General features: G+C 66.4%; 55 protein-coding genes (1 of these 55 running past the window's edge). 18 read left to right on the top strand and 37 right to left on the bottom strand.

Annotated features, from left to right (window positions below):
- Positions 1–779, bottom strand: a 779-nt coding sequence (locus V6M37_RS13575) for a TRAP transporter substrate-binding protein (protein WP_332674118.1), incomplete at its 3' end; no start/stop codon positions are given.
- Positions 780–1,097: 318 nt separating this feature from the next.
- Here V6M37_RS13575 and V6M37_RS13580 point away from each other — a divergent pair.
- Both V6M37_RS13580 and V6M37_RS13585 read left to right on the top strand, forming a co-directional pair.
- Complete coding sequence (locus tag V6M37_RS13580; protein ID WP_332674119.1) at positions 1,098–3,422, top strand: aldehyde ferredoxin oxidoreductase C-terminal domain-containing protein; 2,325 nt, start codon at positions 1,098–1,100, stop codon at positions 3,420–3,422.
- Between the two features lie 186 nt (positions 3,423–3,608).
- The gene (locus V6M37_RS13585; protein WP_332674120.1) at positions 3,609–4,154 is read left to right on the top strand and encodes a DUF2242 domain-containing protein; all 546 of its coding nucleotides are present in this window, start codon (positions 3,609–3,611) and stop codon (positions 4,152–4,154) included.
- Here the strand turns inward: V6M37_RS13585 and V6M37_RS13590 are convergent.
- From V6M37_RS13590 to def, 3 genes are all read right to left on the bottom strand, one after another.
- On the bottom strand, positions 4,151–4,912 hold the full coding sequence (locus V6M37_RS13590) for an ABC transporter permease (RefSeq protein ID WP_332674121.1): 762 nt from the start codon (positions 4,910–4,912) through the stop codon (positions 4,151–4,153). The genes V6M37_RS13585 and V6M37_RS13590 overlap by 4 nt on opposite strands.
- Entirely contained in the window at positions 4,909–5,889 is a 981-nt protein-coding gene (locus V6M37_RS13595; RefSeq protein ID WP_332674123.1) for an ABC transporter ATP-binding protein, read from the bottom strand. Before V6M37_RS13595 ends, V6M37_RS13590 begins: the two co-directional genes overlap by 4 nt.
- Before the next feature lie 77 nt (positions 5,890–5,966).
- Positions 5,967–6,506, bottom strand: coding sequence for a peptide deformylase (gene def / locus V6M37_RS13600; RefSeq protein ID WP_332674124.1), 540 nt, complete (start codon positions 6,504–6,506; stop codon positions 5,967–5,969).
- A 286-nt stretch (positions 6,507–6,792) separates the two neighbouring features.
- On the opposite strand from def, the gene V6M37_RS13605 reads away from it, so the two are divergent.
- Both V6M37_RS13605 and V6M37_RS13610 read left to right on the top strand, forming a co-directional pair.
- Positions 6,793–8,286, top strand: a complete 1,494-nt coding sequence (locus tag V6M37_RS13605; protein WP_332674126.1) for an NAD-dependent succinate-semialdehyde dehydrogenase — start codon at positions 6,793–6,795, stop codon at positions 8,284–8,286.
- A gap of 252 nt (positions 8,287–8,538) precedes the next feature.
- Positions 8,539–9,198 (top strand): hypothetical protein, encoded by a 660-nt coding sequence (locus V6M37_RS13610; protein ID WP_332674128.1) that lies wholly within the window; start codon positions 8,539–8,541, stop codon positions 9,196–9,198.
- Between the two features lie 10 nt (positions 9,199–9,208).
- On the opposite strand, the gene V6M37_RS13615 is transcribed toward V6M37_RS13610, so the two are convergent.
- A complete protein-coding gene (locus V6M37_RS13615) occupies positions 9,209–10,219 on the bottom strand; it encodes a type I asparaginase (protein WP_332674130.1) in 1,011 nt (336 codons plus the stop codon).
- Positions 10,220–10,314: 95 nt separating this feature from the next.
- Between V6M37_RS13615 and V6M37_RS13620 the strand changes: the two genes are divergently transcribed.
- Positions 10,315–10,593, top strand: coding sequence for a PepSY domain-containing protein (locus V6M37_RS13620; protein WP_332674131.1), 279 nt, complete (start codon positions 10,315–10,317; stop codon positions 10,591–10,593).
- Positions 10,594–10,757: 164 nt separating this feature from the next.
- On the opposite strand, the gene V6M37_RS13625 is transcribed toward V6M37_RS13620, so the two are convergent.
- Positions 10,758–11,663 carry a LysR family transcriptional regulator gene (locus tag V6M37_RS13625; RefSeq protein ID WP_332674132.1) on the bottom strand — a complete coding sequence of 302 codons (906 nt, stop codon included), beginning with the start codon at positions 11,661–11,663 and terminating at the stop codon, positions 10,758–10,760.
- Between the two features lie 156 nt (positions 11,664–11,819).
- Between V6M37_RS13625 and mdcA the strand changes: the two genes are divergently transcribed.
- From mdcA to mdcH, 9 genes are all read left to right on the top strand, one after another.
- Positions 11,820–13,481 (top strand): malonate decarboxylase subunit alpha, encoded by a 1,662-nt coding sequence (gene mdcA, locus V6M37_RS13630; protein ID WP_332674134.1) that lies wholly within the window; start codon positions 11,820–11,822, stop codon positions 13,479–13,481.
- Positions 13,481–14,356, top strand: a complete 876-nt coding sequence (locus V6M37_RS13635) for a triphosphoribosyl-dephospho-CoA synthase (protein WP_332674135.1) — start codon at positions 13,481–13,483, stop codon at positions 14,354–14,356. Before mdcA ends, V6M37_RS13635 begins: the two co-directional genes overlap by 1 nt.
- Before the next feature lie 16 nt (positions 14,357–14,372).
- Positions 14,373–14,681, top strand: a complete 309-nt coding sequence (locus tag V6M37_RS13640) for a malonate decarboxylase subunit delta (protein WP_332674137.1) — start codon at positions 14,373–14,375, stop codon at positions 14,679–14,681.
- Positions 14,682–14,688: 7 nt separating this feature from the next.
- A complete protein-coding gene (locus tag V6M37_RS13645) occupies positions 14,689–15,534 on the top strand; it encodes a biotin-independent malonate decarboxylase subunit beta (RefSeq protein ID WP_332674139.1) in 846 nt (281 codons plus the stop codon).
- A 1-nt stretch (position 15,535) separates the two neighbouring features.
- Entirely contained in the window at positions 15,536–16,357 is an 822-nt protein-coding gene (gene mdcE / locus V6M37_RS13650; RefSeq protein ID WP_332674141.1) for a biotin-independent malonate decarboxylase subunit gamma, read from the top strand.
- Between the two features lie 118 nt (positions 16,358–16,475).
- A complete protein-coding gene (madL, locus tag V6M37_RS13655) occupies positions 16,476–16,871 on the top strand; it encodes a malonate transporter subunit MadL (protein WP_332674143.1) in 396 nt (131 codons plus the stop codon).
- A gap of 6 nt (positions 16,872–16,877) precedes the next feature.
- Positions 16,878–17,642, top strand: a complete 765-nt coding sequence (gene madM / locus V6M37_RS13660; protein WP_332674145.1) for a malonate transporter subunit MadM — start codon at positions 16,878–16,880, stop codon at positions 17,640–17,642.
- A 61-nt stretch (positions 17,643–17,703) separates the two neighbouring features.
- The gene (locus tag V6M37_RS13665) at positions 17,704–18,363 is read left to right on the top strand and encodes a malonate decarboxylase holo-ACP synthase (protein ID WP_332674147.1); all 660 of its coding nucleotides are present in this window, start codon (positions 17,704–17,706) and stop codon (positions 18,361–18,363) included.
- Positions 18,360–19,280 (top strand): malonate decarboxylase subunit epsilon, encoded by a 921-nt coding sequence (gene mdcH / locus V6M37_RS13670; RefSeq protein WP_332674149.1) that lies wholly within the window; start codon positions 18,360–18,362, stop codon positions 19,278–19,280. Before V6M37_RS13665 ends, mdcH begins: the two co-directional genes overlap by 4 nt.
- Positions 19,281–19,370: 90 nt before the next feature.
- Here the strand turns inward: mdcH and V6M37_RS13675 are convergent, their stop codons facing one another.
- The 22 genes from V6M37_RS13675 to V6M37_RS13780 all read right to left on the bottom strand — a co-directional run bounded on the left by V6M37_RS13675 (position 19,371) and on the right by V6M37_RS13780 (position 42,238).
- Positions 19,371–20,729: an MFS transporter gene (locus V6M37_RS13675; RefSeq protein ID WP_332674151.1), complete on the bottom strand. Its 1,359-nt coding sequence runs from the start codon at positions 20,727–20,729 to the stop codon at positions 19,371–19,373.
- Positions 20,730–20,883: 154 nt separating this feature from the next.
- On the bottom strand, positions 20,884–21,600 hold the full coding sequence (locus V6M37_RS13680) for an ABC transporter ATP-binding protein (protein ID WP_332674153.1): 717 nt from the start codon (positions 21,598–21,600) through the stop codon (positions 20,884–20,886).
- Positions 21,593–22,339 carry an ABC transporter ATP-binding protein gene (locus V6M37_RS13685; RefSeq protein ID WP_332674258.1) on the bottom strand — a complete coding sequence of 249 codons (747 nt, stop codon included), beginning with the start codon at positions 22,337–22,339 and terminating at the stop codon, positions 21,593–21,595. The genes V6M37_RS13680 and V6M37_RS13685 overlap by 8 nt, the downstream gene beginning before the upstream one ends.
- A 133-nt stretch (positions 22,340–22,472) precedes the next feature.
- Positions 22,473–23,450 carry a branched-chain amino acid ABC transporter permease gene (locus V6M37_RS13690; protein WP_332674155.1) on the bottom strand — a complete coding sequence of 326 codons (978 nt, stop codon included), beginning with the start codon at positions 23,448–23,450 and terminating at the stop codon, positions 22,473–22,475.
- A 1-nt stretch (position 23,451) separates the two neighbouring features.
- A complete protein-coding gene (locus V6M37_RS13695) occupies positions 23,452–24,318 on the bottom strand; it encodes a branched-chain amino acid ABC transporter permease (protein WP_332674157.1) in 867 nt (288 codons plus the stop codon).
- An 85-nt stretch (positions 24,319–24,403) separates the two neighbouring features.
- On the bottom strand, positions 24,404–25,591 hold the full coding sequence (locus V6M37_RS13700) for an ABC transporter substrate-binding protein (protein WP_332674159.1): 1,188 nt from the start codon (positions 25,589–25,591) through the stop codon (positions 24,404–24,406).
- 260 nt (positions 25,592–25,851) lie between these two features.
- Entirely contained in the window at positions 25,852–27,453 is a 1,602-nt protein-coding gene (locus V6M37_RS13705; RefSeq protein ID WP_332674161.1) for a benzoate-CoA ligase family protein, read from the bottom strand.
- A gap of 179 nt (positions 27,454–27,632) precedes the next feature.
- The gene (gene fabG, locus V6M37_RS13710) at positions 27,633–28,379 is read right to left on the bottom strand and encodes a 3-oxoacyl-ACP reductase FabG (protein WP_332674164.1); all 747 of its coding nucleotides are present in this window, start codon (positions 28,377–28,379) and stop codon (positions 27,633–27,635) included.
- Positions 28,380–28,520: 141 nt separating this feature from the next.
- A complete protein-coding gene (gene oah / locus V6M37_RS13715) occupies positions 28,521–29,651 on the bottom strand; it encodes a 6-oxocyclohex-1-ene-1-carbonyl-CoA hydratase (RefSeq protein ID WP_332674166.1) in 1,131 nt (376 codons plus the stop codon).
- A gap of 36 nt (positions 29,652–29,687) precedes the next feature.
- The gene (gene had / locus V6M37_RS13720) at positions 29,688–30,755 is read right to left on the bottom strand and encodes a 6-hydroxycyclohex-1-ene-1-carbonyl-CoA dehydrogenase (RefSeq protein ID WP_332674168.1); all 1,068 of its coding nucleotides are present in this window, start codon (positions 30,753–30,755) and stop codon (positions 29,688–29,690) included.
- Between the two features lie 40 nt (positions 30,756–30,795).
- Positions 30,796–31,575 carry an enoyl-CoA hydratase/isomerase family protein gene (locus V6M37_RS13725; protein WP_332674170.1) on the bottom strand — a complete coding sequence of 260 codons (780 nt, stop codon included), beginning with the start codon at positions 31,573–31,575 and terminating at the stop codon, positions 30,796–30,798.
- Between the two features lie 147 nt (positions 31,576–31,722).
- Positions 31,723–31,905: a hypothetical protein gene (locus tag V6M37_RS13730; RefSeq protein WP_332674171.1), complete on the bottom strand. Its 183-nt coding sequence runs from the start codon at positions 31,903–31,905 to the stop codon at positions 31,723–31,725.
- 12 nt (positions 31,906–31,917) lie between these two features.
- Positions 31,918–34,467, bottom strand: a complete 2,550-nt coding sequence (locus V6M37_RS13735; RefSeq protein WP_332674174.1) for an FAD-dependent oxidoreductase — start codon at positions 34,465–34,467, stop codon at positions 31,918–31,920.
- 176 nt (positions 34,468–34,643) lie between these two features.
- Positions 34,644–35,285 carry a PHP domain-containing protein gene (locus V6M37_RS13740; protein ID WP_332674177.1) on the bottom strand — a complete coding sequence of 214 codons (642 nt, stop codon included), beginning with the start codon at positions 35,283–35,285 and terminating at the stop codon, positions 34,644–34,646.
- Positions 35,286–35,311: 26 nt separating this feature from the next.
- Complete coding sequence (locus tag V6M37_RS13745; protein WP_332674179.1) at positions 35,312–35,764, bottom strand: GNAT family N-acetyltransferase; 453 nt, start codon at positions 35,762–35,764, stop codon at positions 35,312–35,314.
- 53 nt (positions 35,765–35,817) lie between these two features.
- Positions 35,818–36,117 carry a hypothetical protein gene (locus V6M37_RS13750; RefSeq protein WP_332674181.1) on the bottom strand — a complete coding sequence of 100 codons (300 nt, stop codon included), beginning with the start codon at positions 36,115–36,117 and terminating at the stop codon, positions 35,818–35,820.
- A gap of 37 nt (positions 36,118–36,154) precedes the next feature.
- Positions 36,155–36,433 carry a ferredoxin gene (locus V6M37_RS13755; RefSeq protein WP_332674184.1) on the bottom strand — a complete coding sequence of 93 codons (279 nt, stop codon included), beginning with the start codon at positions 36,431–36,433 and terminating at the stop codon, positions 36,155–36,157.
- A gap of 104 nt (positions 36,434–36,537) precedes the next feature.
- Complete coding sequence (bzdQ, locus tag V6M37_RS13760; protein WP_332674187.1) at positions 36,538–37,443, bottom strand: benzoyl-CoA reductase, bzd-type, subunit Q; 906 nt, start codon at positions 37,441–37,443, stop codon at positions 36,538–36,540.
- A 35-nt stretch (positions 37,444–37,478) separates the two neighbouring features.
- Positions 37,479–38,282: an acyl-CoA dehydratase activase gene (locus V6M37_RS13765; protein WP_332674189.1), complete on the bottom strand. Its 804-nt coding sequence runs from the start codon at positions 38,280–38,282 to the stop codon at positions 37,479–37,481.
- 31 nt (positions 38,283–38,313) lie between these two features.
- On the bottom strand, positions 38,314–39,627 hold the full coding sequence (gene bzdO, locus V6M37_RS13770; RefSeq protein ID WP_332674191.1) for a benzoyl-CoA reductase, bzd-type, subunit O: 1,314 nt from the start codon (positions 39,625–39,627) through the stop codon (positions 38,314–38,316).
- A 21-nt stretch (positions 39,628–39,648) separates the two neighbouring features.
- Complete coding sequence (bzdN, locus tag V6M37_RS13775; protein ID WP_332674193.1) at positions 39,649–40,788, bottom strand: benzoyl-CoA reductase, bzd-type, subunit N; 1,140 nt, start codon at positions 40,786–40,788, stop codon at positions 39,649–39,651.
- 553 nt (positions 40,789–41,341) lie between these two features.
- Positions 41,342–42,238: a helix-turn-helix transcriptional regulator gene (locus tag V6M37_RS13780; protein WP_332674195.1), complete on the bottom strand. Its 897-nt coding sequence runs from the start codon at positions 42,236–42,238 to the stop codon at positions 41,342–41,344.
- 224 nt (positions 42,239–42,462) lie between these two features.
- On the opposite strand from V6M37_RS13780, the gene V6M37_RS13785 reads away from it, so the two are divergent.
- A complete protein-coding gene (locus tag V6M37_RS13785) occupies positions 42,463–42,732 on the top strand; it encodes a hypothetical protein (RefSeq protein WP_332674197.1) in 270 nt (89 codons plus the stop codon).
- A 68-nt stretch (positions 42,733–42,800) separates the two neighbouring features.
- Positions 42,801–43,454, top strand: coding sequence for an esterase/lipase family protein (locus tag V6M37_RS13790; protein ID WP_332674199.1), 654 nt, complete (start codon positions 42,801–42,803; stop codon positions 43,452–43,454).
- A gap of 181 nt (positions 43,455–43,635) precedes the next feature.
- Here the strand turns inward: V6M37_RS13790 and guaA are convergent, their stop codons facing one another.
- Together guaA and guaB are read right to left on the bottom strand one after the other, a co-directional pair.
- The gene (gene guaA / locus V6M37_RS13795) at positions 43,636–45,201 is read right to left on the bottom strand and encodes a glutamine-hydrolyzing GMP synthase (protein WP_332674201.1); all 1,566 of its coding nucleotides are present in this window, start codon (positions 45,199–45,201) and stop codon (positions 43,636–43,638) included.
- 57 nt (positions 45,202–45,258) lie between these two features.
- Entirely contained in the window at positions 45,259–46,719 is a 1,461-nt protein-coding gene (gene guaB, locus V6M37_RS13800) for an IMP dehydrogenase (RefSeq protein WP_332674203.1), read from the bottom strand.
- An 81-nt stretch (positions 46,720–46,800) separates the two neighbouring features.
- Here guaB and V6M37_RS13805 point away from each other — a divergent pair, with 81 nt between their 5' ends.
- The gene (locus tag V6M37_RS13805) at positions 46,801–47,358 is read left to right on the top strand and encodes a DUF4124 domain-containing protein (RefSeq protein WP_332674205.1); all 558 of its coding nucleotides are present in this window, start codon (positions 46,801–46,803) and stop codon (positions 47,356–47,358) included.
- A 19-nt stretch (positions 47,359–47,377) separates the two neighbouring features.
- On the opposite strand, the gene V6M37_RS13810 is transcribed toward V6M37_RS13805, so the two are convergent.
- A complete protein-coding gene (locus V6M37_RS13810; RefSeq protein WP_332674207.1) occupies positions 47,378–47,701 on the bottom strand; it encodes an RnfH family protein in 324 nt (107 codons plus the stop codon).
- 2 nt (positions 47,702–47,703) lie between these two features.
- On the bottom strand, positions 47,704–48,141 hold the full coding sequence (locus V6M37_RS13815; protein ID WP_332674210.1) for a type II toxin-antitoxin system RatA family toxin: 438 nt from the start codon (positions 48,139–48,141) through the stop codon (positions 47,704–47,706).
- A gap of 37 nt (positions 48,142–48,178) precedes the next feature.
- On the opposite strand from V6M37_RS13815, the gene smpB reads away from it, so the two are divergent.
- The gene (gene smpB, locus V6M37_RS13820) at positions 48,179–48,685 is read left to right on the top strand and encodes an SsrA-binding protein SmpB (protein ID WP_332674260.1); all 507 of its coding nucleotides are present in this window, start codon (positions 48,179–48,181) and stop codon (positions 48,683–48,685) included.
- Between the two features lie 16 nt (positions 48,686–48,701).
- Here the strand turns inward: smpB and V6M37_RS13825 are convergent, their stop codons facing one another.
- The 5 genes from V6M37_RS13825 to V6M37_RS13845 form a co-directional block, all read right to left on the bottom strand.
- Complete coding sequence (locus V6M37_RS13825) at positions 48,702–50,261, bottom strand: protein adenylyltransferase SelO (RefSeq protein WP_332674212.1); 1,560 nt, start codon at positions 50,259–50,261, stop codon at positions 48,702–48,704.
- A 65-nt stretch (positions 50,262–50,326) separates the two neighbouring features.
- Entirely contained in the window at positions 50,327–53,086 is a 2,760-nt protein-coding gene (gene ligD / locus V6M37_RS13830; RefSeq protein ID WP_332674214.1) for a DNA ligase D, read from the bottom strand.
- Positions 53,083–54,117 carry a non-homologous end joining protein Ku gene (ku, locus tag V6M37_RS13835; RefSeq protein ID WP_332674216.1) on the bottom strand — a complete coding sequence of 345 codons (1,035 nt, stop codon included), beginning with the start codon at positions 54,115–54,117 and terminating at the stop codon, positions 53,083–53,085. Before ku ends, ligD begins: the two co-directional genes overlap by 4 nt.
- A gap of 112 nt (positions 54,118–54,229) precedes the next feature.
- Positions 54,230–55,660: an ABC transporter permease gene (locus V6M37_RS13840; RefSeq protein ID WP_332674218.1), complete on the bottom strand. Its 1,431-nt coding sequence runs from the start codon at positions 55,658–55,660 to the stop codon at positions 54,230–54,232.
- 4 nt (positions 55,661–55,664) lie between these two features.
- On the bottom strand, positions 55,665–56,213 hold the 3' portion of the coding sequence (locus V6M37_RS13845; RefSeq protein ID WP_332674220.1) for an ABC transporter permease. It continues 429 nt past the right edge of the window; the window shows 549 of its 978 coding nt (coding positions 430–978); its start codon lies off the right edge, out of view — the gene reads right to left on this strand; the stop codon is at positions 55,665–55,667.

The following is a 56,213-nucleotide window of genomic DNA, read 5'->3' on the forward strand; positions in this document are numbered from 1 at the left end:
AGATCGGCGGGCAGGCTGTCGTACTTCGCCTTGTTCATCGCAAAGACGAACGCGGTCGTGTACAGCGCGCGCGCCTTCGGATCGCCTTCGCTGTGAAACTTCACGAGTTCGTGGGCTTTGACGGCCGGGACGACTTCCCACGGAAGCATCGCACCGTCGATGACGCCCTTCGACAGCGCCTCGGACACCTGCGGCACAGGCATGCCGACCGGCGTCGCACCGAGCGCGGCGAGGAACTTGTTCGTCTGCCGGGTCGGTGCGCGCAGCTTCAGGCCGCGGAAGTTCGACAGCTCACTGACCGGCTTCTTGACGAGGTGCAACTGGCCGGCGTCGTGAACGTGGAAGAGGATCGGCCTGACGTCCTTGTATTCGGTATGGTCGAGCTTGTTGACGTGGATGTATTCCCACAACGCCCGGCTCGACGACTCCGCGGTGTTCGTCATGAACGGCAACTCGAACACTTCGGTCGCCGGGAAGCGGCCGGCGCTGTAGCCCGGCAGCGTCCACGCGATATCGGCGATGCCGTCCCGTACCTGGTCGATCAACTGCGGCGGCGTTCCGCCGAGCTGCATCGCAGGATAGATCTCGCACTTGAGCCTGCCCGCCGACTCCTTGTTGATCTTGTCGCACCACGGCGTGATGAATTTCGCGTGGGCAGTCGAGCCCGGCGGAAGGAAATGGGCCACTTTGAGCTTCACTTCCTCGGCCGCGGCCGTGCCAATTGAAAGCGCCAACGCGACGCCGACCGCTGCCTTGATTCCGAACATCTGCTTCTCCATCGTCTCCTCCTGTGAATTTCCCTGCGTCTTTGTTTTTTGCGAACGATAGGCGCGACGCCCCTTCCCCCACAACCGGGTGCATTGTCTATTTGGATCGCAATTGATGCACATCAACCAATATTGCTGCGCGTCACGCAGACGGGAATCATTCTCCTTTGCCAGATCCGCACCAAATCGCGACAAAACACTTTGCAATCAACCGCTTGTCGGCGTCACGCGCCCAATCGCCGGCGCCCACCATCGGCCCACCATATTTTGTTTGACTTCAAACTATTTGTTAATCACACTTTCAGAATACTGATCAAAGGAGACCGACAAATGGGCATCAGGGACAAGGTGGAAGCACTGTGTGAGCGCCTGCACGACGAGCCGCAACACGCGACGCAGGGAGCGGTGCTGTTCGTCGACCTGGAACGGCGCGAGACGCGCAGGAAATACCTGCCCGTCGACGTGCTGCGCACCTTCCTGGGCGGACGCGGCGCGAACATGTACCTGCTCTACAACCTGCTGCAGGACGAGCGCGATGCGCTCGATCCGGAAGTCCCGCTGATCTTTGGCGCCGGCACGCTGACCGGCGACATGCCGGCGGCGACGCGCGGCAACTTCACGAGCCGCTCGCCCGACAGCCACGCGATTCTCGATTCGAACGGAGGCGACTACTTCCCGTCGTTTGTGAAGCGCCACGGCTACGACCACATCGTGCTCTACGGCCTCGCCCCGCACTGGACGCTGCTGCGCATTGCGTTCGGGGAAGTCCAGTTCCTCGACGCGACGCCTTATGTCGGCCTCGACAACCTCGACCTGCCGGGCGCGATCGAACGCGACTTCGACTGCACCGAGCGCAAGGACATGGCGCTCGCCCGCATCACGACCGCAGGCGAGAACCTCGCGCTGTGCAGCGGCATCATGGGCGGCATCAAGGCGATCTGGGCGCGCGGCGGCGGCGGCGCGAAAATGGGCGCGCTACGGCTGAAAGCCATCATGGTGCACGGCAAGCCGGGCGAGGCGCCGAAAGTCGCCGAGCTCAAGGCGCACAACAAGGTGATCGGCAAGAAGATCACGTCGACGTCGGTGATCAAGAACGCGCTGAAGCAGGTCGGCACGCCGTTCCTGTACAAGCCGTCGCGCGTGCTCGGCGCGCTCGGCACGATGAACAACCAGACAACCGCGTGGCATCCGACGCTCGACGCCGACAACTTCGACCCCTACCGCCCCGGCATGGACGGCTGCTTCAAGTGCCCGGTGCATTGCCGCAACCAGAACGACATGACGCCCGAGGGCAAGGGCGGCTGGGGCTCGGCCGCGCTGAAGGGCCTGAAGGGCAACGCGAGCTACGACAAGGCGCAGGCCGACGTCGAGCACGGCAAGGAGCGTACCTACAACGGCATCCACAACGACGGCAAGTTCGACCAGTACGACAAGGGCGACGGGCCGGAGTACGTCACCGTGGGCAAGTTCGGCCCGATGATCGGCCTGAAGGAGCCCGAGCAGATCCTGCGGCTCAACAACATCCTCAACGACCTCGGCCTCGACTCCGCCTCGACCGGCAGCGCGATCGCGTGGGCGATGGAACTGTGGCAGCGCGGCATCATCGACGCGACCCACACGGGGGGCCTCGACCTGTCGTGGGGCAACTACGAGACCGTCGAGAAGCTCCTCTTCATGACGGCGAAGCGCGAAGGTTTCGGTGACACGATCGCGGACTCGGCGCGCGCGGTCGAACGCGGCAAGTATCCCGCCGAGGCGCTCGACTACCGGATGACGGTCAAGGGCCTGTTCCAGTCGGACCCGCACGATGCGCGCATCCTGAAGGCGTTCGCGCTCGGCCTCTCGGTCGCGACGCGCGGCATGGACCACCTGCGCAACCGCGTCACGCTCGAGATCAACGCACGCATCAACGACGATGCGGCGTTCAAGACCGAGCTGTACGGCGGCACCGTCGCGCCCGAGCCGAACCGCTACGAAGGCAAGGAGATCGCGGTGCGCCGCTGCGAGAACACTTTCGCGGTCGGCGACTCGGTCGGGATGTGCCGCTTCAACACGAAGCTCTTCAACTCGCCGACGACGCCCGACCCGAGCGATTTCGCGACCCAGGTGTCGGCGGCAACCGAGCTCGACTTCACCGGCGAACAGCTCAACGAGATCGGACGCAACATCACCGGCCTCGAGCGGCTGCTGAACTTCCGCTTCGGCCTGCGCGCTAAGGACGACACGCTGCCGCGGCGCTGGTTCGAGGAGGAAATCCAGGTCGGCCCGTTCAAGGGCGAAAAGGTCGACCGGACCGAGTTCAACGCCATGAAGGCGCGCTTCTACGACGTCACCGGGCTCAACGCCGAAGGCGTGCCGCGGGCCGACTGGCATCAGCAGCTCGCGCGGACAACGACCGGTTTCGCGGTCCGCGTCGAGCTCCCGCAGCCGCTGCCGGGCGCACCCGAGAAGACGGTCGTCATCGACGAGCGCGTCGGCAACGTGATCGAACTGCGCGACGCACTGCGCCGCCGCTTCCCGGAAGCGCAGGACGCGCTCTCCGATCTTTCGTGGAACGTCGCGGTCAACGGTCGGATGGTGCTCGCCGGCGAGCGGGAGACGGCGCTGAACGACGGAGACCGCGTCGCGCTCGTGCCGATCATCGCGGGCGGCTGATTCGCTTACCGAGGGCGGTCGCAGACCAGCCCGCCGCGGCGGCGAGGAGTCGCCGCCGCGCGTGTCGCCGGGGCGAGCCAGGAAGGAGTCCTCTGGATAATTGAATCCGGGGAGGGAACGCCACCGCTTGGATGTTCTAACATTCAGGCTACAGAACTGGCTCACGCTCCACCGGAAACTCCGCCCATGTTTCTTCCCGCCCGCCATCTCGTTCGGCTCGGCGCCGTTGCGCTGCTCGTCGGCGCGTGCGCGACGCCTCCGGCGCCGTACCTCACCGAAACCTTCGACTCCGAATCCCCGTACATGGACTGGAGCGACCGGGAGCCGCCGGCGGCCTGCGAGCTCGGCAAGCGCGCGCTGCTCAGCCAGGGCTACCGCGTCGACAGCAGCAATCCGCAGAGCATCCGCGGCGAGAAGTTCTTCCAGCCGAAAGCCGACGTCGGCATGACGCTGCACATCACCCTCGTCTGCCTGCCGAGCAATCTCGGCGCCGTCCTGTACGCGAACGCGCTACAGACCCGCTTCGAGATGAAGTCTGCCGCGAGCAGCACCGGCGTCAGCGTCGCCGGCGTTGGCTCGATCTCGCTGCCGTGGTCGTCGGACAAGGAGGCGATGGTCAAGGTGGCCGAGGAGACCGTCACCGACCCGGCGTTCTACCGGCGGTTCTTCGGGTTGATCGACATGCTGCACGGCGAGGAAGCGAAGATCTCCACCGCGATGTCGCCGAACTAGGTCTTGAGCCGGTAACCGGTCCGGAACATCCACGTCACGATCGCGAGGAACAGCGCGAGGAAGCCGAGCGTCATCGCGAGGCTCACGCCGACGCCGACGTCGGCGCTGCCGTAAAAGCTCCAGCGGAAGCCGCTGACGAGATAGACGACCGGATTCAGCAGTGTCACGCTCTTCCAGAACGGCGGCAGCATGTCGATGGAATAGAAGCTACCGCCGAGAAAGGTCAGCGGCGTGATGATCAGCAGCGGGACGAGCTGGAGCTTTTCGAAGTTGTCCGCCCAGATGCCGATGATGAAGCCGAACAGGCTGAACGTGACCGCCGTCAGCAGCAGGAAGGACAGCATCCACAGCGGATGATCGATGCGCAGCGGCACGAACGCGCTCGCGGTCGCGAGAATGATCAGGCTCAGCAGCGTCGATTTCGTTGCGGCCGCGCCGACGTAGGCGAGCACGATCTCGAAATGCGACACCGGCGCCGACAGCAATTCGTAGATCGTCCGCGAGAACTTCGGAAAGAAGATCGCGAACGATGCGTTCGACACGCTCTGCGTGAGCAGCGACAGCATGATCAGCCCCGGGACGATGAACGCGCCGTAACTGACGCCGTCGATCTCGGGAATGCGCGAGCCGATTGCCGACCCGAAAACGACGAAATAGAGCGACGTCGAAATCACCGGCGCGACGATGCTCTGCAGCAGCGTGCGGCGGGTGCGGGCCATCTCGAACAGGTAGATCGCGCGCACGGCGTGAATGTTCATCGCTGCTTCCTCACCCCCCCGCCGTCGTGCACGAGGCTGACGAAGATGTCTTCGAGCGAACTTTGCGTCGTGTGCAGGTCCTTGAAGCGGACCCCGGCGTCGCCGAGGTCCTTCAGCAGCTCCAGGATGCCGCTGCGCTCGCGACCGCTGTCGTACGAGTAGATCAATTCCTCGCCGCCGGCGGACAGTTCGAGCCGGTGGCGCGCGAGTGACGGCGGGACCGCCGAGAGCCGCTCCTGCAGCTGCAACGTCAGCTGCTTCCGGCCAAGCTTGCGCATCAGCTCGACCTTGTCCTCGATGAGGATGATCTCGCCCTTGTCGATCACGCCGATCCGGTCGGCCATCTCTTCGGCTTCCTCGATGTAGTGCGTCGTCAGGATCACCGTGACGCCGGTCTCGCGCAGCCGGCGCACCAGCTGCCACATGTCCCGCCGCAACTCGACGTCGACGCCTGCGGTCGGCTCGTCGAGGAACAGGATTTTCGGCTCGTGCGACAGCGCCTTGGCGATCAGCACGCGCCGCTTCATGCCGCCCGACAGCGCGAGGAGCCGGCTGTCCTTCTTGCCCCACAGCGACAGGTCCTTCAGCAGCCGTTCGATGTAGACGGGGTTCGCCGGCTTGCCGAACAGGCCGCGCGTGAACGTGACGGTCGCCCACACGGTCTCGAACGCGTCGGTCGTCAGCTCCTGCGGCACGAGTCCGATCAACGCTCTTGCGGCGCGGTAGTCGCGGACGATGTCGTGCCCGTCGACCAGCACTTTTCCGTCGCCCGGATTGACGATGCCGCAGATGATGCTGATCAGCGTCGTCTTGCCGGCCCCGTTCGGGCCGAGCAGCGCGAAGATTTCACCGCGCCGGATTTCGAGGTCGATGTTCCTCAGCGCGCAGAACCCGGAAGCGTAGGTCTTCGAAAGCCCGACGACGGAAATGACCGGCGGCGAAGCTGACGGGGGACGCGGGTGGGAGATCGACGGCATGCGGGCAAAGATAGCAGATGACCGATGCGTTTCCCGCGCGCGGCCGAAACATCGTTACACGTTCCGCGGGGCCGCCCTCACTCCGCGCCCGGATCGCTTTTCGGATCGGGAAAGAGCACGTCGGTGTATCCGAAGCGGCTGAAGTCGCGGATCCGCATCGGGTAAAGGATGCCGTCGAGGTGATCGCATTCGTGCTGCACGACGCGCGCGTGGAAGCCCTCGACGCTGCGGTCGATCGCGTGCCCCTCCGGGTCGAAGCCCTGATAACGGATGCAGCGATACCGCGGCACGATCCCGCGCAGGCCGGGCACCGACAGGCAGCCTTCCCAGTCCTCCTCCATGTCTTCGCCGAGCGGCGTGATCCACGGATTGAGCAGGATCGTGCGGGGCACCGGCGGCGCGTCCGGGTACCGGTCGCTGCGGTCGAAGCCGAAGATCGCGAGCCGGAGCCCGACGCCGATCTGCGGCGCCGCAAGCCCGACCCCGCCCGCCGCAGCCATCGTGTCGAACATGTCTGCGATCAGCGCCGAAAGCTCCGATGTGCCGAACGCGGTCACCGGTCGCGCGGGCTCGAGCAGGCGCGGATCGCCCATCCTGAGAATCGTCCTGACTGCCATCGATGTCGCATCTCCGTGAAAAGCACCATTGTGCTGCGCCGGCCGCCGACGGCAAGCGCAGCGCGCGGCGTACGAAAACGCACGCCCCTCGCGCCCGCTTCTTCGTCCCCGACGTGCCGCGCCAATCACTCGGGCAGAAACCCGAAAATCGATGTATCGAAACACTTGTCCGGGCTCCTTCACGCGGTACAGTAAACGCCTTTCGCGATCGTGCCCGTTCGCCGGAACTCGGCGGGGCGTCCCGCGAAGCCTTCGCATCACGCACCCTCGAGGACCCGATCACGCCATGGACATGAGGCTACCCTTTCCCACCCTTCCCCATCGCCCGCGCGGGCAGGAACTGGTGCGGACGGCGGGCTTCATCGACGGCGAATGGGTGGGAGCCGATCGCGGCGCCCGCTTCGAGGTGCGCAATCCGGCCGACCGCACACTGGTCGCCGAAGTGCCGAACATGGGCGCAATCGAAACCCGGCGGGCGATTCGGGCCGCCGCCGCGGCCTTTCCCCGCTGGCGTGCGGTGCCGCCCCCGCAGCGCAGCGCGATGCTGCGCCGCTGGCACGAGTTGATCGTCGAGTGCGCCGATGACCTCGCGCTGCTGCTGACGACCGAACAGGGAAAGCCGCTCCCCGACGCCCGGGCGGAGATCCTGCAGACGGCGACGTTCGTCGAGTGGTACGCGGAAGAAGGCAAGCGCCTCGGCAGCAGCACGCTCCCGGTCGCGGATCCGGGGCGGCGGGGGTGGATCGTGCGCGAGCCGGTGGGCGTGTGCGCGGCGATCACGCCGTGGAACTACCCGGCGTCGTCGGTCGCGAAGAAGCTCGCACCGGCGCTCGCCGCGGGCTGCACCGTCGTGCTCAAGCCCGCCGAACAGACGCCTCTGACGGCGCTCGCGCTCGCGGCGCTCGCCGAACTCGCGGGGCTGCCGCGCGGCGTCCTCAACGTCGTCACCGGGGACGGCAGCGCCGCCGCGGAAATCGGCCGCGCGCTGACCGACGATCCGGCGGTGCGCATGATGAGCTTCACCGGGTCCGGCGAAGTCGGCCGCGAGCTGATGCGCCAGTGCGCCGCGACCGTGAAGAACCTGTCCCTCGAACTCGGCGGCCACGCGCCCTTCATCGTCTTCGACGACGCCGACCTCGAACTCGCGGTCGAATGCGCGGTGAAGGCCAAGTTCCGCAACTCCGGCCAGATGTGCGTCGCCGCGAACCGCTTCCTGATCCACGAAGACCTCTACGACGCGTTCGCCGCGCGCCTGGTCGATCGCGTGCGTCAGCTCGAAGTCGGCCCCGGGGTCGTCCCCGGCATGCAGCTCGGTCCGCTGATCGACGAGCTCGCGGTCGGCAAGGTCGCGCGGCATATCGACGACGCGGTCGCGCTCGGCGCCCGGCTGCTCGCGGGCGGCAAGGTCCATGCGCGCGGTGGCACGTTCTTCGAACCGACGATCCTCGGCGACGTCACCGACGCGATGGCGATCGCGCACGAGGAAACTTTCGGCCCGGTCGCGCCGCTGATGCGCTTTCGCACCGAGCAGGAGGCCATCGCGATCGCGAACGCGAGCGAATACGGTCTCGCGAGCTACGTGTTCTCGCGCGACATTTCCCGGATCCTGCGCGTCACCGAAGCCCTCGAAACCGGCGCGGTCGCGGTGAACACCGGGTCCTTCACGACGGAGGCCGCGCCGTTCGGCGGCGTGAAGCAGTCCGGACTCGGCCGCGAAGGCGGCACCTGGGGGCTCGACAGCTTCCTCTCGGTCAAGCACGTCACGCTCGGCATCGGCTGAGCCCGCCGATGACGCCTCGCGAACGCTCCCGGCGTCCGCGCACCGGCCGACAAGGTCATCAGGGTCTCCCGTTTGCTCGCATCGCGGATCCGCGCCGCCATTTCTCGCAGCGGCGCGGAACGACGTCGCCGGGCGGGATCCGGGGATCAATTCTTCGCCTTCGTCGGTGCCGTCGGAAAGCCGCTCGATTCTTCGAAACGCCCGGTCCGCAGCTCGGGCCGGGCCGCGAGGAGTTGCCTGGAGGATGTCCGCATGAGCGAGTTGTTCCTCTCTTCGCCGGCGAAGCGCTGCGCCGTTTTTGCCGCGTCCGCCGCATGCGTTGCGCTGCCGCTGTCGTCGCACGCGACGCTGATCACCTTCGACGACCTGCGGCCCGGAACCGCGGTGACGACGCAGTACGAAGACCAGGGCCTGATCGTCCAAGGCGGCGTGATCCGCGGACCCGAACTCGGCGAAAGGCCGGTCGTATCGCCGCCGAACGCGCTCTACGATCTGTTCGGTCCCGGGCTGACACTGCAGTTCGTCGGCTCGCTCCCGACGACGGTCAGCATGTTCGTCACGGCTTCGCTCGAGGACCGGATCTTCCTGACCGCGTGGAGCGACACCGAAGTGCTCGACAGCTTCGAGACCGAAGGCTGGCGCGGCCTCGAGGAACTCAGCACACCCGCGATCCCGCGACAGCCGGTCACGCTGACCGGCCCCGGAATCTCGCATGTGGAACTGGGAAGCTTCTATGCACGGCGCGGCGACATCAACATCGACGACCTGAGCTTTTCGACGACGCCGATCGGCGAGCCGTCGACGATCCTTCTCGCCGCGCTCGGTCTCGTTGTCGCCGGGCACTTCTGCCGGTCACGGAACCGCGCAGACCGCGAGTGCGAAAATCCCCAGCTCGCCGCTGCCGCGGCGTGAAGTCACGGCTTCACGACACTTCGCCGCACAGCGATTCCCCGAGGGCCCGGCGCACGACGTCGGCGTCGGAATTCGTAGCGAGTACGAAGTGCAGCTTCGCGAACGCCGCCTCGAGCGTCATGTCGCCACCGGGCAAGACGCCGATGCGATCGAGCGCCGCGCCGGTCGCGTAAGTGCCCTGGATCACGTGGCCGCTCACGCACTGCGTCGTATTGAGCACGACGAGGCCGCGGCCGGTTGCGCGCGCGAGCGAGTCCATGAACGCCTGCTGCGCGTCGGGCGCATTGCCGACGCCGTAAGTGCGCAGGACGAGGCCGCGGACGCGCGGGCTGCCGGTGATCGCGTCGACGATACGGGCCGAAATGCCGGGGTACACCGGCAGCACGGCTACGGCTTCGGCGTCGAATTGCGGGACGACGAAGGCTCTCGTTGCCGGCGCCAGCAGCGCGTCCGCGTACAGCGCGATGTCCGCGCCGACATCGGCCAGATGGGGGTAATTCGGTGACTCGAACGCGTCGAACGCCTCGCTCTTGAGCTTCGTGCTGCGGTTGCCGCGCAGCAGCCGTCCGCTGAAGTACAGGCAGATTTCCGGAATGCCGTGCCGGCCGGCGAGCGTCAGCGCGCCGAGCAGGTTGCCGAGCGCGTCGCTGTCCGGCTCGCCGAGCGGAATCTGCGCGCCGGTGAAGATCACCGGCTTGTCGGCGCCGCGCAGCATGAATGACAGCGCCGACGCGCTGTAGGCCATCGTGTCGGTGCCGTGCAGCACGACGAACCCGTCGTAGGACTGCCAGCGCACGACGAGCTCGCGGGCGAGCCCGGTCCAATGCGACGGCTGCAGGTTCGCGCTGTCGATCGGCTCCGGGAGCGCGACGACGTCGAAATCGGGCAGCACCGCGGCGACCTGCTCGCGCAGCAGGCGGCGCAGCACGTCTTCGAATCCCGTCATCGGCCGATAGCCGTCGTCCGCGCGTGCCATGCCGATCGTGCCGCCCGCATAGAGGATCAGTACGCGGGATGCCATCGTTTCGTTCTCCATATTCGTTCAGCTCCCATTCAGCGCTGCGGTCCGAGAATGCGCTCCATGCCACCCCGGCATGACCCGAAAGGAGAGCAGACATGAAAATCCGACACATCATCCTCGCCGTCGCCGCGCTGCTGACCGGGACCGCCGCGATCGCCGGACCGACGTGCACCGAGGCCCCGCGGGAACAGTGGATGCCGCAGGAGACGATGCTGCGCAAGCTCGTCGACCAGGGCTACACCCTCGAAAAATTCAAGGTCACCGACGGCAACTGCTATGAACTGTACGGCATCGACCGGGACGGCCGGAAGGTCGAGATCTACCACAACCCGGTCGATGGCAGCGTCGTCCAGGCGAAGACGAAGAAGGCCTGATGCGGACAGGCCGGGCGGCCAGCACGGCGCCCGACCGCGTCCGAAGTCCGCGCCGTCGAACGCCGTCGTCGCCCCTCCCGCTCCGCGCAACGCAACAGAATCCCGGGAGCGCTCGCGGTCGCTGCTTTCTGGTCGGCTTCGAACGACGTTTGGAGGCGCGAAACCTAGCGCCGGCGGAACATCCGGCATTCGGCAGACAGCGCGAGCAGGTTCGGGCTGCGTTCGCGATTCTTCGGCATCAGCAACGTGATGCGCTGGCTGGTAGCGTAGCGGGCGTCGAGCGGGATGAATTGCACCTGCGGGCTGAACTCGGCCACGCGGCGCGGCAGCAGTGCATAGCCGACGCCGCCGCTGACGAGGTTCGTCAGCGAGAAGATGTCGCCGACCCGCATTGCGATATTGGGCTGAAAGCCCGCGAGCTCGAACGCGTACATGAAGTCGTGATAAGTCGCGAAGTCCTCGCTGAGCGTCACGAACTTCTCGTCGCGCAAGTCCCGCAGGTCGACGCTCGCGCGGTCGGCGTAGCGGGAGTCGAGCGGCGCCGCGAAGCAGATCTCGTCGTCGAACATCGGCACTTCGACGAGGTCGGCGTGCGGAACATCCGCATCCAGCGCGATGACGATCGCGTCCAGCCGGGCGTCCCTCAACTTCTCGAGGAGATCGCGGTTCGACCCCAGCGTCAGGTCCACGTCGAGGTCGGGCCGCCGCGTCTTCAGTCCCATCAGCAGCTGCGGAAGCGTGCGCACCGTAAGCGAGTACAGGGCGCCGATGCGGATGCGGGCGGCGGTGAAGCCCGCTGCCTCCCGCGCTGCATCGACCCCGTCCACACAGGCTCGAACCGCTCGTGCGGCGTGCTCGGCGAACGCGTAGGCTGCTGCGAGCGGGATCAGTTTTCGACCGTCGCGGCGGAAGAGCGGGCAGCGCAGGGCCTCCTCCAGCGAATGCAGGGAGCGGTGCACGCTGACCGTACTCTGGCCCACCATCTCGGCCACCCGCCCCATGCTTCCAGCTTCCATGAACGTGAGAAATACCTCGAGCTTGCGGAAGGTGATCTGCTCGTCGATTTGCATTCGGGGCCTCCGGACCGATCGATCCATAACAAGAATCAAGCCAGAATTAAACGCTTTTTATTACCCCCGGAGTAATGAAACGCCGTATGGCTTGATTGAAGGTCCATAGGGGCGGGCCTATCTTGCAGTCACGAAGTCCATTTGACGGAGTGACGAATGCAAGCCAGTGTTCAACTCGACCCCCGCTGGAGCAGGCGACGGACGGAAAAGCAGCGCCGTCTCGCCAGCGTCGGGAGTTTCGCCGACGGGCCGGTGCTGCGCAGCGACCGGATCGTCGAGGCCCTCGAACGACTGATCGCTCCCGGCGACCGCGTCGTGCTCGAAGGCAACAACCAGAAGCAGGCCGACTTCCTCGCCCGCGCGCTCGCCCGCACCGACCCGGCAGTGCTCAGCGGGCTGCACCTGATCATGCCGAGCGTGAGCCTTCCCGAGCACCTCGATGTGTTCGAGCGCGGCATCGCACGCAAGCTCGACTTCGCCTACGCCGGCGCGCAGAGCCTGCGCATCTCGCAATTCCTCGCCGACGGCCAGCTCGAGGTCGGCGCAATCCACACGTACATCGAACTCTACGCGCGGCTCTTCGTCGATCTGATCCCGAACGTCGTCCTGGTCGCCGGCTACGCGGCCGACCGCCAGGGCAACCTCTACACCGGCCCGAGCACCGAGGACACGCCGGCGATCGTCGAAGCCGCGGCGTTCCGCGACGGCATCGTGATCGCGCAGGTGAACGAGATCGTCGACGACCCGGCCGACCTGCCGCGCGTCGATGTGCCCGCCTCGTGGATCGACTTCGTCGTCCAGGCCGACAAGCCGTTCTTCATCGAGCCGCTGTTCACCCGCGACCCGCGCCTGATCTCGCCGATGCACATCCTGATGGCGATGATGGCAATCCGCGGTGTCTACGAACGCCACCAAGTGCAGTCGCTGAACCACGGCATCGGGTTCAACACTGCGGCGATCGAGCTGATCCTGCCGACCTACGGCGAGAAGCTCGGGCTGAAGGGCAAGATCTGCCGCAACTGGGCGCTGAACCCGCATCCGACGCTGATTCCGGCGATCGAGAGCGGCTGGGTCGAGAGCGTGCATTGCTTCGGCGGCGAGCTCGGCATGGAGGCCTACGTCGCGGCGCGCCCCGACGTGTTCTTCACCGGCCGCGACGGCTCGATGCGCTCGAACCGCGCGCTGTGCCAGCTCGCCGGCCAATACGCGGTGGACCTCTTCATCGGCTCGACGCTGCAAATGGATGGCCTCGGCAATTCGTCGACGGTCACGCGCGGCCGACTCACGGGTTTCGGCGGCGCGCCGAACATGGGTCACGACCCGCACGGGCGCCGTCACCCCACCCCGGCGTGGCTCGACCTGATCGAGACCGACGATCCCCTCGCTCGCGGCCGCAAGCTCGTCGTGCAGCTCGTCGAGACCTTCCAGGCCGGCGGCAAGCCGACGATCGTCGAATCGCTCGACGCCGTCGACGTGGGCCGCGAAACCGGGATGCCGCTCGCGCCGGTGATGATCTATGGCGACGACGTCACGCACGTGCTGACCGAGGAAGGCATCGCCTACCTGTACAAGGCGCGCTCGCTCGAAGAGCGCAAGGCAATGCTCGCCGCGGTGGCCGGCGTCACGCCGATCGGGCTTACGCACGACGTGAAGACCACCGAGCGGCTGCGTCGCGACGGCCTGATCGCGCTGCCCGAAGACCTCGGCGTGCAGCGCGGCGAAGCGACGCGCTCGCTGCTCGCAGCGAAGAGCGTCGCCGACCTCGTGACGTGGTCGGGCGGGCTGTACAACCCCCCGCCGAAGTTCAGGAGCTGGTGATGAGCACGACGATCGAACGCACAGCCCGGACAGTCCCGGCCCCCCGATCAACCGCCGAGCGTCTCGCCGATCACGTGGTGGCGGCGCTGATCGACGAAGTGACGCTGACGCCGAAGCCCGGCCTCGTGGACTTCCGCGGCCGCGGGGCGCATCGCGACCTGAGCTGGCCGCTGATGTGTCATTCGGCGCGCAGCCTGCATCCGAGCTTCGTCGCGATGGCCGCCGCCGGCTCCGCGGGACTCGATCGCGATGTACTGCGCGAACGGATCGGCGCCATCGGCCGCGACGGCGAGGCCGCGATGACGCATGCGACCGGCGGAATCAACACGCATCGCGGCGCGATCTGGGCGCTCGGCCTGCTGGTCACCGCGGCGGCAATGGAGCACCACGACGGCTGCGCCGAGCGGATCGCCTCTCGCGCCGGCACGCTCGCCCGCCTCCCGGACCGCCACGCACCTGCCACGACCGGACACAAGGGTGAGCGCGCATGCCGCGTCCACCGCGTCGGCGGAGCGAAGGCGCAGGCGCGCGACGGATTCCCGCACGTCACCTGCGCCGCCCTGCCCGCACTGCGCGGGTCGCGCTCGCGGGGCGACAGCGAAGACGCGGCGCGACTCAATGCGCTGCTCGCGGTCATGGCGGCCCTGGACGACACCTGCGTGCTGGCCCGCGGCGGAACTGCCGCCCTCGCGACCGTCCAGGCCGGCGCCGCCCGTGTGCTCGCGGAGGGCGGTGCCGGCAACGCAGACGGCAGAAAGTCGCTGCGCGAGCTCGAGCTGCGCATGCTCGAACTCGACGTATCGCCGGGGGGCGCGGCCGACCTGCTCGCGGCGACGCTCTTTCTCGACCGCGTCGAAGCGGACCGCGTTTCCTGAACTGGAGGACAGAACGATGGAAAAGATCTCTCTCGAATTCCCCGCCGCGGCCCCCGCCCGCGGGCGGGCCGCAGTCGGGGTCGTCGGCTCCGGCGACCTGGAAGTACTGCTCGAACCGAACACCGCCGGCAGCACCACCGTGTCGATCACGACTTCGGTCAATGGCATGGCGCGGGTATGGGAAGCCGTGCTCGCCCGCGTTCTCGGCGCGTCCCCGCTGCCGGCGACGAAGATCGAGATCAACGACTTCGGCGCGACGCCCGGCGTCGTGCGGATGCGCGTCGAGCAGGCCTTCGAAGAACTCAACGCCACCGGCGGAAAGTGAGAAAGAGATGAATTGCGAAGAGTTGTTGCAACGCACGAGCTTCATCGAACTGAGCGCCCGCGAGCGCGCTCGCGCCCTGCTCGACGCAGGATCGATGCGCGAGCTGATCGGCCCGTTCGAACGCATGGTGTCGCCGTGGCTCGCGCGGCAGGGAGTCGTCACGCAGGCGGACGACGGCGTCGTCGTCGCGAAGGGCAGGATCGACCGCGAGCCCGCCGTCGTGCTTGCGATCGAGGGCGCCTATCAGGGCGGCAGCATGGGCGAAGTCGGCGGCGCGAAGATCGCCGGTGCGCTCGAACTCGCGGCCGAGGACAACCGGCGCGGCATCCCGACGCGCGCGGTCATCGTCTTCGAGACCGGCGGCGTGCGCTTGCAGGAGGCGAACCTCGGCCTCGCCGCGATCGCCGAGATCCACGCCGCGATCGTGGACCTGCGCCGCTACCAGGCGGTCGTCGGCATCACCGCCGGCACTGTCGGCTGCTTTGGCGGCATGTCGATTGCCGCCGGACTGTGCAGCCACATGATCGTCACGCAGGAGGCCCGCCTCGGCCTCAACGGTCCGGCGGTAATCGAGCAGGAAGCCGGCATCGCGGAATACGACTCGCGCGACCGACCGTTCATCTGGAGCTTCACCGGCGGTGAGCAGCGCTATCGCTCGAAGCTCGCGGACGCGTATGTCGACGACGACGCCCACGCGATCCGCGAAACCATCCGCGCCGCGCTGCGTGCCGGCGCACCCGCGCGTCACCGCAGCGACCGCCACGAGGATTTCCTCGCCTGCCTCGCGGCGGTCGATCCCACCCAGCAGGCGCGGCCGGACGCCGTTCGCGCGCTTTACAAAGAAGGACTCTGACATGACCTCCACGAAGGAACAGAGCCGCGGCGCGGCCTGGCTCGCTGCGCTGACGGCGGAAGGAAGGCCGGCCGACGGTTACCCGCAGACGGTCCGCGTCGTCGACGGGTCGCTCGCCGGGGAGCCTGCCCGCTACATCACGGTCGTCCCCGACGCCGAAAACCCTTTCCCCCGGGTGCGCAACGGCGAAGTGGGGCTGATCGAAGGCTGGACGCTCGCGCGGGCCGTCCGCGAGACGATCGCCGCCGACGCCGAGCGTGCGACCAAGCGCCCGATCGTCGCAGTGATCGACGTCACGAGCCAGGCCTACGGGCGGCGCGAAGAAGCCTACGGCATCCACCAGGCCCTCGCGGGCGCGGCGGCCGCGTACGCCGACGCGCGGCTCGCCGGCCACCCGGTCATCGGCCTGATCGTCGGCAAGGCGATGTCCGGCGCGCTGCTCGCGCATGGCTACCAGGCCAACCGGCTGATCGCGCTCGACGACGCCGGGGTGATGGTGCACGCGATGGGCAAGGCCGCGGCGGCGCGCGTGACGCTGCGCACCGTAGAGGAACTGGAGGCGCTGGCCGCGACGATTCCGCCGATGGCCTACGACATCAACAGCTTCGCGACGCTCGGCCTGCTGTGGCGGCTGCTTCACGTCGAACGCGCCGATGCCCCGACCGCGACCGATGTGGACCGCGTGGAGACCTGCCTCGTGGAGGCGCTGGCGGACATCCGGGCCGATCGGCGGCGGGATCTGTCGGGCCGGCTGAAGCAATCGGCGAGGCGGACGTCGAAAGAGGTGCGCGAGCGGCTGCGCGCCGAATGGCAGGAGGGCTGACGACCACGACATCGGGACGAACCCGGGCGAGCGGACAGGAGGAGACGAACTGCATCCGCCCGCGCCGAGCAGCACACCCCACAGGCGCCCAGCGCCGCATACCAGAAGGAGATTGATCATGACCATTTACGGAACCGGCCTGCTCGCAGCCTGCGTTCTCGCCGGGCTGTTCGTCGGCGACCTGCTCGGCAGCGCGATAGGCGTCAAGGCGAATGTCGGCGGCGTCGGCTTCGCGATGATTCTGCTGATCTTTTCGTCGGAATACCTGCGCAAGCGCGGCTGGCTGCCGCAGCCCACGAAGGAAGGCGTGCAGTTCTGGAGCGCGATCTACATTCCCGTCGTCGTCGCGATGGCCGCGCAGCAGAACGTCGTCGCCGCGCTCAAGGGCGGACCGGCCGCCATCCTCGCCGGCGTGCTCGCCGTCGTTGTCTGCTTCGCGCTGATTCCTGCCGTGGAGCGTATCGGCAAGGAGAAGCGCACCGAGCCCTTTCGCCCCCAGGCTGTGACGGAGTAACCGGAAATGGAAAAGCTGATCCTTGATGTCCTTACCAAGAACGGCATGCTCACCGGCTTCGCCGTCGTCGCGCTGACGATGCTGCTCTCCAACTGGCTCTCTGCGCGCTTCACGCGTGGCCGCCTGCACGGCTCGGCGATCGCCATCATGCTCGGCCTCGCGCTCGCCTATGTCAGCGGCGTGTTCACCGGCGGGCAAAAGGGCGTCGCCGACATGCCGATGCTGGCCGGGGTCGGCCTCATCGGCGGCGCGATGATTCGCGATTTCGCGATCACCGCGACCGCGTTCGGCGTGCATCTGGGTGAAATCCGCAAGGCGGGCGTGAGCGGGGTGGTGTCGCTCTTTGCCGGCGTGATCCTGTCCTTCGTCGTCGGCGCGGCGGTCGCCGCCGCGTTCGGGTACGACGACGCGGTCAGCATGGCCACGATCGGCGCCGGCGCGGTGACCTACATCGTCGGACCGGTGACCGGCGCGGCGATCGGTGCAAGCTCGGACGTGATGGCGCTGAGCATCGCCGCCGGACTCGTGAAATCGATCCTCGTGATGGTCGCCACGCCGTTCTTCGCCCGGACGATCCACCTCGACAACCCCCGCACCGCGATGGTGTTCGGCGGGATGATGGGGACCACCAGCGGCGTCTGCGGCGCGCTGGCCGCAATCGACCCGAAGCTGGTTCCGTACGGCGCGATGACCTCGACCTTCTACACGGGGCTCGGCTGCCTGATGGGACCTTCGGTGCTCTTCCTCGCCACCCAGGCGCTTGTCGGCTGACGAAGGGAGCGCGGGCGGACGTTCGTCCGCGCCTTCGACACTTACTGACCAGGACGCGACCATGAACTTCCCGCTCTCCCCCTTCCCGCGAAACGCCGTCTTTCACCCGCACGACCTGCTCTGGGTACGTTCACCGGAAGCGTTCCACCTCTTCCTGCCGGGCTGGGCGACCGGGAGTTGGCCGGTCGTCGTCCGCCGCGCCGAAACGAACCGTCCCGGCCTTGTCGCCGTCGGCCTGCGCGGCCGGACGCGCAGCGAACGGCAAGCCAACCTGGTTGCCGCCGCGGACGTCGTCCGCTCGGTGACTCCCGAAGCGCTTGCGCGTCACGTCGCCGACATCTGCTCGGTCGAGACGCTCGCGCCGCTCGTCGCCCTGCGAACGCTTGCTCCTTGGCTCGACGACCTCGGCCTGCCCTGGGGCCCGGCGGGGAGCGCGGGTTTCACGCTGGCGACGGGGAAATGCATGCTCGGGGCGGAGAGCGACCTCGACTTGGTCGTCCGCGCGATCCGCACGCCGAGCGAGGCGCAAATTGAAGGCCTGCGGGCCCTGCAGGGACGAGTCGCCTGCCGGCTCGATGTGCAGATCGACACTGGCCGAGGCGGATTCGCGCTCAACGAATGGCTCGCCGGACCGCGGCAGGTACTGCTGAAGACCGCGCGCGGCCCGGTCCTCGTGCGCGATCCATGGCAGCTCGTCGACGCCCAGGGAGTCGCCGCGTGAGCGCGCTGTTCACCTTTCCCGGTCAGGGATCCCAGCTGCCGGGCATGCTGCACGCGCTGCCCGACCATCCCGAAGTCTCCCGGACGCTCGCAGAGGCCGGCGACGCGCTCGGACGCGACCCGAGGGAGCTGGACGACGTGGACGCGCTCGCCTCCACCGTCGCCGTTCAGCTGTGCCTGCTAGTCGCCGGCGTCGCGATGGCCCGCGCGCTGACGGCGGAAGGGGCACCCCCGACGATGGTCGCCGGGATGTCCGCGGGCGCGTTCCCGGCGGCGGTCGTCGCCGGGGCGCTCGACCACCGCGACGCGCTTCACCTTGTTGCGCTCCGCGGGCGGCTGATGGAACGCTCGTTTCCGTCCGGCTTCGGCATGACGGCGGTGATCGGCCTCGAGCGCCATCAACTGGCCGCGCTCGTCGCGCAGGTCCATGCAACCGCTGCCCCGGTCTATCTCGCGAACCAGAACGCCGAGCGCCAGCTCGTCATCGCCGGCGCGGAAGCCGCGATGCAGGCCGTCGCCGAACTCGCGCTCCGAAACGGTGCGACGCGCGTCGAACGGCTCGACGTCGCCGTGCCGTCCCACTGCGCGTTGCTCGAACCCGCCTCTCGCGCGCTCGCGGAGGCCCTGTCCGCGGTGCGCCTGACGCCCCCCCGCGTGACCTACCTCAGCAGCAGCGCCGCCCGCGCGATCCACGATCCTGCTCGGCTGGCTGATGACCTCGCGACCAACATGGCGCGACCGGTGAACTGGCACGACACGGCGCGGCTCGGGTGGGAGCGCGGCGCCCGCATCGCGGTCGAGATGCCCACCGGCAGCGTGCTGACGGGCCTGACGCAGCCAGCCTTCGCCGACGGGCTGGCCGTGTGCAGCGAAAACAATCGCATCGAAACCCTGATCTCACTGATCACGCGGCAATAGCCGGCTGCAGGCCACGCGCGCCGAGCACCACGCGTGATCGCCCGGCGGCGCGACGGCCGCGTCGGTCGGCCGCCCCGCTCGCCTCGCGCATCAGTCCGTCACGGCCGCAATCTCGGCCGCGTACGCGAGCGGCGCTTCCTCGCTCGGCGCATGCGCCGCGTTGCGGGCGACGAGCGCAACGGCGATCGCCGCGATCGCCCCGGGAATCGCAAAGACCATGAAGTTGTATTCCAGCGGCATCGCCATCGCGAGCAGCGTGCCGCCGAGGATCGGCCCGACGATCGCGCCGGTGCGGCCGACGCCCGACGCCCAGCCGATGCCGGTCGAGCGGATCGCCATCGGATAGAACTGCGCGACGAACGCATACAGCAGGATCTGCGAGCCGATCGTCGTCGCGCCGGCGGCGGCGACGAGGAGATACAGCACCGGCGTCGGGCTCTTGTATCCGAGCAGGCTGATCGAGAACGCGGCGATCACGAAGAACACGACGAGCACGGTCTTGAGGTGCAGCCGGTCCGCGATGAAGCCGCCGCCAACCGCGCCGAAGATCGCACCGACGTTCAGCACGAGCAGGAACGACAGGCTCGACCCGAGTCCGTAGCCCGCCTGCGTCATCAGCTTCGGCAGCCACGACGCGAGCGCATAGACCATCAGCAGGCACATGAAGAACGCGACCCAGAACATCACCGTGCTCAACGCGCGCCCCTCCTTGAACAGCGCGACGAGCGACACGTGTGCGGTCTTGCCGGTCGGCATCGAGTAGCGGTCGGACGGCGACCCGCGGAACGACGGTTCGAGGCGGCCGAGCATGATCCCGGCTTCCGCGTCGCGCTTCGCGTGCAGCAGGAAGCCAATCGACTCCGGCAGCGAACGCAGCACGAGAGGCAGCAGGAGCAGCGGAATGATGGCGACGAAGAACACCGACGACCAGCCGAACGCCGGGATCAGGTACATGCCGAGACCGGCCGACAGCATGCCGCCGACCGAGTAGCCGCTGAACATGATCGCGACGAGCGTGGTGCGCACCTTCTTCGGCGAGTACTCGGTCATCAGCGCGACGACGTTCGGCATCACGCCGCCGATGCCGAGTCCGGCGATGAATCGACAGAGCCCGAATTCGGTCGGATTGCGCGCGAAGCCGTTGATGACCGTGAAGAAGCTGAACAGCACGACGCAGATCGCGATGACGCGCTTGCGTCCGTAACGGTCCGACATTGGGCCGAAGATCAGAGCGCCGAACATCATGCCGAACAACGCGTAGCTGCCGAGCGCCCCGGCCTGCATAGGCGTGAGGCCCCATTCCTGCATCAGCACGGGCAGCACGACCCCGTAAATGACAAGGTCGTAGCCGTCGAAGATGATGATCAACGAACACCAGAACAGAACGGTCCAGTGGAAGCGGTTGAACTTCGCGTTGTCGATAATCGGGTGCACATCGATATTTCGCATGTTGCCTTTCCTCGATACGTAGCTTGAATCTGTGTCTCGCCCGCGGGGGTCCGCGGGTCATGTTTCGAACGTCGGGATGTTCGCGATCCCGGTCAGAGCTCTCGCTCGCGCGGATCGCGTCGGCCGTGCCGGGGTTCAGCGGGGGACGAAGCCATCAGCCCGCGCCCAGATGCTTCTTCAGCAGTTCGGGTTGCTCGCGCAGCTCGCGGCTCGAGCCTTCGAACACCACGCGGCCTTTCACGAGGATCACGTTGCGGTCCGAGATCGACGTCACCGCAGCGTGGTTCTTGTCGACGACGATGGTCGCGATGCCGGTCGCGCGGATCTGCCGGATGATGTGCCAGATCTCCTTCGCGATCAGCGGCGCGAGCCCTTCGGTCGCCTCGTCGAGGATCAGGAGATCCGGATTGGTCATCAGCGCGCGGCCGATCGTCAGCATCTGCTGCTCGCCGCCGGACAACTGCCCGCCGCCGTGGGTCAGCCGTTCGCCGAGCCGCGGAAAGGTGTCGAGCACACGCTCGAAGGTCCAGTCGCGGCGCCCGTCGACGCCCGCCTTCGCGGCCATCATCAGGTTTTCACGCACCGACAGGTTCGGGAAAATCCCGCGGCCTTCCGGCACGTAGGCGATGCCCTTGCGCGCGATGAGATGCGGCGCCGCGCCGGTCATCGTCTTGCCGCACACCGACACGCGGCCATGGCGCGGACGCACGTGGCCGAGGAGGCTGCGGACGAGCGTCGTCTTGCCCATGCCGTTGCGCCCCATCAGGCCGAGCGTCTCGCCGCGGCGCACCGCGAAATCCACGCCGTGCAGCACGTGGCTGCCGCCGTAGAAGGAATGGAGGCCTTCCGCTTCGATCAGCACATCACTCATCGTCGTCCCCCGCTCCGAGGTAGGCTTCCTGCACCGCGAGACTCGTCCGGATCTGCTCCGGCGGCCCGCTCTCGAGCACCTGCCCGGTGACCATCACCGTGATGACGTCAGCCACGGCGAACACCGCGTCCATGTCGTGCTCGACGAGCAGGATCGCGTGCTCCGCCGACAGCTTCTGCAGCAGCGCGACCATGCGCTGCGACTCCTCCGACCCCATCCCCGCGAGCGGCTCGTCGAGCAGCAGCACCGACGGCGCGGTCGCGAGCACCATCGCGATCTCGAGTTGTCGCTGCTCGCCGTGCGAGAGCGTCGCGGCGACGACGTCGCGCCGCTCGGCGAGCCCCGCCTCCTCGAGCGCGCGGTCGGCCGTGTCGCACAGATCCGCGTAGCCCTGCGCCCGCGAGAAGATCCGCAGCGCGCGCGGCATGCGCGACTGCGCCGCGAGGCGGCAGTTCTCGAACACCGTGAAGGCGGGAAAGATGTTGGTCCGCTGGTAGCTGCGGCCGATGCCGGCGCGCGAACGCCGGTCGGGCCGCCAGCCGGAGATGTCCGTTCCGCGGTACAGGATCTTCCCCGACGACGGCGGCAGGTCGCCCGACAGCAGGTTGATCAGCGTGGATTTTCCGGCGCCGTTCGGCCCGAGCACCGCGTGCAGCACGCCGCGGTGCAGGTCGAGCGAGACGTCCTTGTTCGCGGCGAGTCCGCCGAACTGCCGCGACAGCCCGCGCGCGGCGAGCACGGGTTCGGCGGCGAGGAGTTCGGCGCGTGCACCGCGGCCTCCAGTCGTGGCCGTTTCAGGCTGACCCGACGGTCCGCGACCGGGCGCAGCGGAAGCGTGTGACGCCGACGCGGCACCCGTCGCCCAGATGAGTTCAACGCCCATTCGAACCTCCCCCGACGAGCAGACGGCGCAACCGCTGCGGAACGCTTGCCAACCCGCCCGGCAACAGCATGACGACGAGCACGATCACCGCGCCCATCAGGAACTGCCAGTGCTTCGTCAGCGCCGAGAACACCTCCTGCAACACGACGAACGCGAACGCGCCGATCGCGGCACCGTTGAGGCTGCCGATGCCGCCGAGGATCACCATCAGCAGCACGTTGCCCGACTGGTGCCACGACAGCAGCTCCGGCGTCACGAAGCCGAACTGGCATGCCGACAGGAAGCCCGCGAGCCCGGCGATGCCGCCCGCGATGACGAAGCCGGCGAGCTTGTACAGGAACACCGGGAAGCCGAGCGACACCATCCGGTGCTCGTTGCTCTTGATGCCGGCGAGCGCGTGGCCGAGCGGCGAGCGCAGCAGCACGCGCAGGAACACGTACGCGACGACGAGGAACAGCAGCACGAAGTAATAGAACAGGCGCGGATCGCCGAGGTCGAGCAGCACCGTCTCGCCGATCCGCAACTCGGGCTTGAAGTTGAGGAACACGCCGTCCGAGCCGCCGCCGAGCGGCGAGTCGTGGAAGATGAAGTAGATCATCTGCGCGAACGCGAGCGTCACCATGATGAAGTAGATACCCTTCGTCCTCAGCACGAACAGCCCGACGACGAACGCGACCGCCGCGGCGACGAGCACCGCGCCGGGCAGCACGAGCCACAGGCTCGCCGCCTCGTACTGCGGCGACAGCAGCACGACCGCGTACGCCGCGACGCCGAAGAACGCTGCGTGGCCGAAGCTGACGAGCCCGGTGAAGCCGACGAGCAGATCGAGGCTCATCGCGAAGATCGTCATGATCATGATCTTCGTCACCAGCTCGTTGTAGTAGTCCGAGCCGAACAGCGGGAAGACCGACAGCACCAGCAACGTCGCGATGAGCGCGTTGCGCGGATTCTTGAGCGCGGGGGGCATGTCAGATCCTCCGGAAGATGCCTTCCGGCCGCCACAGCAGTACCGCGGCCATCAGCAGATAGACAGTGAGCCCGGCGTAGTCCGGGATGATCACCTTGCCGAAAGTGTCGGCGAGCCCGATCAGCAGCGCCGCGACCAGCGCGCCCCAGATCGACCCGACACCGCCGATGACGACGACGACGAAGCAGATGATCAGCACCTGGTTGCCCATGCCCGGATACACCGAGGACACCGGCGCCGCGAGCATGCCGGCGAAAGCCGCGAGCGTGACGCCGAGCGCGAACACCAGCCGGTAGACGAGGTCGATGTCGATGCCGAGCGACTGCACCATCTCGCGGTTGCTGCTGCCCGCGCGGATCATCATGCCGAGCCGCGTGTGGCGGATCAGCCAGTACATCGCAATCGCGAGCACGATGCACACCGCGGAGATGAAGAGCCGGTAGACCGGGTAGCTCAGTGTGTCGGAGAGCTGCACCGACGCCGACAACAGTTCGGGGATCGCGACGCCGTGCACGTCGTCGCCGACGATCACGCTGCGCACCTCCTCGAACATCAGGATCAGCCCGTAGGTCAGCAGCACCTGGTCGAGGTGGTCGCGCTTGTAGAGCCGCGCGAACAGCGCCCACTCGAGCAGGAAGCCGATCGCCGCGCTGAGCGCGATCCCGAGCACGACGGCGATCAGCAGGTTGCCGGTCAGCGACGTCAGCGAGAACGCGATGTACGCGCCCATCATGTAGAAGCTGCCGTGCGCGAGGTTGATGATGCCCATGATGCCGAAGATCAGCGTCAGGCCGCTCGCGACGAGGAACAGCAGCAGCCCGTACTGCAGCGCATTCAGCAGTTGGATCAGGAAGGTCGTGAAATCCATGCAGACTCCCCTCCGGACGCCCTTGCCGGCGTCCGGATGATGTCGATCAGGCGAAGATCCGGGAGATGAATCCCGGACCGGACCGCTACATGCGGCAGCCGCGCGCGGGGTCCGCGAGCGCCTTGGCCGCAACGGCAACGACTTTGTTCTCCTTGCCTTCGACCTTCCGCAGATAGATGTCCTGCACGGGGTTGTGCGCCTTCGACAGTGTGAACTTGCCGCGCGGGCTGTCGATCGTCGCAGCTTCCATCGCCTTGATCAGCTCGGCGCGCTTCGACACGTCGCCGCCGACCGCAGCGAGCCCCGCCGCGAGCAATTGCGCCCCGTCGTAGCCCTGCACCGCATACACGTCCGGCTGCATCTTGAATGTCGACGAGTATGCCGCGCGGAACTCCTTGTCCTTCGGGATATCCAGCCCGTCGGCGTAATGCAGCGTCGTCAGCAGGCCTTCGGCGGCCGCACCTTGGGCGTCGAGCGTGCCGTCGGTGAGGAAGCCCGAGCCGTACAGCGGGATCGACTTCTTCAGGCCCGCTGCGTCGTAGTCCTTGACGAACTTCACCGCGCCGCCGCCGGCGAAGAACACGAACACCGCGTCGGGTTTCAGCGCGGCGATCTCGGTGAGGTAGGGCTGGAACTCGACGTTCGGGAACGGCAGGTACATTTCCTTGGCGATCTTGCCGCCGGCCTTCTCGAACGCTTCCTTGAAGCCCGCGACCGATTGCTCGCCGAACGAATATTTCCAGGACAGCGCAACGACGTTCTTGTGTCCGCGCTCGGCCATCACGTTGCCCATCGCGTAGGCCGGCTGCCAGGCCGAGAACGACGTGCGGAAGATGTTCGGCGCGCACAGCGGGCCGGTGATCTCGTCGGCACCGGCGTTCGGGACGATCAGCAGCGTCTTCGTCTCGCGGGCGACGCGGGCCATCGCGAGCGCGACGCCCGAATGCACCGTGCCGACGAGCACGTCGACGTTGTCGCGCTTGATCAGCTTGTTCGCGTTCTCCGGCGCCTTCGCCGCGTCGGATTCGTCGTCGACGGTGAAGTACTCGATCTCGCGCCCGCCGAGCTTGCCGCCGCCCTGCTCGACCGCGAGCTTGAAGCCGTTCGTGATCGCATTGCCCAGCGCCGCGTACGTGCCGGTGTAGGGCAGCATCAGTCCGACCCGGACCTTCTTCGCCCCTTGGGCGAACAGCGGCGCCGACGGCAGCGCGAGGCCCGCGGCGACTCCGAGGCCGGACAGCAGAAAATTGCGACGGTTGTATCCGTTGCTCATGACATCTCCTCCAGTGGTATGGCCGGTTTTCCGACTCGTATGACTTTTTTGCTTAACGCCGGCGTTGCCGCCGACGGATTTCCTGGTGCTCCTTGCCGCTTTACCCCTTCGCTTCGCTCACCGAATTGCGCGCCCGCGCCCCCGCGGTCGACTACAACCGCAGGATACACAGTGTTACGTCACACGTCAGATCGCAATGCCGCCCGCGCGTTCGCATTACGCCCCGCGCCGGACCGGCCTGAAGGATGCGGCAATCCGGCTCAATGCCCCGGCTGCGAGCGCAGCTTGAAGCGCTGGATCTTGCCGGTCGCCGTCTTCGGCAGCTCTTCGACGAACTCGATCCACCGCGGGTACTTGTACGGGGCAAGCTTCGCCTTCACGTGCCGCTTGAGCTCGTCGGGCAATTCGGTCGAAGGCTGCAGGCCGGGCTTCAGCACGACGAACGCCAGCGGCTTGATCAGGCCATCGACGTCGGCCTTGCCGACGACCGCCGCCTCGAGCACGACCTCGTGCGTGATCAGCGCGGATTCGACTTCGATCGGCGACACGTAGATGCCGCCGACCTTCAGCATGTCGTCGTTGCGGCCGGCATAGACGAAGTTCCCGTCGGCGTCCTGGGAGTACTTGTCGCCGCTGCGCGTCCACTGGCCGGCGAAGGTTTCGCGGCTCTTCGTGCGGTTGTTCCAGTAGAACGCGGCGCTCGTCGGCCCGCGCACCTGCAGCTCGCCCGACTCTCCGGGCGCGACTGGCTCGCCGTCGTCGCCGACGAGGCGAAGCTCGTAGCCCGGAACGGGCTTGCCGCTGGTGCCGTAGCGGACCTCGCCGGCACGGTTCGACAGGAAGATGTGCAGCATTTCGGTGGAACCGAGGCCGTCGAGGATCTCAACACCGAAATGCTCGGTCCAGCGGCGGCCGACGTCCGCCGGCAGCGCTTCGCCGGCCGACGAGCAGCGCCGCATCGCGACTTCGGTGCGCGCCGGCAGTTCCGGACTCACGAGCATCGACGCGAAGAGCGTCGGCACGCCGCAGAAGATCGTCGGCTTGTGCTTGCGCAGCACGTTCGACACCGACGCCGGCGTCGGACGCTCCGACATCAGCACCGCGGTCGCGCCGGCGGCGAGCGGGAACGTCAGCCCGTTGCCGAGCCCGTAGGCGAAGAAGAGCTTCGCCGCCGAGAACACGACGTCGTCCTCGGTCACGCCGAGCACCGGCTTCGCGTACAGCTCCGCGGTGTTGATCAGGCTCGAATGCACATGGACCGTTCCCTTCGGCGCCCCGGTCGAGCCCGACGAGTACAACCAGAAACAGGGATCGTCGACACAGGTGAGCGCCGGTTCGAACGGCGGACGCGGCGCGGCGATCAGCTCGGCGAAGTCCAGGTGCCCGCCGCGCGTGCCGGCGTCCCCGCCGGAGACGATGACATTCTTGACGAACGGACTTCCCTCGATCGCGCTGTCGAACGCCGGCAGCAGCAACGACGAGACGACGAGCGCCCGCGCGCGGCTGTCGCGCAGCATGTAGCTGTAGTCGGACGCGGTGAGCAGGGTATTGACCGGCACCGGCACGGCGCCGGCCTTGATGCAGCCGAGGAAGGCGGTCGGGAAGTCGACGGTGTCGAGCAGGCACAGCAGCACCCGCTCCTCCATCCGCACGCCCAGTTCGGACAGCGCATGCGCGAAACGGTCGACCCGTTCGGCGAGCTGCGCGTACGTGTAGCTGCCGCGGTCGTCGATGACGGCAGTCTTGCTGCCGCGTCCGGCGCGCAGATTGCGCTCGATCAGGTCGTGCGCCGCGTTGTAATCGCGCGGGATCGTGATCCGCGGGGGGATCGTACCGTGGTCGGCGCTACTGAGTTCTGCCATCTTCCTCGTCTCCAGTTTCTGCTTTTATTCGCTCCGGGCCCGCTCGCGCCGGTCCGGACATGCGGTAGTCGCCCCGTGTCCGTCCGGGCCCGCGGCTCTGCCGCGCGCCCGTGACGGCCGCCCCCGCGACGGCCCGTAAGCGCGAGGGCCGCTTGCGCGGCCCCCGCGTCGACTCCACGTCAGTTGATCGTCATCCCTCCGTCGGCCGCGAGCACCTGGCCGGTCACGTAGCTCGACGCATCCGATGCGAAGAACACGAACACCGGCGTGATCTCCTCGGGCTCGGCCCAGCGGCCCAGCGGGATACGGTCGAGATATTTTTCCTTGAACCGGTCGTCGGTGCGAATCGTCTCGGTCATCGGCGTTGCCGCCCCCGGCGCGATCGCGTTCGCGGTGATGTTGTAGCGCGCGAGCTCCTTCGCGGTGCTCTTCGTCATGCCGAGGATGCCGGCCTTCGCGGCGCTGTAGTTGATCTGGCCGATCGTGCCGAGCACGCCCGCGGCCGAGGTCACGTAGAGGATGCGGCCGTAGCGCCGTTCGATCATGCCGCCGACGACCGCCTGCAGACAGTTGAACGCGCCGTTCAGGTGCACGTTAAGCACCTGCTGCCATTGTTCGCCGGTCATCTTGTTGAGCATCGCGGTGCGCGTGATGCCGGCGTTGTTGACTAGGATGTCGATCCGGCCCCAGCGCTTTTCGACTTCGCCCGCCATCGCTTCGACCTGTTCGCGGTTCGAGACGTCGCAGGCGACGCCGATCGCATCTCCGCCGCGCTCGACGATGTCCGCCGCGACCCGCTGTGCGGCGTCGAGGTTCAGGTCGATGACGGCGACTTTCGCGCCTTCCCGCGCATACGCCGCCGCGACCGCCGCGCCGATGCCTTGCCCGGCGCCGGTCACGATTGCGACCCTGTCCTTCAGTTGCATGTCTGGTCCCCTTTATTGGCGGGAAGCGGCTCGGCTATCGTCGCGAGCCGCACTCCTCGCTCTTCCCCGAATGGAAAAAAAATGGGGTGAGTTAAGGACGGGTAGTCCGCCCTCACCCCGGGAAGGGAGAGGCCTTGAAAACTACGATTTCGGTTTCGCGAGGACCTGCTCGGCGAAGTTGTCGTCGAACACCGCGCCTTCGGCGACGAGCTGGCGATACTTGATGAAGTCGATGACGTCCTTGCCGGTGGCCTTCTTGTTGTTGAAGGCCGTGAAGCCGAGGTACGCCTCGTGGTTCATGTTCGCCGCGAGCCAATGCCGGTTTGCGAGCTTCATCTGGTCCCAGAAGAACTTCTTCTTGCCACGGATGCCGTCGATCGACTTGATCAGGCAGCCCGGGAAGAGATTGGCGAACTTCCACACCAGCGCATTGACCTCGGCGTCGAGCTTCGAGAAGTCCGTCGTGCACTGCGCGATCAGCTCCTTCGCCGCCTTCGCCTTGTCGGCCGCCACCGATTCGCCGTAGACCAGCTCGCCGTCATCGACGAAGGCGTCGGTGCGCACAAGCGGGTTGCGGACCCATTCGCCGTCCTTCTTCAGCACCGGCACGACCTTCGTGACGAGGTTCTTCGACTTCATCTTGTACGCGCTCCACGGCTCGCACGAGATGCAGTTGTACATCGCGTCTTCCATGTTCAGCATCCACGGCAGGAAGTCGGTCGAGCCACCGTCGGGCGCGCTGCCGTGCTTCGGGCCGGCCTGGCCGAACACCGCCATGTCGGAGGTGATCGTGATGTCGGTCGCCATGCCGATTTCCTGGCCGCCGCCGACGCGCATGCCGTTCACGCGGCAGATCACCGGCTTCTTGCAGTTCAGGATGCCGTCGACCATGGCGTTGAAGAGATCCATGTACTCGCCGTATTCGTTCGGGCGCTGGGCGTAGTACGACGCGTACTCGGCGGTGTTGCCGCCGGTGCAGAACGCCTTGTCGCCGACCGCGGTGAACACCGCCGCGACGATGGTGCGATCGCTCGATGCGCGCTGGAAGCCGGCGATGATCGCCTTGACCATCTCGGTCGTGTAGGAGTTGTACTGCGTGGGGTTGTTCAGGATGATCCACGCCGCGTACAGACCCGGAACCGCGTTGCCCTGCGGGTCGGTCACCGGACGCTTCTCGAAGAGAACCGAGGGCGCCTCCGTGCCGAAATGCTCTTCGCCGAGCAGGGAGTGGTCCTTGGTGTGGTTGTCGCGGGGCAGCCAGTCGAGTGCCATGAGTTGTCTCCTGTATTTTCGGGTGGTCAGCGTGGATCAGAAATCGGGCGTCAGCACGACGCGCCGCTTGAGTTTGCCGTGGTGCGCCTCGTCGAAGACCTGTTCGATCTGGCTCATCGGCCGCGTTTCGACGAAGGGTCCGAGCTGGATGCGACCGTCGAGGCACATGTCGCGCACGGCCGCGTAGCGGTCCGGCGGGCAGCCCCAGGTGCCGATGATTTCGGCGTCGAAGGCCATCAGCTTCGACAACATGTACGTCGTCTCGGCCGTGCCGTAGCCGACGATGACGAGCTTGCCCGTGAAGGACAGCAGCGACAGCGCGAGCTCCTGGCCGGGCTTGCTGCCGGTCACCTCGAAGATCTTCCAGCCGTAATTCGACGGCAGGCCGCGCTCCTTGCAGAAACCCTTGAAGAGTTCCTTGACCTCCTTCGCGCTCTTGTCCTTCGGGTTGATGATGAAGTCGGCACCGTAGTCCTTCATCATCACGAGCTTTTCCTCGTTGATGTCGATGCCGATGACGGCCTTCGCGCCCATGCCCTTCGCGGTCTGGACCATGAAGCTGCCGACGCCGCCGGCGGCGCCGACGACGATCACGAGATCGTCCTTCTTCAGATCCGCGCGCACCGCGGCCTGGTATGGCGTCGTCACCGCGTCGGCGACGACCGACAGGTGCTCGAGCGGCGTGTCGCCGCGGTTCTCGACGACGCAAAGGTACTTCGACTGCGCGACGATGTGGCTCGAATACCCACCGTAGATGCCCATCGAGTTGCCCGGCATCTTCTGCGACAGGCAGCGGTTGCCGCGGCCGGTATGGCACAGCTCGCACTCGCCGCACGGGATCACCGCCGGGACGATGACTTCCTTGCCGATCATCGACGGTTCGCCACCGATCACAGTGCCCGAGATCTCGTGGCCGAGCGACAGCGGGGGCTTCTGCACCGTCGGCACACCCATGTAGAAGTACGACAGGTCGGTGTGGCAGACGCCGCAACCGGCGATCTTGACGACGACGTCACCCGGCGCGAGGTCCGGCATCGGCACTTGGGTCTTCTTCAGGGTGCCCGGCTCGGTCATCTGCCAGGTATCGATGAATTGTGGAATCACGCTCGTCTCCAGTTATCTTCGTTCGGTCGTAGATCGCGGCTCAGCAGTTGCGCCACACCGGCTTGCGCTTCTCGAGGAAGGCGGCGAGCCCTTCTTTCGCGTCCTCGGTCGCCATCAGTTCGTTCAGGTAGATGTTCTCGGCCGCGTCAAGCGCGGCGCCGAACGGCTTGCCCGCGGCGGCACGGATCGTCTTGCGCGTCGAGGCGAGCGCGGCGCGCGAAAGCGCGAGGTACGGGGCGACGAAGGCCGCGACGTCGTCGCGGAATGTCTCCTTCGCAAAGACGCGGTTCACCAGACCGATCGCCTTCGCCTCGTCGGCGCCGATGTTCTCGCCGCCGAGCAGGAGTTCCATCGCCCGAGCCGGCGGTACGAGCCGCGGCAGCAGCACGGCCGCGATCGGCGGGAACACGGCGAGCTTGATTTCCGGCTGGCCGAACTTGGCGTTCGCCGACGCGACGATCATGTCGCAGGCGATCGCGAGTTCCATGCCGCCGCCGAGCGCGACGCCATTGACGGCGGCGAGCGTCGGGATCGGCAACTGCTCCATGCGACGGAAGATGCCGTGGAACACCTCGATCATCCGGTCGACTTTGTCCGGCGTGTGGTCCGCGACCTCGACGCCGGCCGAAAACGCCTTCTCGCCCGCGCCGGTGACGACGAGCAGCTTGACGTCGGGCGCCGCGACACACAGATCGAGCGCCGCGTTGACCTCTTCCATCGTCGGGATGTCGAGGACGTTGAACGGCGGCCGGTTGATGGTCAGCGTCGCCAGACCGTCGGCGACGCCGTAGGTGATGAACTGGAATTGCGATTGCGTCATGTTGTCTCCCGTGTTCCCCGTTATTTCCGGGTTTTTCTCTCGGTTGCTGGCTGGTGTTGGTGACTTCTCTTGTTTCGGTTCCGGCTCAAGCCCCGCGTGGGCAGGCGTGGGTCGGACCGTTCCCGCACGCGATATCCGACGGGGTGCTCATTCCTGGTCCCGGCGCTGCAGCCGGTACGGACACACCGCGTCGCAGTCGGCGCAGCAGACTTCGCCGTCGCAGCGGATGTGCCACAAATCCGCGCCGCAGTTCGTGCACCGGCATCTACCTTCGGCCGACAAGGTCGGCCGGACTTCCTCGGCCGACCAGAAATCGATGACCTGTCCCATGTCCGTGTCTCCTCAGAACAGGTCGTCGAGTTCGTCCGATCCGCCTCCGGGCATCTTTCCGTACTGCTGCAGGTAGGCCTGGATCATCTGGCTTTCGCGCGACGTGAACATCGCCGCTTCCTCGAACACGAAGTTCGTCGCCTCGGCCCCGCGTTCGAGCTGCTCCGTCAGGCCTTCGCGCAGGTTTTCGACGCCCTTGATCATCAGCACGTTCTTGTCGTCGTCGAGCAGCTGGAACACGCCCGCCTCCGTCGGCACCGCTGCAATGGACGCTTCGTCGAACTTCAGCGACGTCTCGGGCGGCAGCACCGCGTCGGCGATCTTCGGCGCGAGGTTGCACTTGAAGCAGCGCGCAGCCTCGGCGCGGGCGGTCGCGTCGTCGAACGCGAGTTCGACTTCGTCCCAGCCGCTGCGCTTTTCCGGCGACAGCAGGATCGGATGGAACTTGCGGACCTTGTTGAAGCCGTCCTTGCGGCCGATCCACGGGTTCGTTTCCCAGCCGTCGCGCAGCAGCACTTCGGAGATGTCGCCGTCGCCGCCGAGCGCGAGGTCCATCGCCGAAGCCGCGACGCGACCCTGGGCGACCGACTCGATCAGCGTCGAGGGTCCGAGCACGCAGTCGCCGCCGGCGTAGATGCCGGGCCGGCTCGTCAGCATCGAATCCTCGCGCACGGTGACGCGGCCCTTGCGGTCGGTCGCGACGCCGAAACCTTCGAAGCGTTTGGGATGCTGGCCGACGGCCGAGATCACGAGATCGACGCCTTCGGTGATTTCCTCGCCGGTCTCGACCGGGCGGCGGCGGCCGGACGCGTCCGCTTCGCCGAGGCTCATCTTCGCGTAGGTGATCTCCAGCCGCGATCCGTTGCGGCCCGGCTCGATCTTCTTCGGCGCGAGCAGGTAGCGGATATTGACGCCCTCGTCGAGGCAGCCGTCAAACTCGTCCTGGCGCGCCGGCATTTCCTCGCGGGTGCGGCGGTAGACCATGTCGACGTCGGCGCCGAAGCGGCGCGACGAGCGCGCGTTGTCGGTCGCGACGTTGCCACCGCCGATCACCGCGACCTTCTTGCCGGTCTGGATGCCGTCGGGCGTATTCACCAGCCCCATCGTGACCGCCTGCAGATAGGTCGGGCTGTCGACGACGCCGGGCAAGTCGTCGCCGGGGATGCCGAGCTTGTCGCCGCCCTGGCAGCCGATGCCGATGAACACCGCCTCGTAGCCGTCGGCGAAGAGGTCATCGACATTCTCGACGCGCGTCTCGAAGCGGAACTCGACGCCGACCGCGGCGACTTCAGCGATCTCGTCGTCGATGACCTCGGCCGGCACGCGGTACGACGGGATGCCGTAACGCGCCATGCCGCCGCCGGCGGGCTGCGCGTCGAAAAGGGTGACGGTGTGGCCCTGCTTCGCGAGGTAATACGCGGCGGTCAGGCCGGCCGGACCGGCGCCGATAATCGCGGCCTTCTTCCCGGTCGCGGGCAGCTTCTTCGAAAACTCGCGCCACAGGCCGGTATCGTTGTCCGCGGCGATGCGCTTGAGGTTGCGGATCGACAGCGGATCGTCGAGCTGACCGCGACGGCACGCGGTCTCGCACATTGCGAAGCACGCGCGGCCGAGGATGCCGGGGAACGGCAGCTTTTCGCGGACGACCGCGATCGCCTCGCCGTACTTGCCTTCGGCGGCGAGCTGCACGTAGCGCGGCACGTCGATGCCGGCCGGACAGGCGGACTTGCACGGCACCATCGACTCTTCGCGGTGCGCGGGGTCGAGCGTGCGGTCCATCAGCGCGCCGGTCGGGCAGACGGTCACGCAGGCCTGACAGAACGTGCAGCCGGATTCGATCAGCGTCGGCGCGATCGTGCCGACGTAGGTGCGCTTGCCTTGCGGCGTCTCGACTTCCTTCACTTCGAGACAGCCGACGCCACGCACGTCGTTACAGGCGACGAGGCAACGGCGGCAGTCGATACAGAGGTTGTAGTCGCGGTCGAAGAACGGCTCGTTCTTGATGATCGGCAACTGCACCGGCTTGTACGGCGGGGTCGTGTTCGGGATGCCGATGAAATCGGACACCTTGCGCAGCTCGCAGCTCGAGAAGATCGTGCAGCAGCGGGTTTCCTGCGGGTTGCCGTACGAGCACTGCGAACGCGAACAGCCTTCGCGCTGCGGACAGGTGAGGCAGACATGCGGGTGCGGCCCGAGGATCTTTGCGAGGCTCGCCTGGCGCGATTCCTGGATCGCGGGAGATTGCGTCTTGATGACGAGGCCGGCTTCGACCGGCATCGAACAGGCCTTGACGAGGCCGTCGGAGCCCTCGACTTCGACCATGCAGAGGTTGCAGCCACCGTCGCCGGCGCCGCGCTGGCCGGCGGGCGGCAGATCGGGGTGCGCGCACAGCGCGGGGATGTAGAGGCCGGCCGCGGTCGCCGCATTGAGCACCGATGCGCCAGCGGGCGCTTCGACCTGGACGCCGTCGATCGTCAGCTTCACCGGCGCGCCGAACTCCGGCATTCCGGTCTTGCGGCTCGCCTTCCACCATCTGATTTCGGTTGTCTGTGCGCCTTCCATCACTCCATCTCCTCAAACGCTGCTATCGGCGGTTCGATCCGCTCTGTGCAGCCGCCGGGTGCGGCGACTGCGTCTGTTGGTTGAGCGGGATGTTTCTTCCCGCCCAGGCCGGACTCCGCTTCGTCAGTCCGGTCCGCGGATGTCCCGCCCGGTTTTTCCTTGCTTCCGTTCAGTAGTCACGCGGCAAGGGCGGCCTGCATGTAGCCCGGGAAATACCTGCCCCGGCACGCTCCAGCCCTGACCGCCGCGATGAAACTCTTCATGTCCGTCACCGGCTGCAGGAACTCGGTCGCACAGCGTCCGACCGCTTCCGTCTTGTGGCAGTCGCTGCCGCCGAGCGACGGGAGCCGCATATGCGCCGCAGCGCTGATCGCCAGCCCGTTGTCACTGTCGAGGTTGCCACCGTTGTGCGTTTCGACCGCGGCGATCCCGCTCAGGTCGAGCAGCCCTTCGAGCAGGCTCGACAAGCCGATTTCGCGAAACGGATGGGCCGGAACACAGATTCCTCCGAGCCCGTTGATATGTTCGACGACCTCGTTGATCGGGAGATAGTTGTTGCGCCCCCAGATATTCCAGCCATCGTCCTCGACGCCGTACGCGAGCATGTGTCCGCGGTCGGTGGCGACCTCGACGCCACGCAGCACCAGCAGCCCCTCATCGCGTCCGACCTGTTCGACCGGTTCGGACGCTTCGTACGAGTAGTGCTCGGTGATGCACACGGCGTCGAGCCCGAGCGCCTTCGCCCGCCGGATCAGGTCGACCGGCTCGAGCCAGTTGTCGTACGAGTGTTTCGTATGGCAATGGCAGTCGATCCACATGGCGAAGGCTCCCGGGGTTGCCGTGATCAGGCGACGGTGTATTCGAGGTTGATGCGCTTGGAGGGCGTGAACTTCTGCCGCGAGAAGAATTTCTCGAGCGCGAAGTCGTCCCAGTTCACCAGCGTGTAGACCTTGCTGACGCCCGCGGCCTTCATGTTCGTCATGAACTGGTCGAGCAGCTCGCTCGCGACGCCGCGATTCTGGGTGCCCGGATCGACGCCGATCGTGTCGATCGTCGCGGTCGTCTCGGGAATCCCGTACTCGCCGAAGTAGACTTCGCCCATCACGAAACCGACAACCTTGCCGTCAATCTCACAGACGAGCGACGCATTAATGTTGTGCTTCGGATTGACGGTCGCGTCGACCTTGCGCTGGTAGTACTCGCGGCGCTCTTCTTTCGAAGCTGCAGCGTCAATCCTGACGATCGCGTTCAGATCGTCCTTGTTCAGCAACCGCATTACCCGCTTCTGATCCGCCATTTGCCTTCCTCCTAAGGTGTCACCGGTGTGCGCGCCACGGGCGCGTCGCTCGTTCAGAACAGCTCGTCGTCCTTCTTCTGGCCGTTGCCCGGGCGGGTGTAGACGGTGCCCAGGATCTTGCCCATTTCGGTGTCCGCGTCGAGGCAGGTGTTGCAGCCGTCGCCTTCGCTCTTCCAGACCTCGACGTGCACTTCGAAACCCATGCCGCGATACGCTTCGGCAATTTCAGATAGCCGCGGCTCGCCGATCGTCGTCAGGCGCTTCCAGCCCTGGCCCATCAGGCGCTCTTCGACATCCTCTTCCGGCGTCGTCGAACCGGCGAGCTTGATCGGGATCAGCTTCTTCGTGCTCATAGCGGTATCGCCTGTCGTCGTGTTCATGTCGCGTCCCTCACCAGGAGTGCTTGATCGCGCCCGGCGTGCAGGCCGTCGTACAGGGCAGCGTCGTGTAGCCGGCCGGCTTGCATGCGGCACAGTCGTACGCCAGCGCGCGGGTCTTTTCCTTCTTGACCCAGGCGACTTCGTCGTCGTAGTCGTCGGTGATGATTTCGAACATCTCGTGCGGACAGGCGGTCAGGCAGCCGCGATCGGAGCACTCGATGCACTTGTCCGTGTTGATGCTGATGTAGTACTCGCCGGAACCATCCTTGTAGCCGTAGTTCGCGATCATGTCGTTCTCCCGAAAAATGTGTTCGCCGCCTACCGGCCGCCCGGGGCCCCAGGGAGTCCCTGGGGCGGATCCGGGTCGGCCGCCGGTGGTTCGGCCTTTTCTGCTTACGCGGCCTTGGCCTGCTTCTGCATCAGCGTGTAACCGAAGAGCGCCGCACCCAGCGCACCGGCGATCTGGCTGTCGATCTTCGTATCGACCGCCTTGATACCGAGGATGCGCTCGATGCGCTTGACGACGCCCGGGTTCTTCGCGATGCCGCCGGTGATGAAGAAGCCTTCCTCGACACCGATCCGCTCGAGCAGGCTCACGACACGCTCGGCCATCGCCTGGCAGTACGCGGCGATAACCATGTTCTTCGTGTAGCCGGCCTTGAGCAGACCCAGCGCTTCGGACTTCGCGAACACGACGCAGATCGACGACACGGCTTCCGGTTCGACTTCGACATCGAACGAGCGCGGGCCGAGTTCGGCGATGGGAATCTGCATCAGGTCGGAGATGACTTCCATGCCACGGCCGGTACCGGCCGCGCACTTGTCGTTCATCAGGAAGTTCGTGACCTTGCCCTTCTCGTCGCAATGGATGGCCTTGCAGTCCTGGCCGCCCATATCGAGAATCGTGCGCACGGCGTTGCCGCCCATGTAGTTCGCGCCGCGGGCGTGGCACGCGATCTCGGTGATCGCCTTGTGGGCGAAGGGCACGTTCACCCGGCCGTAGCCGGTGCCGACGACATAGTTGATGTCCTCGAGCTTCATGCCGATCTTGTCCATGATGCCCTGCAGCGCGTTCCTCGCGGAGTCCGGCGAGTTGTTGCCGGTGCGCATGCTGTTGTAGCCGTAGAGCTCACCGTCACAGACCAGCACCGCCTGCGACGACACCGAGCCGACGTCGATGCCGCAGGTGATGATCTTGGCGTCGCGCCAGTCCTTGTTCTCGTCCCAGACCGTGTTTTCCTGCCAGCGCCAGAATTCCTTCTTCTCGGGGGCGGTAGCCGCAGCAACTTCTGCATTCATTTGATCGCTCCTTTATCCGTGTCTATCGCGTGGGTTCAGTGCAGGCGCTCGGCCGCAATCAGCGCGCAGCCCAGGGCACTGACGTACTCGGGCAGGTCGGGCAGCGTCACCTGATCGACATCCATCGCGTTCTTCAGCGACTGGACGAAGCCAGGGTTGTGCGCCATCCCGCCGATCAGCACGACGTTGCCCTCGATACCGACCCGGCGCACCATCGCGCACACCCGGCTCGCCACCGCATCCAGCACCGCCTTCGCGATGTCTTCCTTCGGCGTCGAGGAGTGGATCAGCGACACCACTTCCGATTCAGCGAACACGGTGCATTGCGCGTTCATCGGGATGTTCTTGTCCGACTTCAGGCTCGCCTCGCCGAATTCCTTCAGCGTGAGCTGCAGCGCGCGGCTCATCGCCTCGGCGAACGAACCGGCACCGGCGGCGCACTTTTCGTTGCCGGCGAAGTCGATCGCCTTGCCGTCCGGATCGGTCTTGATGCCGCGGCCTTCCTCGGCGCCGACATCGACGATCGTGCGGGCTTGCGGAAACATGAACACCGCACCCTTCGCGCCGGCCGTCATCTCGGTGATGCCCTCGGTCGCGAAGCCGACCTGATTGCGCCCGGCACCGGTCGCGAAGACTGACTTCACCTGGTCACGCGTCACCCCGGCCGCGGCCAGCGCGTCGGCGAAAGCCTTGTCCGCCGCCTGGTCGGCGTCGAGGTCGCCCGGCATCATCAGATGCGCCTTCTTGACCGCGAAGGTCGGCTTGCCTTCCACATTGATTTCTTCCAGCAGCACCACTTTCACGCTGCGGGAGCCCATGTCGATTCCAGCGGTAATCATCCTCATCTCCTCCTAGATTCTCGGTTATCCATCAGGCGGCTTGGCGGCGCAGCCCGAGCTGCTCCATGAACGCATCGACGCGGGCCTGGGTGCGCACTTCGTCGAATTCGCGCTCGTCGCCCATGTTTCCTTCGAAGGTCATCACCGGCACGCCGGCCTTGGCGATCGCCAGGCGGTTTTCCATGATGCCGAGCGAGAGGCCTTCGCAACCGCGGTTCAAGTGCAGCATCACGCCATCGACACCCCACTCCTTGATGATGCGAAGCATCATTTCGGACTTCAGCTGCGGGTTGTAGAAGTGCTGCCACTGCGGCTTCGAGAGGTTCCAGTCGGCGTACAGGCGGATCGCCGTGTCGCGGTCGTTGATCTCGATGCCCTTCTCCCACGGCAGCGTGCGACCACCCCAGGAACCATCCGGCTTGTCTTCCCAGATGCCTTCCAGCGCGAAGGTGTAGAGCGAGCCGATCGACACCGCACCGTAGGTCTCGAGGTAGCGGAAGATCTTCAGGAAGGACCAGGGCGGCTGCGTGTCCGACATCATGCGCACGCTCTCGTTGGGCACCGCTGCGATGCCGCGGGCGACACGGTCCTTCACTTCCTCGTACAACTCATCCATGAAGTCCGCGCACCACTGCGACGATTTCGACAGCGTGCAGAGCACGTACAGCGAGTACATCGTCTTCTCGTCGAGCGGCGCCGGCTTCGCCTTGTTCAGCGCGCAGATGTCCGCCCAGCGGGACGTCGAACGCATTTCGTTCTTAACCGCTTTGATGAAGAGCTCGTCGTCGAACTTGCGGCCGGTCGACTTCTCGAGGAACTCGACGCCGTCGTGCAGCTGGCCCGCGACATAGTCGAGACGCGCATCGGACATATCCTTGTACGGGCCGACGCCGACATCGACGTAGAACTGCGGAATCTGCTCTTCCTTCGCGACGTGCTGGTACCACTTCGAGTGCGAGCAGCAGATCTGCGTCTGGAACACGAAGTCGGCCTTCGGGAACTCGCCCCCGAACGCGTACTTGTTCAGGTGCATGCCGCCCCAGTAGATCCGCATGTAGGAGCACAGGTCACGGGCGAAACCGTAGGCTTCCGCGGCGTCCATGCATTCCTTGGCGAACTTGCGGTCGTGCGACACCGCCGCGGCGTACGGCTCGCCGGTCAGCGAATAGACGTCGTTGCCGAGGCCGGCCGGCAGCGCATCGAGCGCCCACGCGGAACCGGACCAGCGCAGACCGCCCTTCTCCTTGGCCCGCGCGTAGTTCATGTAGTACTGCTCGCGCAGTTCCTTTGCCTTGCCCCAGAGCTTGAGCGGCTCGGTCGGATACTTGTTTGCCATTGCGTTCATCGTTCTCTCTCCGCAGTCAGTTCAGAACAGCTCTTCTTCGCCCAGCGTCTCGAGGAATGCCTCGATGCGGATACGGAAGGGGCCGATCGGGTTCGTGATGTCGAATTCCAGGAACAGCGTCGGGATACCGTTTTCTTCCAGGTGACGCTTCAGATCCGGGTAATCGCCCTCGTGCGGATCGCAGAACTTCTGCTGCAGGAAGATCGCGCCCTGGACGTTGAAGTCCTTTGCCATGCCGAGAACGTGGTCGTAACGCGTATGGGTCGGGTAATCCTTCGTCGGACAGGCGGGACGATCGCAGTAGCGGTCGGCGATCGCCTTGATCACGTCGTCTTCAGGCTTCGAAGCGTTCCAGAAGTACCGGCTGCCCGAGCACTGATCGTCCGCGACGATCGTCGCACCGACCGACTCGACCATCGCCATGAACGCGATGTCGTCGTTTTCGGAACCGATGGTCATAAAGCGCACACCCTGCTGGCGGGTCACCTGACGCGACGGCAGCGCAGCGAGGACTTTCTTCAGCTGCTCGTTGTGCTCGCGCTTGTCGATGAACTGCGCGGTCAGCGACGCGTACAGTGCCTCGACGCCGGTCACCTTCGGGTTGTCTTCCTTGCGGTATTCGTACAGCTCGCGCAGCAGGCGGCGGTTCTCATCAACGACGGCGAGCGATTCGCGCAGCATGTCGTCGGTGATTTCCTTGCCGATCAGCGTCTGGAGGAACGTCCGGAACGACTTCAGCTCCTCGTAGTGCGCCTTGCGGGCGTGCTTCGACTGCACTTCGTTGGGCATCGGCACGTAGTAGTCCCACTTCACCGTCGGCACATGCAGGCGCCACGAACCGAAGGTCTGACGGTACTGGATGCACGACTGCGTCAGGGTCACACCCTCGGCGTAGTCGAAGCGGCCGAGCAGGCCCTGCGCGAGCGAGTCACGGCAGAACGGGCAGAACATGCCGAAAATGTGCGGCTCGGTCACGTTTTGCGGCTCGTGGGCGCCGAGCACCCGAACCGGCAGCATACCGGCGGCGATCAACAACTCTTCCGCCGTATAGGTACACATCGTCGCCACCACTTGACCGCCGGTCCGCGCCTTCCAGTCCCGTGCGTAATCGTGGCGCTTCTCGTACCAGGTCTTGAACTGGTCGAACAAACCATCGCTCATCGAACTATCTCCTCTGATGTGTCCGCTGTTTCTGCGGTTGCCTGCATTATCTTGCCGTCGCTGCAGTATGTTTCCGTTCCTGCATGAAGTCGCATCATACGCATCCGAATGCATCGACTATTGACCTACGTCAAATGCGGCGCACTTCGACATGCACTCCCGTGCATTTTTTAAAGGGTTAACAGCAGAGGTTTTTGAAGAAAACCGGTAGTGAATGCATTTTGATGCATCGCAACATGCAACAAGGGGGAAGCCAGGCGGGAACGAAGAGCTACGAGCGCACCAGCAAACCCCTCACCGGCAAAGGGAATTGCCTGACTCCCGATGCGTTCGAAGTAAAGCGCGGAAAAATGGAAAGCCCGGAGACGACGACGCGGGCTCTATGGCCCCTACGGGCTCGATGGCCGGGGCGGATCGGGCGGTTGCCAGGATGGCGGGGGGGAAGGGAGGACCGGGGAAAGGCCTCGGGGTCGAGGCAGGAGTGAAAACTCAGCAACCGATACGGTCCGCGTTGTCCGGGCAGCGGCAGCGGTCGTGGAGCGTTGCCGCGGCATCAGCCGCGGAGCACCTCGAGCATCTCTGCGAAGCTCTCGTCGACGGTCTTTCCCGACGTATCGACGATCGCGTCCGCCCTGTCGTACATCGCGATCCGCCCGGCGAGAATGCGCTTCAGATCGTCCATCGCTTCGCGGCTGTCCTTGATCGGCCGATAGTCGCCCTGCGCGACGACGCGGGACATGTGCTCTTCGGGCGAAGCCTTGAGCCAGATCGTGAAGCACGACGACAGCAGCAGGTCGAAGGTCGCCGATTCCGACACGATGCTGCCGCCGGGAACGATCACGAAGCGCGGGGTGTTATCGACGATCGCCTCGAGGCTGCGCCGCTCGTAGCGCCGATACGCCGCCTGCCCGTACAGCGAGAAAATCTCCGACAACTCGGCGCCGGCGTCCTGCTCTATCCTCTTCGCGAGTTCGATGAACGGAACACCCAGATGCTCGACGAGCATCGTGCCGAGGGTCGTCTTGCCGGCGCCGCGCAGGCCGATCAGCGCAATCCGCTGGCGTCGCGACGCCTTGCCGGCCGACTCGACTTCGGCTTCGAGCAGCTGTCGGGTGCGTGCCAGCGCTGACGGGGGAAGGCGGTTCAGGTACTGGATAAGTTGCGCGAGCTCCGCCGGCTGCTCCGCCTCCTCGCGAACCAGATCGACGATCGGCAGTCCGAGTCCATGCGCGATCTGCCGCAGCAGTATGATCGAGATGTTTCCGTGTCCGGTTTCGAGTTGTGCGAGATAACGCTCGGAGACGCCCGATTGCCGCGCGAGAATCTTGCGGGTCATGCCGCGACGCGCGCGGAGTTCGCGAATGCGTTCGCCGAGCATCATCAAATAGCCGTTTTCTTCGACGGAGAGGTCGGGTCTTTGCAGTCTGCTGTCGGTGTTTGCCGTGCTCATCGGGGCGTTCTCCGGGAACGTCGTGAAGTCATGCATTATAGTGCACAAGCGCTTGCGGAATTGCAATGTTTCTGTCACGGATTATCGATTCAGTAGCCCGTTTGCCCAGAAACAGGTATTGCGGCACGCAGGAGGCGAAGGCAACATTCCGCCCCGTGCATATCGCATGAATGCGACATAGATCGCAGTACGCTTAATAATATGAGAGGAGGCACATACAACAAATGAAGCGGCATTCCGAAAACGAAACTCAGCTCGTGGACCTGCGTTATCACACTCAGGGGCCCGACCAGTTGTACATCCCGATCCCGTTCCTGTTCGTCACCGAACGCATGCGGGACGAGATCCTCGCCGAACGCGACGTCGTCATCGCGCTCGCGCCGCAGTCGACGAAGACCCGTCAGCTCGAACTGCTGTCCAAGTACGACCCGCGCGTGAGCGCGGATGCGTTCCAGTCGGTCCTGCACCTATTCGAAGTCGAGCCGAAGGGCTGATTTCCGGCCGGGGCTCCAGCAGTCCCGCCTCACCATTCCCATGCACGCCGTCCGACACCATAGTGTTGGTGCACGGACTCTGGATGCATGGGATCGTCTTTTTCCGGCAACGACAGGCACTCACGCGCCGCGGCTTCGCGGTGCGGACCTTTTCGTACCCGTCGGTACGGCAGGACCTGGCCACGAACACGGGCGCGCTCAGCCACTTCATCACGTCGCTCGACGCCCCCCGGATCCACCTCGTCGGCCACAGCCTGGGCGGGCTGCTGGTGCTGAATGCGCTCTCGCTGCATCGCGACCCGCGGCTCGGTCGCGCGGTGCTGATGGGCGCGCCTTGCTGCGGATCGCACTGCGCGAAGACGCTGGCACGGGTGCCGGGGGTGTCCGCGATCGTCGGACGTTCGATGCACGACTGGGTCGCGCGGGACATCCCGCGGATTCCCGATGACTTCGAGGTCGGCGTGATCTCCGGCGACCGGAGCCTGGGCACCGGCCGCCTCCTGCCGGGACTGCCGAAGCCGAACGACGGGATCGTCGCGGTCGAGGAGACGCTCTTCGCGCAAGCCACGGACAGCATCACGCTGCATGTCGGACATTCCGAGATGCTGTTTTCCACCGTCTGTGTCGACCAGATCGTCGCCTTCCTCCACACCGGCCGCTTTATTCACGCCAGCGTCACGGGAGCCGCCCGCGCGGCGCCGGATGCCGCGCGCGGCCGGTAGCATCCGCCCACCTCCTGGCACGCTGGGGGATACCGCTCACGATCGCCCCGCTTTCGCCAAGTCGTCGCCCCTTTCTCCCGCGCCACCCTGACACGAGGGCAAAAAAGCAAAAACCCCAGCCTTGCTGGGGTTCCGGATGGTTCTTCAGACCGCCCTCCGCGCTAGCACGGCGGGCGCTTGATTACTCCCACTCGATCGTCGCCGGCGGCTTGCCCGAGATGTCGTAGACGACGCGGTTGATGCCGCGCACTTCGTTGATGATCCGGTTGGACACCTTGCCGAGCAGACTGTGTGGCAGTTCGGCCCAGTGCGCCGTCATAAAATCCTGCGTCTCCACGGCGCGCAGCGCGACGACGTACTCATAGGTGCGGCCGTCACCCATGACGCCGACGCTCTTGACCGGCAGGAACACCGCGAAAGCCTGACTCGTCTTGTCGTACCAGTCGGCGGCGCGCAGTTCGTCGATGAAGATCGCGTCGGCGCGGCGCAGGAGATCCGCGAACTCCTGCTTCACTTCGCCGAGGATGCGCACGCCGAGGCCGGGGCCCGGGAACGGGTGGCGATAGACCATCTCGTGCGGCAGGCCGAGCGCAATGCCGAGTTCGCGGACCTCGTCCTTGAAGAGCTCGCGCAGCGGCTCGAGCAGCTTCAGGTTCAGCGTTTCGGGCAAGCCGCCGACGTTGTGGTGGCTCTTGATCGTGTGCGCCTTGCCAGTCTTCGAGCCGGCCGATTCGATCACGTCCGGGTAGATCGTGCCCTGCGCGAGCCACCTCGCGTTCGGCAGCTTCTTCGCCTCCGCCTGAAAGACTTCGACGAACTCGCGGCCGATGATCTTGCGCTTCGCTTCCGGGTCGGACACCCCCGCAAGGTGGCCCATGAACTGGGCGGTCGCATCGACGTGGATGACTTTCACCCCGAGGTTGCGCGCGAACGTCCGCATCACCTGCTCGGCTTCGTTCAGTCGCAGCAGGCCGTTGTCGACGAAGACGCAGGTAAGCTGGTCGCCGATCGCTCGATGCAGCAGCGCCGCGACGACCGAGGAATCGACGCCGCCCGACAGGCCGAGGATGACCTCCTCGTCGCCGACCTGCGCGCGGACTTTCGCGATCGCCTCCTCGACGTAATCGGGCATGTTCCAGTCGTGGCCGCAGCCGCAGATCTCATGGACGAAGCGCGCGAGCATGTCGCGGCCCTTGATCGTGTGGGTGACTTCCGGGTGGAACTGCACCGCGTAATACTTGCGGACCTCGTCGGCCATCGCAGCGACCGGGCACGACTCGGTGCTCGCGATGACCTTGAAGCCGGGCGGCAGGTCGGTAACCTTGTCGCCGTGGCTCATCCATACGTCGAGCAGCCCATGTCCTTCGTCGTTCGTGCGGTCCTCGATCCCGCGGAAGAGTTCGGAATGCCCGCGCGCGCGGATCTCGGCATAGCCGAACTCGCGCTTGCCGGAGCTTTCGACCTTGCCGCCGAGCTGCTGCGCCATCGTCTGCATGCCGTAGCAGATCCCGAGCACCGGCACTCCGAGTTCGAACAGGCTTTGCGGCGCGTGCCAGCCGACCGCCTCATAGACGGAGTTCGGCCCCCCGGAAAGGATCACGCCGGACGGCGCAAACTCGCGGACGAAGGCATCGGAAACGTCGAATGGGTGGATCTCGCAATACACCTGCTGCTCGCGAACCCGCCGCGCGATCAGTTGAGTAACCTGGGAGCCGAAATCGAGGATGAGGATTTTTTGGTGTGCCATGTCGCTACCGGAAATGAGAAGGGCGGCCGAAGCCGCCCCGAATGAAACGGCGAGGAATCAATCGACGTGGTAGTTCGGCGCTTCCTTCGTGATCTGCACGTCGTGGACATGCGATTCCCGTACGCCGGCGGACGTGATCTCGACGAATTGCGCGCGCTTATGCATCGCGGGAATGCTTTCGCAGCCGAGATAACCCATCGACGCGCGCAGACCGCCGACCAGCTGATGGATCACAGCGGTGACCGGCCCCTTGTACGGCACGCGCCCCTCGATGCCTTCGGGCACGAGCTTGTCGGCATTGCCGTCGGATTCCTGGAAGTAGCGGTCGGCCGCGCCCTGCTGCATTGCGCCGAGCGAGCCCATGCCGCGGTAAGCCTTGTACGAGCGCCCCTGGTACAGCACCGTCTCGCCGGGGGCTTCTTCAGTGCCGGCGAAGAGGCCGCCGAGCATCACGACGTTCGCGCCGCTCGCGATCGCCTTCGAGATGTCACCGGAGAAGCGGATGCCGCCGTCGGCGATCAGCGGCACGCCCGTGCCGGCGAGCGCCGTCGCGACGTTGTCGATCGCGGTGACCTGGGGCACGCCGACGCCCGCGATGATCCGCGTCGTGCAGATCGAGCCCGGGCCGATGCCGACCTTGACGGCGTCGACGCCGCAATCGACGAGCGCCTTCGCGGCGTCCCCGGTCGCGATGTTGCCGCCGATGACTTCGACATCGGGGAAATTCTTCTTGACCCAGCGCACCCGATCGAGCACACCCTGGGAATGGCCGTGGGCGGTATCGACGACGACCACGTCAGCCCCCGCTTCGACGAGCGCCTCGGCCCGCTCCTCGGTGCCGGCACCGACACCGATCGCGGCGCCGACGCGCAGGCGGCCGAGCCCGTCCTTCGCGGCGAGCGGGTGCTCGGTCGATTTCATCATGTCCTTGACGGTGATGAGACCGCGCAATTCGGCCGCGTCGTTGAGGACCAGCACGCGCTCAAGGCGGTGCTTGTGCATCAGCCGCCGCGCTTCCTCGAGGCTGTCGCCCTCCTTCACCGTGACGAGCCGCTCGAACGGCGTCATGATCGCCGAGACCGGCTGATCGAGGTTCGTTTCGAAGCGCACGTCGCGGTTCGTCACGATACCGACGACGCGCTTGCCTTCGACAACCGGCAGGCCGGAAAACTTGTGCAGCCGCGTCAGCGCCATCACGTCGCGCACGCTCATCGTCGGCGGAATCGTGATCGGATCCTTCAGCACGCCGGATTCGAAGCGCTTGACCTTGGCGACCATCGCGGCCTGCTGCTTCACCGCGAGGTTCTTGTGGATGATGCCGATGCCGCCTTCCTGGGCGAGCGCGATCGCGAGGCGCGATTCGGTCACCGTATCCATGGCGGCGGAGACGAGGGGAATGTTGATCCGGATGTTCCGCGTCAATTGCGCCTGAAGGCTGACATCGCGCGGCAGGACTGTCGAGTGGGCGGGAACGAGAAGGACGTCATCGAACGTCAGCGCCTTCTGAATCACTCGCATGGCTTCTATCCTTTCGACCAAATCCGTATTATACAGATCGCGCTCGCGCGTGGTAAGCGGCGCTTTCACGGAGTTCCAGCGATGCGCCGCATCAATCTGCTTGTCATCAGCCTGTTCCTCGCAGCACCCGCTTGCGCCGAGATCTATCAATGGCGCGACGCGCAGGGGCAGGTGCATTATTCGGACACTCCGCCGGCCGGCGCGAACGCCAGAACGCTGCGTGAGACGCAGAGAACCGCGAACGCGCCCCACCCCGCAGATGCCGGCGCGGGCAACCCGGCGCAAGGGGCGGACAAGTCGGGCCAGATATCGAAGGACGGAGCCGGCAAAACAGCGCCGGAAGGCGGCAAAGCGAGCGCCGACTCGCTGAAAGCGAAGACGCTCGCCGAAAAGGAAGTCGAATTCCGCCAGCGGCGCGCCGAAGCGGCCGAAGCCAGCGCGAAGGCGGAAACTGAACGCCAGCAGGCTGCGGCACGGCAGCGCGACTGCGAACGCGCGCGCAATCAGCTCGCGGCACTCGAATCGGGACAGCGCATGGCGCGCTTCAACAGCTCGGGCGAACGCGAAGTCCTCAACGATGCGGCCCGCGGGGATGAGGTCGCGCGGGCACACAGCTTCATCGCGTCGGCCTGCAAGTAGCCCGCATCGGCCGGCGGAACTACTCCTCGCCGCCCGCCGCACCGCCCTTCTTCATCACCTTCCCTTCTTCGGCGCGCTTTTTCCGCACGGCCTTCGGGTCGGCGATCAGCGGGCGGTAGATTTCGACGCGATCGCGGTCGCGCAGCGGCGTGTCGAGCCGCGTGAGTTTCGCGAAGACGCCGACCTTGTTGCGCCCGTCGAGTTCGATCTCGGGATACTTGCGCAGGATGCCGGACGCTTCGATGGCGTCGCGCACGGTCGCGCCGGCGGGGACGCCGACCTTGAGCACTTCCTGCACGTGCGACAGCGCGTAGGAGACTTCGACGTTGATCAGATCGGCCATCTTCAGCTCTTCGGGTAAACCTGCTGTGCGCGCTTCACGAAGGAATCCACGAACGTGTTCGCGATGTGGTTGAAAACCGGCCCCACCGCCTTTTCGAGCAGCCTGTTCGAAAATTCGTAATGCAGGTTGAATTCGATCTTGCAGGCGCCCGGGCCGAGCGGCGTGAAATGCCAATGGCCGTCGAGATGCTTGAACGGCCCGTCGCGCAGGCGGATCAATATCTTCACCGGCGCGAGCTTTTCGTTCTGCGTGCTGAAATGCGCCTTCAGGCCGTGGTAATTGATGTGCAGCGTCGCGACGGTGACCTTGTCCGTGCGCGCAGGCACCTCCGTTCCGCCGCACCAGGGCAGGAACAGGGGGTAGTCCTCGCAGCGGTCGACGAGTTCGAACATCTGCTCGGGCGTGAATTCGACGAGGACCTGCTTCTTGACGTCAGCCATGAGGGTATGAGGACGGCCTCGGCGCCGAACTGCTAAAATCGGCGATTCTACCGCAAGCCGACCGGGTACATCCCGCTCCAAGGACCGACCTCGACCCATGAGCATCATCGACAACCGCAAGGCCTTCCACGACTACTTCATCGAAGAGAAGTACGAGGCCGGGCTCGTGCTCGAAGGCTGGGAAGTCAAGGCGATCCGTGCCGGCCGCGCGAACATCAAGGAAGCGTATGTAATCCTGCGCGGCGAAGAGATCTTCATCCTCGGCATGCACATCACCGCGCTGCAGAGCGCGTCGAGCCACGTCAAGCCGGACCCGGTACGCACGCGCAAGCTGCTCCTGCATGCGGCGGAAATCTCGAAACTCATCGGCAAGGTCGAACGCGCCGGCTACACGCTCGTGCCGCTCGACCTGCATTACGCGAAAGGCCGGATCAAGGCGACGATCGGGCTGGCGAAAGGCAAGAAGCAGTACGACAAGCGCGAAGCCGAGAAGGAGCGCGACTGGGAGCGCGACAAGGCGCGGTTGATGCGCGTGAAGGCCTGAGTCTTCCGCCACGCGTTCACGAACTGCACGACAGCATCGAACATCCGGCGCGCTGGCGGGCCCAGTCCGGGCGTTTCGCCGCGAACCGCTCGCGTCCCGGCTGGTTGTCATACGGGCGCCGCATCACGTCGAGCAGTTCGGCGATCAATCCGTAGTCACCCTGCTCCGCGGCGTCGATCGCTTGCTGTGCGAGATAGTTGCGCAGCACGTAGCGCGGATTGACCGCATTCATCCGCGCGCGACGCTCGTCGGGTGTCATGCCTTCGTTGCGCGCCCGCGCCGCATACGCGGCGAGCCAGGCGTCGAACTCCGCTTCGTTGCGCGCCGCCTTCTCCTCCGTATAGAACGCCTCCCGCAACGGGTCGAGCGTCGGCGCATCGAGATCGAGCGACGCGAGCTTCCGGAAGAAGATCGTCATATCGACCTCGGCCCGAGTCAGGAGCCGGTGCAGCGTGTCCACGAGCGCCGCATCCGCGTCGCGGAAAGTCTCGAAGCCGAGCTTCGCGGCGAGCATTCGGCTGCTCTCGTCGTCATAGACTTCGGCGTAGCGCTCCAGGCCCGCGTGCAAGGCTTCCACGGCGCCGAAAGCCGGGTAGAGCGCGTTCGCGAGCTGCAGCAGGTTCCAGTGCGCGATGTGCGGCTGATTGCCGAAGCGGTAGCGCCGCCCGCCGGCATCGGTCGTGTTCGGCGTCCACCCCGGATCGAAGTTGTCGATCCAGCCGTACGGACCGTAGTCGATCGTCAGCCCGAGGATCGACATGTTGTCCGTGTTCATGACGCCGTGCACGAAACCCACCCGCATCCAGTGTGCGACGAGCCGCGCGGTGCGCTCGCAGACGGTCCGGAACCAATCTGCGCGGCGAGCCTCGGTCGAACCGACGAGCTCGGGAAAGTCCCGGGCGATCGTGAAGTCGACGAGGCGCGTCAGCAGGGCCTCGTCACCGCGGGACGCGAAAATCTCGAAGTTGCCGAAACGAATGAAGGACGGCGACACGCGGCAGACGACGGCGCCCGGTTCCGGCCGCGGATGTCCGTCGTAGAACATGTCGCGGACGACTTCCTCGCCGGTCAGGACAAGGCATAGCGCGCGCGACGTCGGCACGCCGAGGTGGTGCATGGCTTCGCTGCACAGGAATTCGCGGATCGACGAGCGCAGCACCGCGCGACCGTCCGCCTGCCGCGAGTACGGCGTCGGCCCTGCCCCCTTCAGCTGCAGCTCCCAGCGCTCACGGCCCGCGTTGACCGTCTCGCCGAGCGTGATCGCGCGGCCGTCCCCGAGTTGTCCGGCCCAGTTGCCAAACTGGTGGCCGCCGTAGCACGCCGCGTACGGTTCCATGCCGGGCATCAGCGCGTTGCCGGCGAAAACCGCGGCGAATTCGGCCGAGCGGACTTCGGCCTCGTCGAAGCCGACGAGCGCAGCGACTTCGGGCGACCAGGCGACCAGCTGCGGCGCTCGCACCGCCGTTGGCATCACGCGCGAGTAGCAGGCACCGTGAACCTGGCGTACGTGCGCCGACGGCTCGGGGTCGCCGGGAAGGTCATGGACAAAACGGTTATCGAAGGCGAGTGATTTCATCGGCTGGGGACTTCGTCGTTGTTATCGTCGGAGTTCGTTCGCCGCGAACGGTTCGTCGCGGAAAGTCACGGAGGCGGCTCGCCGAGCGCTTCCCACATCGGGCGCGTCAAGCGGCTGCGCTTTTTCGCGTAGTCGCGCCACGGATCCTCGCGGCGGCTTTCGAGTCGTCCCGGAACCGTGACGATCGTGAAGTCCGCGGGGTTCAACTCGGCGCCGAGTTCGTCCCACGCGAGCGGCATCGATACCGGCGCGCCGGGACGCGCCCGTGCAGCATAGGCGCAAATCGCGGTGGCGCTCGCGCCGTTGCGCAGATAGTCGACGAAGACGCGTCCCGTCCTGCGGTTCTTCGCCATGTTCGCGGTGAAACGGTCGGGCAGGATACGCGCGAGCTGCGCGGCGAACGCTTTCGAGAAGCGCTTCACGTCCTCCCACGCCGGGCCGCGCTGCAGCGGCACGACGACGTGCAGCCCCTTTCCCCCGGTCGTCTTCAGGAAACTCGGCAGCCCGAGCTCGCCGAGCAGTCCGTGGACCAGCCGCGCCGCCTCGACGACCCGCTTCCAATCCACGTCCGGCGCGGGGTCGAGGTCGATCGTGATGCGGTCGGGGCGGTCCGCCCGCGGCATCGTGGAGCCCCAGGTATGGAACTCGACCGCGCCGCGCTGGACCATGCCGATCACGCCTTCGAGGCTCGTGACGTAGAGATAGCTGCGCCGGCTCGGCGAGGCCCCTTCCCAGATGAAGCTCTCGACGTCGGCGGGCCGCTCCTGGCCCATGTGGCGCTGGAAGAAGCACTCGGCCGCGCTGCCGTCCGGGCAGCGCAGCAGGCTGAGCGGACGGTTCACGATATGCGGCAGCAGCCAGCGCCCGATCTCCTCGTAATAGCGCGCGAGATCCGCCTTCGTCAGACCCGCGTCCGGCCAGACGACACGCTCCGGATTGCTGATGACGACACCGGCGACGCGAACCGATCCTTTTTTCGCGGCAGCGCGCTCGCCCGCTCCAAGCGTCTTTGCTTCGGTCGTAACCGCTGCCGCTGAACCGGCCTTCTTGCGGGTCCTGCCGACTTCGTTGCGCGTCGGCGTCGCCCCGTCCGTCCTCGCCTCGTCACCGGAAGCCGCCGCGACCTCGTCCGTATCGTCCAAAGCGCCGCCCTCGACCGGCACCGGCGTCTCGCCGTGCACGAGGCGCGCCGGCTTGTCCTCGCGCAGGCCGGCGAACGCGGCCTGCCGCAGAAGGCCTTCGCGCGTCCAGCCCGCGTATTCGACTTCGGCGACGAGCGTAGGCCGAACCCAGTGCTGACCGGCCGGGCGGGGCTTGCGGGCAAACGGACAGTCGTCGCGTTCGAGCGCTGCGAGGCGCGACGCCAGCCGCGCGAGCGTCGGCTGGTCGAAGCCCGTGCCGACCTTGCCCGCATAGTTGAGTTCGCCCGCGTCGTCGTAGAGCCCGACGAGCAGCGCCCCGAACCCCTTGCGCGCGCCGCCCGGCTCCGTGTACCCGCCGATGACGAACTCCTGCCGCGGCCGACACTTGAGCTTGATCCAGCTGCGGCTGCGTCCCGAAACGTAGCGCGCATCGCCGCGCTTGCCGATCAGCCCTTCCAGCCCGATCCGGCAGGCCTGTTCGAGCGCTTCGCCCGCGCCTTCGGCGAAATGCCCGCTGAATCCGATCGCCCCGCCGTTCCGGTCCGCGAGCGCGTCGGCGAGCAGGCGCTTGCGCTCGACGAGCGGCAAGCCGGCGAGCTCCCGGCCTGCGAGCCACGGCGCGTCGAAGACGTAATAGACGATCTGCGCGGTCGAGCCGGCGTCGAACGCGTTCTGCAGCGCCTGGAAATCCGGCAGGCCGTCGTCGCCGTTGACGACGATTTCGCCGTCGAGCCAGCTGTCATCGAATTCGAGCGCGGCAAGCGCCTTCGCGAGTTGCGGCAGCTTCCCGGTCCAGTCGAGGCCATTGCGCGTGAAGAGCGTCGCCTTGCCGGCTTCCAGCTTTGCCATCAGCCGGTAGCCGTCGTACTTGATCTCATAGAGCCAGTCGGATCCGGGGGGCACTTCGGCGACGAGGCTCGCAAGCTGGGGCGCGACGAACGCCGGCAGCGGGCTGCGTCCTTCGCCCTCGCCCTTCGCCGCGCCGCCCGCTTTCCGGCGCGCGCCCCCGCCCGAGATTTCCCGCGTTCCCGTTTTCCGCTTCGCCGGGACGTCACCGTCCGACCGCGCTCCGGGAACCGCGCGCTCGGACATCCGCTTGACGCTTCCCGGTCGCGTCAGCGTGATCTCGGCGTCGTCGCCGGTGCGCGCCTCGTCGTCGTCCTCCTTGATCAAGAGCCAGTTCGGCGGCCCTTCCGGCGCATCCTCGTCCGCCCTGCCCCGCATCCGCACGAGCGTCCAGGCGCCCCTGAGCTTCTCGCCCTCGAGCCGGAACTTGAGCTTCCCCTTCGCGAGCGCCGCGGCAGGATCCGGCGAGAGGCTCAACCAGCCGCCGCGGTCCCACAGCACGACCTGGCCGGCACCGTACTGCTTCGCCGGAATCACGCCCTCGAACTCTCCGTAGTCGAGCGGATGGTCCTCGGTCTCGACCGCGAGACGTCGCTCCGACGGGTCGAGGCTCGGCCCTTTCGGCACCGCCCAGCTGCGCAGCACGCCGCCGAGTTCCAGACGAAAGTCGTAATGGAGGCGCCGCGCCGCGTGGCGCTGGACGGTGAAGGAAAGCACTTCCCCAACCCCCCGCCGCGCCGCGGCTCCGCTCGGCTCCGGCGTCGAGGTGAAGTCGCGCATCTCGTGATAGCGCGCAAGCGGGCCCTCGGCCGCCTTGTCCCTGCCCGCCTGCTTCATGCGCGGCGCCGGCGCGATTCAGCGGGTTTCTCGGCCGGCTCCTTGTCGCGGGGTTTCGCGGAAGACGAACGCGCGCCGGCCGCCTTGCTCCGGCCGCCGGAACTCGCGGGCTTCGTCGCGCTCGCGCTCGACGGAACCGACTTGCCCGAGACCGTGCGGCGCGCGCGCGCGCGCTTCGTCTCCTCGCCCGCTTCGTCCGACGGTTCGGGAGCCTTCCCCCCCGCCGGTTTCCCCGCGCGCCCTTCGAGGCTGCGCTTCAGCAGCGCCATCAGGTCGACGACCTCGGCACCAGCCTCGGCCGCGCGCGGCGCCTCGGCCTCGGCGACGACATGCGTCTTGCCCGATTCGATCTTCTGCTCGATGCGCGCCATTAGGTCGTCGCGGTAAGTGTCGCGGTACTGTTCCGGCGCCCAGTCCTCGACCATGCCCTCGACGAGGCGCTCGGCCATCTCGAGTTCCCGCTCGGACACGCCGAGCGCTTTCAGCTTGTCGTCTGGTAGCTTCAGTTCGGCCATTGAACGGATTTCGTCGGCGAAACGCAGCGTGTTCATCAGCAGCACGTCGCCGACCGGAATGACCGCCGCGAGATGCTGCCGGCTGCGGATGACGACGGTCGCGAGGCCGACGCGACCGCTGCGCCGCAAGGTCTCCCGCAGCAGCGCGTAACCCTTTTCGCCGCGCCGGCCCGGCTCGAGGTAATACGGCGTGTCGAAGTAGTACGGCGCGATGTCTTCCTGGGCCACGAAGCTCAGGATGTCGACGGTCTGCGTCGCCTTCACGTTCGCCTCGCGGAAATCCTCGTCGGTGACGACGACGTACTGGTCCTTCTCGTACTCGTAGCCCTTGACGATGTCCTCGGATGCGACGACCTCGCCGGTACGCTTGTTGATCCGCTGGTAACCGACCGGAGCGAAGTCGCGGCGGTCGAGGAGGTCGAGGTCGAGCCGGTTCGCGGTGCTCGCCGGGTAGAGGGCGACCGGGACGTTGACCAGACCGAAGGCGATGGCGCCTTTCCAGACGACCCTGGGCATGATGACTCTCCTGCATCGCAGGCGCGCCGCGGCGGGAACGCCCGCTGCGCGCCCGGGGAGAGATTTCAGCAAACCGCGTTCCCGGGCTCCTCCGAGCCGGATCGGCCAACCGCTATCCGCGCCGCGGATCGAACGCGTCGCGCACGACGTCGGCGAAGAGGTTCGCCGACAGCACGAGCACGAACATGAACACGAACGCGGCGGCGAGCGACCACCACACCATCGGCTCGCGCGCGAGCTCCGCGCGGGCCATGTTGATCATCGTGCCGAAGCTGATCGTGCTCGGATCGACGCCGATGCCGACGTAGGACAGCACCGCCTCCGCGAGCACGAGGCCGGAGAAATCCATCACCAGCGCGATCAGCACGATGTGCATCACGTTCGGCATCACGTGGCGACGCAGGATAGCCGCGGTGCCGACGCCGAACGCGCGCGCCGCGAGCACGTAGTCGAGCTCGCGCAGCTTCAGCGTCTCGCCGCGCAGCAGCCGGCACAGGCCGGTCCAGCTCGTGATGCCGAGGATCAGGCACAGCGCGAGCAGCCGCGCGTCCGAGCGCTCGGCCGCCGTCGAGAACCATTCCGGGTGCGTGTCGATGACGACCTGCATCATCAGGACGGCCGCCGCGATCAGCAGCACGCCCGGGATCGCGTTGAGCACGGTGTACAGATACTGGATCACGTCGTCGACCCAGCCACCGAGGTAGCCCGCCATGATCCCGAGCGCGATCGCGAACGGCAGCATCACCAGCGTCGTCAGCGTGCCGATCAGCAGCGCGGTGCGCACGCTTTTCAGCGATAGGTAGAGGACATCCTGGCCAACCTTGTCGGTGCCGAACACGTGGTAGTGCGCGCCGAGCGCGACCGCCGTGCCGGCGACGAGCAGGATCGCCCCGAGCGTGACGAGCGCCGCGCGCCATGCGAGAACCGTCTCGCCGCGCAGCACGGCCGTCGCCGCGTCGCGCACGCCTCGTGCGCTGCCCCGGGCAACGCCGAGAATCACGACGACCACGGCAAGCAGCCACAGCGCGAGGGCCGCCGCCGCGCCGCCGACGAAGCGCTGCCGGACATCCTGCGGCAGCTGGTTCGCCGGATCGTCCAGATGCGCCGCGCCGTATGCGAGACGCGGGTAGATCCTCTCCTGCCCGCCTCCGGGAAGTTCGAGCGTTTCACGCGCATACAACTCGGCGGCGAACGGCGCGGAGTATGTCTTTTCGACGCGCAAGCGCAACGGCGCGAGCAAGGCATCGAGGGCGCTGAGGACTTCCGAGGAATACGCGGCCGAATCCGCGGCCGACGAGGGGACGACTCCGCCCGTTCCGACGGGTGCCAGCATCGGACGGTAATGCAGGCTGTCCGCGATACCGATCGCGAGAAACGCGAGCAGGACCGTGGCCGCCGACATGCCGGTCGCGCGGCTGCCCACTTTGCGCCACGCAGCCCGCAACGGCTCGCTGCGGCGCACGTGCACGATCGCCGCCAGCCCGATCGCGAGCAGCAGGAAAAACAGCGCGTCGGTCCATAGCAGGACGAAGCGGAAGTCCATGCGGCTACTCCAGCCTCACGCGCGGATCGACGAGCGTGTAGGAAATGTCGGTCAGCAGCAGCCCGACGATGTACAGCACCGAGCCGATGAATACCATCGCGCGCACCACCGCGAAGTCCTGCGCGTTGATCGCGTCGATCGTGTAGCTGCCTAGCCCCGGAATGCCGAAGAACGACTCGACGAGTAGGCTCCCCATGAAGAGCAGCGGAATCACGACGACGACGCCGGTCAGGATCGGGATCATCGCGTTCTTCAGCACGTGACGGAACAGCACGACAAGCTCCGAGAGCCCCTTCGCGCGCGCGGTGCGTACGTAGTCCTTTGAAATCTCCTCGAGGAAGATCGTGCGGTACCAGCGCGCGCTGGAGCCGATGCCGGCGACGACGCTGATGACGACCGGCAGCACCAGGAAGCGCGCGGCGTCGAGCCCCGGCGAATAACCGGAGATCGGCACCAACGCCCACAGCTTCGACACGAGCCATTGCCCGCCGATGATGTAGAACAGGCTCGAGATCGACATCATGGCGACGCACACCACGACGCCCCAGAAATC

The sequence above is a fragment of the Aromatoleum sp. genome, from assembly GCF_036675785.1.
GTDB lineage: Bacteria > Pseudomonadota > Gammaproteobacteria > Burkholderiales > Rhodocyclaceae > Aromatoleum.

What these genes read in the sequence shown, in the direction of transcription:
- V6M37_RS13580 (WP_332674119.1), top strand. Translation starts at nt 1,098, where the DNA reads ATGGGCATCAGGGACAAGGTGGAAGCACTGTGTGAGCGCCTGCACGAC.
- V6M37_RS13585 (WP_332674120.1), top strand. Translation starts at nt 3,609, where the DNA reads ATGTTTCTTCCCGCCCGCCATCTCGTTCGGCTCGGCGCCGTTGCGCTG.
- V6M37_RS13590 (WP_332674121.1), bottom strand. Translation starts at nt 4,912, where the DNA reads ATGAACATTCACGCCGTGCGCGCGATCTACCTGTTCGAGATGGCCCGC.
- V6M37_RS13595 (WP_332674123.1), bottom strand. Translation starts at nt 5,889, where the DNA reads ATGCCGTCGATCTCCCACCCGCGTCCCCCGTCAGCTTCGCCGCCGGTC.
- def (WP_332674124.1), bottom strand. Translation starts at nt 6,506, where the DNA reads ATGGCAGTCAGGACGATTCTCAGGATGGGCGATCCGCGCCTGCTCGAG.
- V6M37_RS13605 (WP_332674126.1), top strand. Translation starts at nt 6,793, where the DNA reads ATGGACATGAGGCTACCCTTTCCCACCCTTCCCCATCGCCCGCGCGGG.
- V6M37_RS13610 (WP_332674128.1), top strand. Translation starts at nt 8,539, where the DNA reads ATGAGCGAGTTGTTCCTCTCTTCGCCGGCGAAGCGCTGCGCCGTTTTT.
- V6M37_RS13615 (WP_332674130.1), bottom strand. Translation starts at nt 10,219, where the DNA reads ATGGCATCCCGCGTACTGATCCTCTATGCGGGCGGCACGATCGGCATG.
- V6M37_RS13620 (WP_332674131.1), top strand. Translation starts at nt 10,315, where the DNA reads ATGAAAATCCGACACATCATCCTCGCCGTCGCCGCGCTGCTGACCGGG.
- V6M37_RS13625 (WP_332674132.1), bottom strand. Translation starts at nt 11,663, where the DNA reads ATGCAAATCGACGAGCAGATCACCTTCCGCAAGCTCGAGGTATTTCTC.
- mdcA (WP_332674134.1), top strand. Translation starts at nt 11,820, where the DNA reads ATGCAAGCCAGTGTTCAACTCGACCCCCGCTGGAGCAGGCGACGGACG.
- V6M37_RS13635 (WP_332674135.1), top strand. Translation starts at nt 13,481, where the DNA reads ATGAGCACGACGATCGAACGCACAGCCCGGACAGTCCCGGCCCCCCGA.
- V6M37_RS13640 (WP_332674137.1), top strand. Translation starts at nt 14,373, where the DNA reads ATGGAAAAGATCTCTCTCGAATTCCCCGCCGCGGCCCCCGCCCGCGGG.
- V6M37_RS13645 (WP_332674139.1), top strand. Translation starts at nt 14,689, where the DNA reads ATGAATTGCGAAGAGTTGTTGCAACGCACGAGCTTCATCGAACTGAGC.
- mdcE (WP_332674141.1), top strand. Translation starts at nt 15,536, where the DNA reads ATGACCTCCACGAAGGAACAGAGCCGCGGCGCGGCCTGGCTCGCTGCG.
- madL (WP_332674143.1), top strand. Translation starts at nt 16,476, where the DNA reads ATGACCATTTACGGAACCGGCCTGCTCGCAGCCTGCGTTCTCGCCGGG.
- madM (WP_332674145.1), top strand. Translation starts at nt 16,878, where the DNA reads ATGGAAAAGCTGATCCTTGATGTCCTTACCAAGAACGGCATGCTCACC.
- V6M37_RS13665 (WP_332674147.1), top strand. Translation starts at nt 17,704, where the DNA reads ATGAACTTCCCGCTCTCCCCCTTCCCGCGAAACGCCGTCTTTCACCCG.
- V6M37_RS13675 (WP_332674151.1), bottom strand. Translation starts at nt 20,729, where the DNA reads ATGCGAAATATCGATGTGCACCCGATTATCGACAACGCGAAGTTCAAC.
- V6M37_RS13680 (WP_332674153.1), bottom strand. Translation starts at nt 21,600, where the DNA reads ATGAGTGATGTGCTGATCGAAGCGGAAGGCCTCCATTCCTTCTACGGC.
- V6M37_RS13690 (WP_332674155.1), bottom strand. Translation starts at nt 23,450, where the DNA reads ATGCCCCCCGCGCTCAAGAATCCGCGCAACGCGCTCATCGCGACGTTG.
- V6M37_RS13695 (WP_332674157.1), bottom strand. Translation starts at nt 24,318, where the DNA reads ATGGATTTCACGACCTTCCTGATCCAACTGCTGAATGCGCTGCAGTAC.
- V6M37_RS13700 (WP_332674159.1), bottom strand. Translation starts at nt 25,591, where the DNA reads ATGAGCAACGGATACAACCGTCGCAATTTTCTGCTGTCCGGCCTCGGA.
- V6M37_RS13705 (WP_332674161.1), bottom strand. Translation starts at nt 27,453, where the DNA reads ATGGCAGAACTCAGTAGCGCCGACCACGGTACGATCCCCCCGCGGATC.
- fabG (WP_332674164.1), bottom strand. Translation starts at nt 28,379, where the DNA reads ATGCAACTGAAGGACAGGGTCGCAATCGTGACCGGCGCCGGGCAAGGC.
- oah (WP_332674166.1), bottom strand. Translation starts at nt 29,651, where the DNA reads ATGGCACTCGACTGGCTGCCCCGCGACAACCACACCAAGGACCACTCC.
- V6M37_RS13725 (WP_332674170.1), bottom strand. Translation starts at nt 31,575, where the DNA reads ATGACGCAATCGCAATTCCAGTTCATCACCTACGGCGTCGCCGACGGT.
- V6M37_RS13730 (WP_332674171.1), bottom strand. Translation starts at nt 31,905, where the DNA reads ATGGGACAGGTCATCGATTTCTGGTCGGCCGAGGAAGTCCGGCCGACC.
- V6M37_RS13735 (WP_332674174.1), bottom strand. Translation starts at nt 34,467, where the DNA reads ATGGAAGGCGCACAGACAACCGAAATCAGATGGTGGAAGGCGAGCCGC.
- V6M37_RS13740 (WP_332674177.1), bottom strand. Translation starts at nt 35,285, where the DNA reads ATGTGGATCGACTGCCATTGCCATACGAAACACTCGTACGACAACTGG.
- V6M37_RS13745 (WP_332674179.1), bottom strand. Translation starts at nt 35,764, where the DNA reads ATGGCGGATCAGAAGCGGGTAATGCGGTTGCTGAACAAGGACGATCTG.
- V6M37_RS13750 (WP_332674181.1), bottom strand. Translation starts at nt 36,117, where the DNA reads ATGAGCACGAAGAAGCTGATCCCGATCAAGCTCGCCGGTTCGACGACG.
- V6M37_RS13755 (WP_332674184.1), bottom strand. Translation starts at nt 36,433, where the DNA reads ATGATCGCGAACTACGGCTACAAGGATGGTTCCGGCGAGTACTACATC.
- bzdQ (WP_332674187.1), bottom strand. Translation starts at nt 37,443, where the DNA reads ATGAATGCAGAAGTTGCTGCGGCTACCGCCCCCGAGAAGAAGGAATTC.
- V6M37_RS13765 (WP_332674189.1), bottom strand. Translation starts at nt 38,282, where the DNA reads ATGATTACCGCTGGAATCGACATGGGCTCCCGCAGCGTGAAAGTGGTG.
- bzdO (WP_332674191.1), bottom strand. Translation starts at nt 39,627, where the DNA reads ATGAACGCAATGGCAAACAAGTATCCGACCGAGCCGCTCAAGCTCTGG.
- bzdN (WP_332674193.1), bottom strand. Translation starts at nt 40,788, where the DNA reads ATGAGCGATGGTTTGTTCGACCAGTTCAAGACCTGGTACGAGAAGCGC.
- V6M37_RS13780 (WP_332674195.1), bottom strand. Translation starts at nt 42,238, where the DNA reads ATGAGCACGGCAAACACCGACAGCAGACTGCAAAGACCCGACCTCTCC.
- V6M37_RS13785 (WP_332674197.1), top strand. Translation starts at nt 42,463, where the DNA reads ATGAAGCGGCATTCCGAAAACGAAACTCAGCTCGTGGACCTGCGTTAT.
- guaA (WP_332674201.1), bottom strand. Translation starts at nt 45,201, where the DNA reads ATGGCACACCAAAAAATCCTCATCCTCGATTTCGGCTCCCAGGTTACT.
- guaB (WP_332674203.1), bottom strand. Translation starts at nt 46,719, where the DNA reads ATGCGAGTGATTCAGAAGGCGCTGACGTTCGATGACGTCCTTCTCGTT.
- V6M37_RS13805 (WP_332674205.1), top strand. Translation starts at nt 46,801, where the DNA reads ATGCGCCGCATCAATCTGCTTGTCATCAGCCTGTTCCTCGCAGCACCC.
- V6M37_RS13810 (WP_332674207.1), bottom strand. Translation starts at nt 47,701, where the DNA reads ATGGCCGATCTGATCAACGTCGAAGTCTCCTACGCGCTGTCGCACGTG.
- V6M37_RS13815 (WP_332674210.1), bottom strand. Translation starts at nt 48,141, where the DNA reads ATGGCTGACGTCAAGAAGCAGGTCCTCGTCGAATTCACGCCCGAGCAG.
- V6M37_RS13825 (WP_332674212.1), bottom strand. Translation starts at nt 50,261, where the DNA reads ATGAAATCACTCGCCTTCGATAACCGTTTTGTCCATGACCTTCCCGGC.
- ligD (WP_332674214.1), bottom strand. Translation starts at nt 53,086, where the DNA reads ATGAAGCAGGCGGGCAGGGACAAGGCGGCCGAGGGCCCGCTTGCGCGC.
- ku (WP_332674216.1), bottom strand. Translation starts at nt 54,117, where the DNA reads ATGCCCAGGGTCGTCTGGAAAGGCGCCATCGCCTTCGGTCTGGTCAAC.
- V6M37_RS13840 (WP_332674218.1), bottom strand. Translation starts at nt 55,660, where the DNA reads ATGGACTTCCGCTTCGTCCTGCTATGGACCGACGCGCTGTTTTTCCTG.